The following is a 53,134-nucleotide window of genomic DNA, read 5'->3' on the forward strand; positions in this document are numbered from 1 at the left end:
CCGTCAGGAGGATAGCAGCGGCAACATTCATGAGAACGTCGTTTCCATCTGCGGCCATCACAACCTTTCCTTGATCATTGAGGCCTTGAAGAAGGCCAGCGAGGTTCTTTCATGACCCAGTGGAACCACGACATCAGCGCCGCGCCGCGGGGCGAAGAGAAGCTCACCACGATCACGGTAGACGGCAAGGATCGCACGAAGCGTGAATATCACGTCGCGCCGGTTTGGCTGGCTTGGGCGGATGGCAAGGTCACGCGCTCTTATTGGGTGCCTGAGACCAAAGCTGGTCCTGCGCGCTGGTCTGGCTTCACTGCCGCCCAAGTGCCGATCGCCTGGCAGCACTTCGTTGTGCCTGCGCATCCATTCGAGATGGAACGCTCCACGGAAGGCTCTCTTGAGACCGGAAGTGCGGAAGCGGAAAACGCCCGTAAGGCAATCCCAGAAACGGAAGACGGTAACGTGACCCATGCTGGCGCCGGTGAAAGCCCGGCAACTCATTTCATGCTTGATGATGTTGGCGGTGACGCATGACCTCCACCCGTATTGAAGCAAGCCGCCAAGCCAGACAGGCAGAGTTTCGCCCAGCCGTGAAGTGCTGCAATTGCCAGCGCCCGGTTTCGATTGCGGAGCTGGTTGAGCATTTCTGCGACCGATGCGGCAAAGACCCAGAAGTGAAGTTTCAGGAGGAGCGGGCATGATGACGAGGCGAATAACAGCCGGATTAGCGATAATCGGGTTCGTCAGTTCCGGGGTTCGGGTTATCCCGGGTCTACCAATCTTTGATGCCTCCATCATTTTCTTGGCCCTAATCCACGTCTTTGCATATTGCGCCGAAGGCCTTGTCACTGGGGAGTGGCCGAAATGATCGGCTGGCTCATCATCACATTCATTGGCGGTTCCTTGTTTGGAACGATGATCATGGCGCTTCTCAACGCCGCGAAGAGCGGTGATGCGAACTGACACAAGTTTGAGCGTCCCTGAAACAGCGCTCAAAGCGGGGTCTGCCGATCCTCCTCCCTCTGCGGACCCCGCAACACTTTAACGATCCTCTTTCCCCTCAGCCTGGCAACGACTGCCGCGAGAGGAACTGAGAACTCAACGAAGCCCTCCAATTCGGAGGATGAGGGATCACCGGACTGATTGGCGTCAGCGTCGATGTCTCCCTCGATTTTAGAACGGCTCATCTGTGGGCCTCCTGTGCATCTCACAAGCATAGGAAACCACAGAAGGAATCGGAAATGTCGGGAATTTCACCCGGAGATTCGGGAAAACTAAAACAGGGAAATTGCAAGCAAATGTCTGATGTAGCGACCGCAAATTTTCTGGTCGAGGAGATCGGCGGGAAACGCCGCGTCGGAGACATGATCCACGCGGCAGTCAAGGAACTCAACAAGAGGTTCCCGCACAAGACCGATCCGCAGAACAAATGGACAGAACGCCGCCTACGAGGGTGGTGGAACCGAGAGAGCAATGTCGTGAGGCACTTCCAGATGATGGAGCTTTACGACACTGCCGAGCAACTGAGGAAGGCGCGGCGAGACCATGCAGATTTCATGGAAAAAACCACCCGTATGCGTGCGGTGGCTCAGCTTACAGCAGCGCATGGCACTGGCGGTATGGCTCAGGACTAAAGGCGCTGATTGGGCGCTTTGGGTTTGCCCCGAACTGGAGGAAGTCGAATGAAGGCAGCGACATACAAGAAGGGCGTAAAGCCCAAGCGGGGCATGAGCCTTGCCCGTCGCGCCGCAAAGCGTGATGCCAGCGAACCGGAGATCGTTAGCACTCTTGAGCAGTGCGGATTCTCAGTGTTCCGGCTTAACGAGCCTTGCGACCTTCTAGTTGGCTTCCGTGGCAAGAACTATCTGGTTGAATGCAAGACCAATGGCACAGCCTACGGCAAAGCCCTCAACAGCAACCAGCAAGCGTTCAACGACTTTTGGCGCGGCGGAAAGATGATTCGCATCGGTAGCGCGACGGAGGCCATGGATTGGGCGATCTCGATAGCAAGCGGGGTGGCAGCATGAGATTGTTCGCTGACCTTTGGCCCTTTGGCGATCTACAGCCGCATAGCTTTGACTTCATTATGGCCGATCCGCCTTGGCAGTTCATCGTTCGCTCCGAAAAGGGAGAGAACAAGAGCGCGCAAAAGCACTATCGCACTATGCCTATTGACCAGATCAACGCGCTCCCTGTGCTGGACTTGGCGGCAGAGAACTGCACCCTGTGGCTATGGTGCACAGCGCCAATGCTTCCACAGCAAATCCAGACAGCCGCAGCCTGGGGCTTCACATATTGCACCGAGGGTGTCTGGGTGAAGATGACCACGCACGGCAAGGTCGCCTTCGGCACGGGCTACGGCCTTCGTGGCGCGCATGAGCCTTTCATCATTGCCAAGCGTGGCGAGCCGAAGCTTACGAGATCTACCCGTTCCGTCATCCACGGCAAGCTTCGTGGACACTCTCAGAAGCCAGAAGAGGCCTTTGCAGAAGCAGAGCGGCTGATGCCGCGCGCGCGCCGCCTTGAGCTTTTCAGCAGGACGGATCGCAAGGGCTGGACTTCATGGGGCGACGAGACAGGCAAACTCAATGAGGTGGCAGCATGACCGGACCAGAGAAAGACGCCCTTGAAGCCCTCCAGCCGTTCCTTGGCGACGAATTGGCAAAAGCCATTGTCGAGTTTCGCCGACACACGAAGAAAGCTCCGCTGACAGGCTATGCCGCCAAGCTGCTGGTGAAGGAATATCAGGCAACCGGCAATGCCGTGGCCGCTGCGGAGATGCAGATTTCAATGTCCTGGCAGGGCTTCAAGGCCAGCTGGTACTTCAACGAAATCGCCAAGACAGGCCAGCGCCAACAATCTCAATTGCCTCATCGCCGCACCGGCGACATGGCGGATTTCGCAAACGATTTGATGGAGGGGTTCTATGAACGCTCAAACGTACCGACCATCAACCATTGAGGCGCTGAAAGCCCTATGGGTGGCCTTGCCCGCAAAAGCATCAAACGATGGCGCTGACGGTGACCCTCGGGAACGCCAGAGAGCAATCCTTGATGCGTATTGTTTCGCCCTGTCCGAGTTCAGCAACGATGCGATATGGAACACGATCAACAACCTGCGTACCGGTAAGATCGAAGAGGCCAGCAAGCATTTCTGCCCCAAGGCACCGGAGTTGGCAGCTTATGTCCGTTCGGAGCAAGCGCGGCTCGATGCTCTCAACCGTCCGAAAGCCATCCCATACCAGCCGCCACCACGGGACTATCTAGTCCATGTGGTCAAGCAAAGACAGAAAACTGATGAACTGGCCAAGCAAGGGTTCCGCTGTATCGCGACGGGCGTCGATCACATCATGTCGATCAACATGTGGAAGAAGAAAGAGCGCTCTGTCGGGTCAATCTGGTTTGCGTCTCTGCTAGAAGTTTGGGAGCCGCCACATGTCTGAATGCCCATTCACACACAAGCAGATCGAAATCATCAGATGGCTTGCCGACGGTAAAGAGCAGGTCGAGATCGCCGCGATCATGGGCAGCGCCCGCAACACTATCACCAGGCATGTAAGCCGAGCGCATCAGGCAGTAGGAACCTTCAACATGCATGGCCTTGTCGCTATGGCGCTTCGGAAAGGTTGGATCGAATGATTTGTCCACTTTCTCCCCGCCAGCTGGAATGCGTCACGCTTCTTGCTGATGGCGAATCCACAAAACTCATTGCTCATAAGCTCGGCATATCCACTCACACTGTGAGTGCTTACCTCAAAATGAGCCGCGAAAAGGCAGGCGTTTCGAAGGAAACCGCCCTCGTCGCCAAGGCTCTGCGGGAGGGCTGGATCCAATGACCATGTTCACCGAACTTCAAGCGTCGGATCAAGGGAGGATGTTTTGATGCGATACGGGTCAGTTTGCAGCGGCATCGAGGCCGCAACAATGGCTTGGCATCCACTCGGTTGGACACCGGCATTCTTCAGCGAGATTGAGGCATTCCCATCTGCTGTCCTCGCTCATCACTATGGATCAAACATGCCGGGTGAACCGCTGGCAAAGAACGGGATACCGAACTATGGCGACTTCACGCAGATCGGCACAGAAGCAGGACCAATCGACCTTCTTGTGGGAGGAACCCCCTGCCAGTCTTTCTCGGTCGCAGGAAAGCGTCTCGGACTGGATGACCCGCGCGGTAACCTCGCCCTTGAGTATCTCAGCTTGGCTCGGCGCTTGCGCGCCCGTTGGATCGTCTGGGAAAACGTCCCCGGTGTCGTTTCATCTGTCACGGATGAAGAGGACGGTGAAAGCGGAGTTCAGCCAGGAATTGAAGGACGCGAAGCCGGAGACGAATGGATTGAAGAAAGCGATTTTGCGACCTTTCTCTCATTCGTTCGGGAATGCGGGTATGGGTTCGCCTACCGAGTTCTTGACGCTCAATATGTCCGAGTGGACGGATTTGAACGCGCTGTCCCTCAGCGACGACGGCGTGTGTTCCTTGTCGGATATCTTGGAGACTGGCGACGTGCCGCCGCAGTATTACTTGAGCCCCAAGGCATGCGCGGGGATTCTGCGCCGCGCCGGGAACCGGGGAAAAGAGTTGCCCCCACAATTGCAAGCCGCCCTACAGGCGGTGGCGGACTTGGCACCGACTTCGACCTTGACGCAGGATTGATTACATCAACTGGCGATGTAGCCCACTGCCTGAATGCAGGCGGCATGGGTCGGCAGGATTATGAGACTGAAACCATGGTTGCATTCCCGCTGACTGCAGGTATGGCCGCAAGCGCAGCGCGGATGCCTCATGAGCAAGGGGCATTACTGCCAATCGCTATACAAGCCGGTGCGCTGCGCGAGAACACGAATAGTGGTCCAGACGGTGTCGGAGTTCAGGAAGGCATTTCCTACACGCTTGAAGCTAGATCAGAGGTGCAAGCTGTTGCTTACGGCCTCGCCACCAGTGTCACGCCAAAGTTCGCCGTTGATATCAGCCCGACATTGACAATCCCAAGCCCGACAGGTGGTGGGCAGCCAGCAGCGGTTGCCTATGACATGCGAGGGCGTGATGGCGGCGCACAGTTCGAATGCCCTCACGAGACTGCAAACATCCGCGCTGCATCTGGTGGTTCCAGCAAGAGCTACGTGGCGCAGGAATGGGCCGTCCGTCGCCTGACCCCAACCGAATGCGAACGCCTTCAAGGCTTCCCCGACAATTTCACCAATGTCCCATGGGGCAAGAAAGACACGTCACCAGACGGGCCTCGATACAAGGCTCTCGGAAACAGTATGGCTGTCAACGCGATGAGGTGGATCGGCCGGCGCATCGAGATGGTGGAGAATATCACGAAAGGAGATGCGGCATGAACGAGAGCGCAGTCAAGGCCGTGCCTTCTGGCAATGAGTACGAGGCCCACTACCGCCCTGTCTGGGCAGCTTCATACCGAACGGTGAAGAACCGCGGCGCTATCGCCAAGTTCGCCACAGAGCTAGCCGCCGAGGTTGCTGCATGGCGGGTCCTCTATTCCGTCGAACAGAGAGTGATGCGGCGCGATGGTGCTTTGGTATTCGCGGCCAAGTCGCTGGCCGATTCCCATTTCAATCTCCCCCGTTCCGTAAAGGCCAAGGGGAGAGAGAAGCGCAATGAGGTAGAGAGACGGAGGATACCGGCATGAGCTACGCTGAATTAATCGAACAGCTTGAGTCCGCTAAAGAGCCAAGCCGGTGGATAGATGCAAGGATCGACGCGGCATTGCGTCTTGGCGCTATTAAGATGCAGGGCGACGGACAAGGCTATGATTGGGCATGGGACAATTTCCCAACATGGGCGGCTCATAAGAAGGCTCGCGGCATGTGTGGTGTCCAGCATGACAATGGCGACCTTGGTCTTGTCTGGGATAGCATGGAGTTGACGGCATCGGTTGATGCCTCTTTGCGCCTTTTGAAAGTCGCTCTTCCCGGCTGGTATGTTGAAAACCTTTGCCAGTGGGAAGCGACAGTCCTTCGCGAGCGGGGAGAGTGGATGTGCGACCTAGTTGCCCCACAGAAGCCCGGTGAGGGCCGCGTTCACTCGAAGTGCGCGCATGCTCCATCGCCAGCCATTGCCCTCTGCATAGCCATCCTCAAGGCAAAGCAATCCCAAGAGGTGGCAGCATGAGCGAATATGGGCATTTCCACGCGACAAGCGCAGGTGTCCACATTGATATGTGGGGAGCTGGTCCGCTTATGATCGAATATCTCGGAAAGACATTCCGCTTCGAGGACAGCGATCGCTTCGGGCCGGTTCGATTAAAGAAGGATGGCGATTCCGCCAATAACCCATTCTTCGCAGAAAAAAGCCCCTTTTGGTACGCGTGGGGCAAGTGGGTAGATCAAGGCAGGCGCGTCGATGAAGACGGCATGAGCTGCATTTGGTGCCATGACGAGGTGGCAGCATGAACCAGATCGCACACATCTCCTATGAAGACAGAGTCAAGGCCAAAGCCGCAGAAGTCCGTCGCCGCCTTATGGGAACGCCAAAGCGGGTGAACATCATCCGGGAGGTGCTGGCCCAGGTAGAGCAGAAGAAGCACACATCAATGGGCAAGACACTGGCTGCAGAAGCCGATGCCCATGTGAGATCGTACCGTCAGTGGATGGATTGCGCCTTCAAGCGCACCAACATGATGGAACATGCCCAGCAGCTTTGCGAGGAAGCCGGGACAACTCTTTCAGAGATCCGGTTGGTTCGGCACAGCAGGGCACTCGTTGCCGCTTTTGATAGCGTGGTCCTCAAGATGTACCTGATGTTTCCGCACAAGCCGCTGTCTGAAATAGCCCGGATATTGAACCGCGATCATTCTACGATCGTTCGCAGCGTGGAGCGCGAGTCTCGGCGGCTCGGCATCATCAAGCCCAACCTGCTCAACGACAAATTCCCAAAGCTCGAAGAGTATTTGAGAGACGGAAAAACCATCAAGGACATTGCTGAAATCTATGAGGTTTCCGATTCCACCATCAGCCGAAGGGTGAATGAATTAGGCCTCAAGGATTTGCTTCAATCAAAAACGAAGTTCTACTCTTTGGAGTTCATCGAGACGGTTCGAAAGCAATATGCCGCTGGAGACCGGATGAAGGACATCAGCGCTCGATACGGCATCAGCATCCGCTCAATCACCGGCTGGAAGAAAACGTTTGGCTGGCCGAACAGGAATGAGAGGCGGAAGGGATGACTTCACACCCTGACGCCGAGGCAATCTTTGATGAGTTCGGCATTCGCGTCGTGCCTGCGAATGTTGTCCCGGCTGTGGGTGAAACAAGAGCGGTGGCAACACTCCACAGGATCATCAAGCGGTATGGTGAAGATCATGCCCGGTTCGTCATCATGTCTCTGGCCGACTGCGCTAACAACCGGGCAAGCCTTGATGAAACCGGGATATGGGCGACCTCAGACATCATCCTGGCATTCCGCAAGAATTACCCCAACGTCATGGAGAATGATGTTTCTCGTTTCCTGACGTTCTTTGACGGGATTCCCGTTGGTAAGCTACAATACTGGTGCTTCGGTCTCGATGGCATAACAAACAAGCGTGCAGCCCTTGTCGGGCTTATATGGGAGAGAGCTTGCCGGGTATTTGGCGAGCCCCAAGGCGAACTCTTCGATGGAAGGATAAGGGCATGAGCGACATAACTGACGACATTAAAGACTTGGCAGAGGATTATGCCGCCTCTATCGACCCGGACCTTTTAGATAAGGAACTTGGCATGAGATTTCCCATCCCCAACCAGCTAACAAAAAAAATGATAGCAGCACATGCCAAGCTCACAGATGACAGCTTGCGTGAGGCTCTTGGCAAATGGGTTTCCGAAGTTGAGCCCGAGATAGTTTGCAACGCCAAAGGCGGTCTTCTCGGCATAGGTGCCCTTGGTCATCAAAACCCGATTGTGCCAATCAGGCCGGTAAATGTTTGTCTCACATACAACGGAGAGCGCATATGAACCACGACCAGATCATTGAGCTATTCGTTCGCGCCGCTCAGGTAGACCGAAAGCTACCCGATACGGCCAGGCCATCGCGGGATAAGGCCATCAACTACGGCTATATCCACGACACCGCCGACATCAACGGATGGTCTGCAGAGGACAAGCACGCAAACAACTGGGCATGGCTTGACCCGAAGAACCTTCGCAACAGCACCAACGACATGGGCATTTGGGAAGCCGCCTTGGACGTGATGAAGCTTGTCCCATGTGTCAAAAAGCGCCGCGCTCTTTGGGCTTGGTCTGTCTCGGAAGCTGGTGGACAGTTCTTCGCCAAGTGGTGCCGAGACGTGGAAGGGATCACAAGACAGCTGGGAGATTGGCGGAAAAATTCGGCAATTGAATGCATCGCTAGAGCATTTGACCGTAAGCCATTGCAGCATAACGAAAATGAGGCAGAACCCGACTTTACAAACACCCCCGAAACAGACGATAAAAGGTCCATAATCGGAGTGTGGCGCGCAAATGATGCCAAGCCGATTTGCGGATTTGACGAGGGCCTGCAAGACTTCAGTTGGGCAGCTACTCAGAATGAACGCCGCCGCCAGCGTGAAGCAAGAAAGCGCGAGGCTGCGTAAACAACACTCGGGAGCGCGTCTGCGTGCGAGGCTTCGGCCTCCCCGGTGACATTCCGCAGAGTAGCCAAGTGGTAAGGCCTCCGGCTCATAACCGGAATATCGCGGGTTCAATTCCCGCCTCTGCAACCAGTTCACCAGCCCCGCCCGTAACAAGGTGGGGCTTTCGTTTATGGAGACAAGCCATGATCACGGTCGATGAAGAGCGCATGGCAGAGTTCTTCTGCAAGTACCATATCCGCGGGTTGCCGAACGCTGCGGTGCTGCACCACTTCGGATCAGCCGACGCGCCAGACGCGCATCCTCATGACCATCCATGGGGGTTCCGATCGATCATCCTTCACGGCGGATATGTTGAACGGGTGTTTCAGCCGGACGGCTCAAGCGAACTCATCCACCGCAAGGTAGGTGACAGCTTCGACATCGCCGCATCGCACATCCACCGGATTGAAGAACTGCCGGAAGGCGAATGCTGGACACTCATCATGCCCGGTCCACATGAACAGACATCAGGCTTCTACGACTTCCGCCCAGACGGCGCTTACCAAAGACGGTGGAATGAGCAGGAGTGGAGACTATGCGAGGTAACTTGCTAGGTAGCCGAAATTTGCTTTGCACTTAGGACATACATACGGCATCCCAGAGGTCAGCGATTGGACTGTGAGAACGAATTTACCATCCTCTAAGCACACGGGGCAAAAGGCGTTGCCGATTGGTCTGCCATCATCTTGCTTTCGGTAGAAATATCCATCGCTTTCAACCGTGTCGTGCTTGCGGACAAGAGCCGATTTTAAGGTCTCGATTTCTTGGTCCTTTTGCTTCAACGTCTGGGCAACGTCAACTAGGCCAAGTTTTGCGTCTGAAAGTGCAACTGTTAGCTCTGCCACCTTCAATTTCATTTCGGCCTTATCAAATTGGGCGTCAATTTCTCTCAGCTCTTTGACCAGGCCGAGCGCCGATGTGACTGCGCTTATCGAACCAGCAATATCCATTTCTCATCCCCAAGGTTAACCCATGCCAGTCCTGAAGAATGCACGGCACGAGACATTCGCGCAAGGGTTGGCAAAGGGGCTGACTGCGGATGAAGCCTATCAGAAGGCAGGGTTCAAACCGAACCGAGGCAATGCGGCGACACTAAAGCAGAAACAAAGCATTTCAAAACGCGTCGAAGAGCTTTTGGAGTGGGAGCAAACAGTAGAGCGTAAGGCTACAGAGAAGGCCATCGACAAGCTTGCCATCACGAAAGAGCGGGTGCTCGCAGAGCTAGCCAAGATTGGCTTCGCAGACATTCGCAAGGCCATCAAATGGCAAGGCACACTGGTTACCGAGGAAGACAACCCGGACGGCGGCGATGTGCTGGTCATCAAGAGCGTGGTCACGAACAACGTCACGCTGATCTCCTCAGATGAAATAGACGATGACACTGCCGGGGCCATCGCTGAGATCAGCCAGAACAGCACGGGCGGCATCAAGATCAAGCTTCACGACAAGAAGGGCGCGCTGGTCGATATCGGCAAGCACCTGGGCATGTTCGTTGAAAAGCATGAACACTCAGGCCCAGACGGTGGGCCAATACAGACAGAGACGAGGACATGGCGAGAGGTTCTGCGGCAAGAGACGAAGGACTGATCGCCGCAGCCTCACTCACAAATCCGGCGCTCTTTGACTTCTGGGAGCAGGTATTCTTTGGAGAGAACGACATAGCCGTGTTGCATGGCGGTCGTTCCAGCTCGAAGACCAGAGATACAGCATGTCAACTGGTGCGGCTGGTTGAGCATGTGCGCGTCAAGATGCGTATCATGTGCATCCGCCGCTTCCAGAACCGCATTCAGGAATCGGTCTATACCGAGCTGAAATGGGCTATCAGCCATCTTGGCTTGCAGCACGCCTTCGATGTCCAGAAGACAACGATCATACACATCGCGTCCGGCGCCGAGTTCATATTCTACGGTATCGAGCGCAACCTTGATGAGATCAAGGGGACGGCGGATATCGACATCCTATGGGTGGAAGAGGCGGAAAAGCTTACCGCAGATCAGTGGGCGGTTATCGCGCCTACGATCCGCAAGGAAGACAGCCTTGCTATCCTGCTATTCAACCCGAAGATGGTCACTGACTACGTCTGGAAGAACTTCGTTGTCAGTACCCCGCCACACTGCGTGGTGCACAAGATCAATTACACCGAGAACCCGTTCCTCTCGGATAAGGCCAAACGCGACATCGCAGCAATGCAAGAGCGCGACCCTGAGCTATTCGAGCACATCTATGGCGGCATTCCTCTTGGGGATAGCGAGCTTTCCATCTTCAAGCGCCGTTGGCTGGATGCCTGCGTGGATGCTCACAAGGTTCTGAAGATAGAACTGACGGGTCGCAATATCATTGGCTTTGACCCTGCCGACGATGGCGAAGACAAGAGCGCGACCGTCGATAAGATCGAAGGCGTTTTCACAGACGCAGAGGACTGGTCATCAGGCAAAGATCAGCTTGTTCAGAACGCAAAGCGGGTTTGGGCTAGAGCGAAGAACGCAGATGCGACGGTGTCATACGATACCATCGGCGTTGGCGCGTTCGTCGGTGGCTACATTGATGAGCAGAATACAGAGAACAAAGCAGCCGTTGACCACTTTGCATTCCACGCTGGCGGCGCGGTTATGGACCCGGATGAGCCGAGCGACGTGCAGAACAGCAACAGCCCGCTCAACAAGCACGAATATCTGAACCTGAAGGCGCAGGCATGGGCCAACACGGCCCGCCGCGCCATGCTGACATTCAACGCTGTCACACGAGGGCAGGCGATACGCACAGAGGACGTTCTGTCGTTCTCATCGGCAATCGGCAAGGAAAAGCTGGACGCGCTGTTCACTGAACTGTGTGTGCCTTGGTGGGTGGAAACAGAAGGCAAGAAGCGCGTCGTTCCAAAGGTGAAGCTCAAGAAGGATCTGGGCGTCAAATCACATAACTTGGCTGACGCACTGATCGCGGCCGACAACGTGAATATCGCAAGCTCCGGCGTTGCCATGTTCCTCACGAAACGCCATCGATAAGAGGCCCCGATGAACAATGTTGTTGCGCTGGCAAACTATGCCACACGGCAGCTTAGCGCGATGTTCCCCGGTTGGGGCTTCGGTGGGTCTGCTAAGCATGACCATTACAAGGACTTCGGCTACCCAGACGTTCTGACGTTTGATCTGCTGCACAAGATGTATTGCCGCAACGGCATTGCAGCGGCTGCCGTGGACAAGACGGCGCTCAAGACATGGCAGGACATGCCATTCCTTCTGGAACAGGAGCGTGATGGCTCACAGAAGGGCAAGAGCAAGGAAACGAAGCTAGAGAGGGATATCCGCCTCAAGTTCGCGGCAATGCGCCTTTGGGCCAAGCTGGCCGAGGCAGACCGCAAATCGATGGTTGGTGGTTACTCCGGGGTCATCATCCGCCTGAAGGACAGCAAGCGGTTTGACGAGCCTGTGGACCGCGTGAACGGCGGGCTTGAAGGGCTGTTCCGCATAGACCCTGTCTGGTCTGGCCAGCTTACGGTGGCTGATTGGGATACGGACACTTCGTCGGAGACTTACGGCGAGCCCACGATGTACGAGTTCAATGAGGCTGCAGTACAGGACGACAACCCGAACAAGCGCAGCCTGCGAATCCATCCAGACCGCATCATCATCTGGTCTGACGACGGCACGGTGAATGGACGCTCTCTGCTTGAGCCTGGCTACAATGACCTGATCGACCTTGAAAAGATCAAGGGCGCGGGTGGCGAGGGCTTCTGGAAGAACGCCAAGAGCTCTCCAGTTCTGGAAATGCCTGCCGAGGTGAAGATTGCCGAGATGGCAAAGGCCATGGGCGTCACGGTGCAGGACGTGGCCGACAAGATGAACGAGCAGGTCGCTGATTTCCAGAAGGGCTTCGACCAGATGCTTATGCTGCAGGGCATGACTGCCAAGACGCTCGGTGTGACGCTGCCCAGCCCGGAACACTTCTTCGGCGCTGCGCTTCAGTCCTTTGCTGCTTCGGTCGGGATGCCCCTCAAGATACTTGTAGGCAACCAGAACGGCGAACGCGCATCGACTGAGGACTCCGACGAGTGGAACACCACCAATATGGCTCGCCGGGCGAACATCACCCATCCAAACATCATGGAGTTGGTCACGCGACTGGTGAAGTGGGGCATCCTGCCGAAGAAAGACTGGTTCGTTGATCAAGCGGACCTTACGGAAAGCTCCATGTCGGAAAAGATCGATCGCGCCAACAAGATGGCCGACACAAACCAGAAAATGGGCAATTCGACATACGTCTTCACGGACGAAGAGATCCGGGCTGCCGTCGGTTACGAGCCCTTGAGCGATGCCGACAAATACCGGGATGAGACCGACGAAGAGACGCAAGCGGCTCTCGGCGACCCGCCTCCTATCGAAGAGGAATAAGCAACAATGCCCCAAGTGCGTGTCAACGTCAGGTCACTGGCGAACGTTAAGGCTGTCCGCAAGGAAAAGCGTAATGGCCGCGATGTCGTGATCGTCCCATCGGCAACCCTGCCTGATGACGTGGTGATGAACGGCATTCTCTACCCAGCCGATGAGATCGAGAAGAGCTTTGCGGGCCTTGAGCGTTCTCCTGCGCCTCTGGGCCATCCCACTATCAACGGCAAATTTGTTTCTGCTCGTGATCCCGAAGGGCTCAATCTGGGCTGGATCGGGGCATGGAATGAAAACCTGCGACGAGAGAATGGCCGGGTTTTCCTCGACAAGGTTATCGATGTCGAGATGGCCAATCGTTCAGAGGGCGGTAAGCGCGTATTGAACGCGATCGAGAAGGGCAAGCCAGTACACACATCAACCGGCCTTTTTGCTCTCCTTGAGGCCGCAAACGGCGATGTACCTTACAAGAATATAGCCAGAGAAATCGAGTTCGACCATGACGCCATCCTCCTGGATGAGGACGGCGCGGCTACCCCTGAGCAGGGCGTAGGCATGATGGTCAATGCGAAAGGCGAGCGCGAAGAAATACAGGTCATCAACTCGTCTATCACTGACGACATTGACCGCGAAATCGACTGGGCGGGTTCCCGCCTTGTGGATGCTCTCAAACGCCGGGAATCGGTCGGCACATGGGAGAAGATGAAAGCCGCGATACTGGAAGCCATGGGCTTTTCCGAGCGGGAACCCACAACAAACACGAAGGACGAAGAGATGACTGTTGAAGAGCAGATCAAGGCTCTCGCCGCGAAGGTAGATACCCTCTCGGAGACTGCCGGAAAGCCCTCGGAGGCGGTAAATTCCGCCATTGCCGAGGCAGTAACCAATGCGGTGACAGCCGCCCTGAAGCCGGTTCTCGATCAGCATGAAGCGCTGGTTGCCAACCAGAAGGCCCAGGAAGAAGCTGAAACTGCCGAGCTGGTCGAAAAGGTGGTCAAAGCCAACCTGCTCGATGAAGCAACAGCCAAAGCTACTCCCCTCAACACACTGCGTGCGCTGGCGCCAAAAACCGAGATGGGCAAGGCTGCCCCGCTCAATTCCGCATTCAAGGCCAATGGCAATGACAAGCCAGCCTACAAGGCACCGGAGGGCGAATAATCATGGCGCGCTTTAACAAAATCTTTGCCGGCCCCTATACCGAGGCCACACCTCAGGTTCAGGAGCGCATTTGCGCAACTGCTGTGTTGCCCGGTACCGCACTGGTCGAATCCGGTTCTGCCTTCGCGCAGGCTGGTGCAGCTTCTAATGCCAAGATCCTCATCGCCCAGGATAACTACCTGGCGCTGAAGGATGTGGACACGGCATGGCCTGCCAACGATCGTGTCATCGGCATGGAGCCGCTTGATGAGCAGTTCTTTAACGTCCGTGTGCCGACAGGAACCAACGTGACGCGCGGTGCAGGGCTCACCACGAACGCGGCTGGAAAGTTCGTTCTCGCAACGACTGGCCAGCGCATCATCATGTTTGCTGAAGAAGCATACAACAACACCTCTGGTGCAGATCAGCTCGTCCGTGCTCGCAAGGCACAGGGCAATCTGGCATCGGCGTAAGGAGCTGACCAATGCGATATTTCTCCACTCAACTCCTCGCCAACTCTGCTGCCCATCGCGGCTGGTGGGCAGAGGTCAATGCTGACCGTGACTGGTTCCACAACTCTGAAAACGCCATGGCTGAATATACCGGTGCTGCGCTTGCAGCCTCCGGGGTTCGCGTTGGCAATGCCGCTGCTGTTCTTCCCCGCGATGCGTGGCTTGAACTCGACGGCATCACGCGCCGTGTGATGCGCGCTGATGAAGGTCAGGCATGGATGGCAGATCTCATGCCGCTGGCCAAGCCCGTGAATATCGGCAAGCTCGTGGTTCTCAACCGCGTGTCTGGCGATGCTGGTGTGGTTGTCCGCTCCATGTCCGGTCAGGTGCCGGTACCGCTGGATAAGGTCAATTACGACTACCGCGGCACGCCCGTTCCAATCTTCTCCACCGGCTATGGCCGTGAGTGGCGCGAATGGAACACGCTGCAGTCGGAAAACTTTGATGCGCTGTCGGACGATCAGGAAGCCCACACTGCGAAGATCCGCCGCGACATGGCGCTCTATGCACTGAACGGCGACTCATCCATCGTCTTCCAAGGCTATACCGCCTATGGCATCCGCACGTCGCCGTTCTCGAAGATTTTGAACATCGGTCCATCCGGTGCCAATATCAACCTGACGACGGCAACTGCTGACCAGATCGACGCATATTTCACCCAGACCATGGGTGCCATGCTCGACGCCAACCTCGTCACCGGTAAGGTCAACCTCTATGTGTCGCCCGATATCGGCCGCCGCCTGGATATGTCCTATTCCGGCTCTTCCGGCTTCAAGGGCGGCACTCTGCTGCAGTACCTGCTGACGAACCGTCGTATCAACAAGATCGAAGTCAGCTTCGAACTGTCCGGCAACGAGTTCTTCGGCTTCGTCCCGAGTGCTGAATACATCCGCCCTCTGGTCGGCATGGCTGTCAACACGACTGCCAAGACCCGCCAGAACCCCACGGATAACTATCAGTTCCTCATCATGGGAGCGATGGGCATCGAAATCCGAGCGGACATCAACGGCAAGGCTGGCGTGTTCTACTCCACCAACACCTGATGACTGGCCTCGCTTTCGAGCGGGGCTTTTCCACTTCAACAGGAGAGCAATTCTATGCGCATTCGTATCAAGGCGCCTTACACGGGCGCCACGTCGTCGGGCATCTACGGAGCCGACGCGAAGGAAATCGAGATCGGCACTGAACTGACGGTCAAGGAAGAACCAATCGGCTGGGTCGGTCGCTATGACGTGATTGATAGCTCCGATACCGGCGACAAGGCCAAGGACAAGGGCGGTGCCAAGACGGCAATCGTCAACCCCTCCGAAGCTAAGGCTCCTTTTCAGGCCAAGGACAAGGGCGGCGGCTGGTGGGCGATCTATGACGCCGACGGCAAGGAAGTGAAATCGCTCCGCAAGGATGACGCTGAAATCTTCAACGCACTGTCGGATGAAGACAAGGCAGCGCACGTCGCCACGCTGAAGACGGAGTAACGAGACATGGCAGGCTATGGCACAGACGATGGGTTCACGGCTTGGCTGTCCGATAACGGGTATGTCTTGCCGGTCACAGCGCCAGCGCCTGCCGTTCTTCGCAACCGTGGGAGCCAATACATCGATGGGGTGTACGGCTCTCGCTTTCTCGGCAGTGTGGTTGATCCATCGCAGGAACGGCAATGGCCGCGTGAAGGGGCTATCGTGAATGGCAAGCTGCTGCCGTCCGATGTGGTCCCAGCCGCCGTGATAAACGCTTCATATCAAGCCGCGTGGCAGGAAGCATCCAAGCCCGGGAGTCTGATCGTGGTAGGCTCATCTTCCAGCGCAGTGAAGCGCGTCAAGGTCGGGCAGATCGAAAAGGAATACCAGACCGCTAAAGATGATGGCTCCGCGGGCTGGATGACACCGCTCATTTCCATTGTTGACGGGATGCTTGCGCCGTTCCTTAAGGATGATGACCTGCAGTATATCGGCATCTGGTCCGTGGGGTGCTAATTCATGGCGACATTCGACTATACCGAGATGCAGGCTGTTGTCGAGGAGCTGATCGCAGAGTTCGGCCAGCAGGGCACCATCCGCCGCTCTGTTCAATCCGGCCCGTCATACGATCCGGTCATCACTGATGTGGATTACCCATGCCAACTGGTGGTTCTCGACTACGAGGACGGCAAGGTTGACGGCACGCTGATCCGCAAGACCGACAAGATGATCTACATCTCAACGGCTGGCCTCGCGATCACGCTGGCAGAGAGCGACAAGGTGATTGCCGATGGCAAGGAATACGCCGTCGAGAAGCTGAAGCCGCTGTCGCCTGCCGGGCTGGTTGTGTTCTACGAAATCCAGGGCAGACGATGAACGACAACGTGCCGCCATCAATCGCAGCCCGCATTCTCGTGCGCGGCGTGATTATTGGCTTCCTCATTGCGTGTGCCGCAAGGCTTGGCTGGGCTGCTGGTGCCTGGATAATCGGGTGACAGATGGCACGTAAACCAACAGCCAAGCAGCAAATCCGCAAGCTGCTGGATGATCTGGAGCCCACGGTTCAGAAGGCGTTCTTCGACAGCATCGACAACCTGAGATCCAATATCGAACTGAACCGGATTGTCGAGCAACTGGAGCGGCAAGACCTTGATGGCGCGCTACGGCTGCTAAACATCGACGCCAGCGCTTACAGACCACTACAGAAGGCCACAGAAGACGTTTTCGAGAGCGGCGGTACGCAGGCATCAAAGAAGGTGCCAAAGCCTTCAGATATGGCAACAGCAACGTTTCGCTTCGATGTCAGGCATCCAACCGCTGAACAGGACTTGCGGCAGTATAGCTCGACACTGGTCACCAGGATCAGTGAAGACCAGCGCCAGGCTGTCCGTGATGCATTGGCAGACGGCATCGCACAGGGCAGGGCACCGCGCCGCACTGCTCTGGATATCGTCGGCAGGCTTGATCGCATCACAGGACGCCGCGAGGGCGGTATCCTTGGCCTTTCGAACCCGCAGGCCAAGTATGTCGAGAACATGCGCCAGCGGCTGCTGTCGGGCGATAAGGAAGAACTGAAGAAGGTTTTGACCATGGAGCGCCGTGACAAGCGCTTTGACCGGTCGATCCTAGAAGCCATCAAGACCGGCAAGAAGCTGGATCAGGCCACTGTTGACCGGATGACGGGCCGATACGCTGACCGGTTGCTTCTACTGCGCGGTGAGACAATCGCCCGTACCGAGACCATGACCGCCTTCAACAAGGGCCAGATGTCCTCCATGGGGCAGGCCATTGCAGAGGGCCGACTATCTGCCGCTGTCGTGATGAAGGTCTGGCACGCCTTCCTTGATGAGCGGACACGGTTCACGCACCGACTGCTCAACAAGACGCGAGTGGCGTTCAACGACAAGTTCCAGACGGCGCGGGGTAGGTTCATGGCACACCCCGGAGACCCGGAAGGCGGCGTCGAGGAATGCGCTTGCTGCCGGTGCTGGATGGAGTTCGTCATCGACTTCTTGGCGGATCTAGACTGATGGCGCGCGGACCAAGCGTAACGACAAGAGCGGGAAGGGCTTCCTTCGGGAAAGCTCGATTCTCAAGCCAGATTGATGCGTGGGTGAACCAGACAGAGAAGCGGATAAACGCCGTCTTTCGTCTCTCCACGCAAAAGGTAATAAGCTACATGCAGGAGAACGTTCCGGTTCGGGATGGCTTCTTGCGTGCCTCTCTCGTGGTGCTGGTCAACCAAGACCCGCCAAAGGCTGATAAGACCGACGAGGATGGTTTAGGCCCATACACAGACGCCTACATGAAGATGGCGCTGGCTGGCGCTGTTGCCGGTGATCGAATCGTCTCGGCGTACACCATGGTTTATGCCCGCAGGCTGGAATACGGCTTCACTGGCACGGATTCGCTGGGCCGGTCATACAATCAGCCACCAAGAGGCTGGACACGCGCTGCGGCGGCTCGTTGGAACGAGGCAGTTCAGGAGGCGACGAAGGAAGCTATAGCCCGTTCGGGTCGATGATCGCGCCGTTGTTGCGGTCGCCTCGCTCGGAGGCGATCAGCAGGCATCCTTGCAGATTTACCAGCGTCGTCATGGCTGCCGCCATTGTGGCAGTGCCAAGCGGTGTAAGACAGGTGTCATGACCCAGCGCCTTGATCGCATCATGCAGGCGGTCGTGAACATCGTTATCGCTGAGAGGCTTTTTCGCAGACATAGAGGTTGAATACATGGCGACGGGACCGGACGCAATAATCCTTGCTGCGCTGCTCGCGCATCTTGAACAACTGACATTTACGCCCGCACTCCAGATCGCGATGCCTGGCATCGACTTCCCAACTAGCGGACAGCCCAAGCCAGATAATTATCTCGCTGCGTTCTTCATGCCGAATGAAACGACCAACAGCGAGCTTGGGGCAGGGCAGGAGCAGCGCCGAGGCATGTTGCAGGTGTCGGTGTTCTGGAAGAAAGGCGTTGGGCACATCAAGCCGATGGAAGTCGCAGACAAGATCATCGCCCACTTCGCCAAGGGCACGAAACTCCACAGTGGCGGCTTGAAGATCATCATTGATCGCAAGCCTTACGCTGCCTCACCACTTCAAGAAACCGACCGTGTGCAGGTGCCTGTCACGGTTCGATACCACGCCTTTGCATAGGAAAGGATATCCCCATGGCAGGCATTAAGACCACACTGGCGGGCACCGTTGTGTCCATCAGCACCGCACCCGTTTCACCTGTTCTCAACCAAGCTGCATTTGCCGCTTTGAGCTATACGCCCATCGGCTCGGTTGGCAATCTGGGCGACTATGGCTCGGCACCTAACATGGTGACCTACAACACCCTGGACACCGAAGTCGCTTCCAAGGCGAAGGGTGTGGAAGACGCTGGCGATATGTCGATTGAGGTGGCCCGAATCTTTGATGACCCCGGCCAGATCGCTATGCGCGCGGCTGCCGGCACCAAGTTCAACTATGCGATCAAGATCGAATACGAGGACGCACCCAACGAAGATTACAGCAACACCATCATGTACGCGGTAGGCCCTGTCGCTGGCCCGCAGCTTCTTGGCGGTGGCACTGACGACTTTATCCGCGAAAGCTACACCGTCGCCTTCACGGATCAGCGTCCGCTCTTCATCGCCCCTGTCGAAACTCCATAAGGTGAACAATGGACATCCTTGCACTGACACCATCCACGATCACCGTTGATCTGAAGCATCCAGGCACTGGCGAGCTGCTCGGCGTCTCTGTCGAATTGCAGAGCATCGAAAGCGACGAGGTGAAGGCAGTTGAGCGCTCCTTGAAAAACAAGGCGCTGTCCTCGGGCCGCAACCGCGTGACGGCCGAAAAGATCGATGATAACACGATTGCCATTCTTTCGGCCACCATCGTCAACTGGACGTTTACCGGTGAAGCGAACCTTGCAGGCGACAAGAAACCTGCCTGCAACTCTGCCAACAAGCGGAAGCTGCTGTCCAATCCCGTAATCGCCAAGCAGATCGATCTTGCTCTTGGAGATGAGGCGGCTTTTTTCGCCAGCTAGGCGACGAGCTAGTCGCCGCAGTCGCCCAGATCGCAAAATGGGAAACCCCCGGATACGAGCTGGAGGAAATGCCCTCCGGTCCCGGCAAAGGGAAGGGCAAAAAGAAGTCGAAGATCATCCTATCGCGGCGGGAGTTCAACGAACGCTTTGGCCGGGAGGATGAAAACCCAGATCAGCCGGAGATATCTGACGAAGGTCAGCACCTCTGGGCTTGGTTCTGGCATCTTCACGCCAGACGATTGCAGGGCATGAACGGCCCACAGCCGATCACCTACGCGGATATCGAGGTATGGTCACGGATGACCGGCGATATGGTTCTCCGCGAGGAGGTGACCATCCTAATCCGAATGGATGACGGGTATCGGATTGCGTTGGCAGAAGAGATGGAAGTCCACCGGAAGGCGAGGGAAACCGGATAGTTTTCGGTTAGCTTATTTTCTTGCCTCGGCGTCGAGCTGCTGATCGTATGTGATGTAACCGTTGTCCCGGCACCAATCACGAAGCCTTTTCGCTTGTCCCAACTGCCATCCGTGAAAATCGCTGATCGAAGCCGCGCACCGCTCTCGCTTCACAACTTCAGTATCGGCCGTCTGAGGGATATCAGGCGCCGTTCTGACCTGTGAACCGGCAGATGTTGCAGCCAGTAAAATTGCTGCGGTAGCAAATAAGACTTTTCTCATTTCGTGATCCTCACTCCGATTTGGAGCGGGAACATAATCTGCATCACTGCGGAAGGCAAAGCTATGGACATCGCACAGCTCGGGATTGAAGTTCAGTCAGGGGGCGTAAAAAGCGCGACGAACGATCTCAAGCAGTTCACAAACGCCTCACGCGTTGCCGAGCGGGCGGCATCTGGATTGTCTGATGCGTCGGGAAAGTTTTCCACTTCTGAGATCGCGGCAATGTCTGCCGCTATGGGGGGCGTAGAGAAAACATCAAATGCTGCGGCTAAGGCAATGGCTGCAGCTGCACTGGCCGCTCAGCGCGCCGGTTCAGTTGGAGCCAATGGTGTCAAGTCTCTAGGCCAAGCGTCAGGCGCCGCACGTCAGCAGGTTCAAAACCTTTCCTACCAGATGCAGGACATCGTTACGATGATGGCCATGGGCCAGTCGCCGTTTATGTTGCTTGCCCAGCAGTTGCCGCAGGTCACCCAGAATGGAGGCCAGTTGAACGGCGTGCTGTCTGCCATGAAGCAAACCATCGCTGGACTGATAAGCCCTCTTGGCTTGGCAACCACGGCGTTTGTCTTCCTCGGAAGTGCAGCCATCTCTTACTTCACCGAATGGATGAGCAAAGGATCGTCGGCCAACGAACTGTTGAAAGAGCAAGCGCAGCTTATCCAGACCGTTGCGGACAGGTGGGGAGATGCAATCCCAGCGCTGAGGGAGTACGCAGACCAACTCACACGCGCCCGAGAAGCTGCCGAGTTGCGCGAGGGGTTGAGCCTGCTCAACGACAACACGCTCGAATCTGTGCGTGGTCGGCTCTCGGACGTGACTCTGGGGTTTGCTGATCTCGTGTCAAATCTCTCTGCTGCGGGCGAAGAGGCTACTGTTATTCGCGAGCTTCAGGAGGCCTTTGCAAGGTTCGCTGAGAGCGCGGCTGATGGATCGCTTCAGGTTTCAGAAGTGGAAAGGGTGCAGAATGCTCTATCGGCGGCAGTCAATAGCACTGGCATACCGGCTATTGATAGCTTCCGCGCGTTCTTCGACACCTTGAGTTCGTCAGCTTTAAATGCCGCTGAAAGCGTTGGAGCTGCGACCCAAGCCGCCAACATTGCGCAGTCCCGTATCAACGACCCTCGGACTTGGAGAGGCGTTGGTTTGGAAAGTAATGTTGACGGGCGGATCCAAGGAGAGATGTTCCCGTTACCGGAGGACGGCCCAACACCCGGTAGCCGCCCACTGATCGAACTGGAAGGCATGCCAAAGGTTCGAGGCAGCGGTGGCACCAAGCAGAAGGCCTACGAATCTGCAACAGCTTCCATCAACGAGCAGACACGCGCTCTCCAAGCCCAGACAGCAGCCCAGCAGTCTCTCAACCCTGCCATGAATGACTACGGCTATGCCGTGGCCAAGGCCAAGGTTGAAACGGATCTGCTGCTGGCCGCTGAGAAGGATAAGAAGTCGATCACGCCGGAACTAACGGCCCAGATCGGCGCGCAGGCTGAGAAGTATGCACAAGCGGCTGTCGAGCAGAACAAGCTCACTGAAGCGACGAAGCGCGCCAACGAGACGATGAGCTTCATCAAGAACACGACAGCAGGCTTTATCAACGACCTCCGCGACGGTCTGAAGAATGGTGAAGGCTTTTGGGCTTCTTTCGGCAATGCGGCTTTGTCGGTGCTTGATCGCATCACTGACCGCTTGTTGAACCAAGTTCTTGATGCAGTCTTTCAGGTTTCCAACGCCGGTTCTTCGTCTGGCGGGGGTGGGTTCCTATCCAGTCTGTTTGGTGGGCTTTTCGGCGGCGGTAAGGGTGCGTTCCCATCCGCCCCTGGAGGGTCGATGTATGCGACTGGAACCGCTTCTGCTCGTGCAGGTATGGCGATGGTCGGAGAGAGAGGCCCTGAAATTGTTCGCTTCGGGGGGGGAGAGCAAGTCGTGCCTAACCATCGGCTTGGCACAGCCTTCTCCCGAGGTGGCTCGGCCAACAACAACACAACGAATGACAATCGGAAATACACCATCGATGCTCGTGGCTCAGGCCCGGGAGTCGAAGACCAGATCGTCGCCGCGATCAAGGCCTACGATAAGCAGGCTCAAAAGGCGGCGGTACAGCGCACAGCTGCATCAATGAAGCAGGTGGCAACGAGGGGAATGTACAAGTGAGCATTTCCTTCCTGCCGTCATCTATCAAGATACAAATAGGCCGGCCGCAATTGCAGGAACCGGCGTCGGTGTCGAGGTGGGGCAATCGTGCCATCTCGATTTTTGAGACCGATGATAAATATTGGACGGTCAATGTCGAAACCCAACCGCTTCATGATGAAGAGCTGGCCGATGTAGAGGCTTGGCTTGCCGATGCCAGAGGAGGGCAGGAGACGATCCTGTTCGTTCCTCGGGGCAAGCAAGCCTATCCACGCGCCTACTGGTCGGATCGCAGTAATCCTGTTCTAGACGATACCGGCTCTTTGACTTCCGTCACCAATGGAAGGCAGCTTGCGATTGGTAGCGTGACAAACGGCTTGGTCATCTCACGGGGTGATTTTGTTTCCCTCGCCACAGGAGACTACCGCAGCTTTCACCGCGTGAAGACCGGCGCAACTGCCGCATCAACGTCCCTGACGCTCTCTGTGGAGCCTCCTGTGCCTTCCTACATCACTAATGGCGCTGTGGTCAGGTTTAAGAATACTGAGATGAACACACGCATCGTTCCTGGCTCCAAGGAAGTAGGCGACGGCGATATGCCGACCGCCAAGTTCCAGCTTATCGAGGTGCCGCGCTAATGGCTTTCCCAACGCGACTGCAGCAGCTGCTTAACGAAGGCCGGGTGAAGATCGGGTCTGGCGTCAAGTTTGAGTTTGGTACCGGAACCTATGGTTTCTTTTCGGGCAAGGGCACGCTCGTTTACAACGGCCTGACCTACAAGGGTAATTCGATCATTGAGATTGATGAGCCAGCCTTTGCCCTCGGAACCACGGCAAATCCATTAACGATGCGGCTGCCGGCGCGATGCGACTTCGGCCTCACTCCAGACAAGCTGCTTCTGATCGAAGAGGAAGAATACAAGGGCCGTCCGGTCACCCTGTACGACTTCTATTTCGATCCCGACAACAACGCCTTCCTGCACGCGGAGGCGACCTTCTACGGCTACATCGACACCATCGATCACCGCGAAGAGAACGGCGATGCATGGCTCGAAGCCAACATCGAAACCGAAGCGATCGACAATTTCCGCGAAGGCTACCGATATGCCAGCCACGAAGACCAGCAACTGGTCTCGGCAGGCGACATGTTCTTCGAACACGCTGCGAGGCTGAAAAATGAGTTCTTCAATTTCGAGTTTAGTCAGAAGTGATGGCTGGGATCGAGCGCTGGAAGACGTTGCCTCGGCGCAGGTTTCTGTCCTGCCGGAGTGGGGAACGTCCGACTGCATGATGTCGGCCTGCGAAGCGATCAAAGCCGTGGTCGGCGTAGATCCGCTCGAAGAATTTCGCGGCCGATACAAGACAGAGGCGGGCGCTGCCAAGAAGATGCGCGGCCTCGGCTGCAATCACGTCAAGGACCTGTTCGAAGTGCATATCAGGCTTGAGCCGGTCAATCGCTTCTCTGCGCGCCGTGGCGATGTCGGTGTGACCGTAATCAATGGCGAGTTCGTTGCCGGTTTCGTTTGCAGCCTCGGTTTTGCGATCAAGCAGCCGCAGGGCACGATCTTTTTTCCGGTCTCCGAGATCGCGCAAGCTTACAAGGTAGGCGCATAGCACCATGCCATTTTTAGCACCTATCGCAGCCGCGATCTCTGCCGGGATCGCGAGCGTTACCGCGTGGCTATCGAGCACGTCCATATTGGCGGGCTTGGCAAAGACCGCCTTTGCCATTGCCGCCTCCTACGCCGTCAATGCGCTGTTCAAGCCAAAGACGCCGAGCACGTCTGCGCAGGTCGAAACAGAGTTTGGCGCAAACATTCCGCGTACCGTCGTTCTCGGCACATGCGGCATGGCCGGTCATCACGTGTACCGCAACAACTTCGGCGCAGGTGGGCGCAAATTTACGGACGTGTATGTCCTGTCGAGCTTCTGCATCACTGCCGTTCCTCGCGTCAAGTACAACGGCAAATGGCGCGTGTTGGCGAACCCCGATGCCCGCGGCTGGTACGATGTGCCCAATGAGGGCACAAGCGGCGATAGCCATGATACTGTCAGGGTGAAATTCTATTATGGATCGCTTGATCAGCAAGCCGACATTGATCTGGTAGAAACGTCACGGCCTGCTGGACGCTGGACAGCCGCGCATCGCGGCGCAGGCGTCGCATACGCTATCGTTTACTCGCAGCTGAACAAGACAGGGCAGGGGATGACATCGCCTGCACAACTCCTGTTCGAGGTTAAGGGAGCACCGCTCTACGACTGGCGCAAGGACAGCACCGTAGGCGGATCCGGTTCGCATCGGTGGAATGACCAGTCTACCTGGGAATACAGCGATAATCCGTTTGTCCACGCGTACAATCTGGAGCGCGGTTTCTTCAACGGCAGCCAGTTGATGGTCGGCAAGGGCGTTCGCGCGTCTCGCCTGCCGTTGTCAGAGTGGACGCAGGCGGCAAACATCGCTGATGAGATTGTGGACGGTTACTATCGCTACCGGTCGCATATGATCGCCAAAGACGGTCCTGGCGCGAACCACGACTCCAATCTTCAGCCTTTGCTGGAAGCTGCGTGTGCTTCATGGGTAGAGCGTGTGGACGGGGAGTTTCCGATCGCCGGCGCACCGCAGGCTATCGTTGCCACGATCACCGATGACGATATCAAAGTCGGAGCTCCGAAACGTTTCACAGCCAAGCGCAAGCGCACCGAGCTCATCAACACGGTTGCGGCATCCTATGTCTCGCCAGATGACTTCTACGAGACCAAGGACGCGGCGACACGTATCGACCAGTCTGCCCTTGCCGAAGATCGCGAGACGCTTGCCAGTGCCATTCCTTACGGGGCTGTGACGAACGTCAAGCAGGTTGACCGCCTGGCCGACATCGCCATCAGAGGCGCTCGCTTCCAGGCCTCGGCAGAGATCACCATCCATCCTCGCTTTCTGGATGTGGTGAAGGAAGGCCGGTGGATCACCTGGGCAAGCGCCAAGCACGGGACGCGGACATATCAGGTTCTGACGCGCACGCTCGGCCCGCACAACAGCGACGGCGTCAGAGATATCACGGTCGCCCTGCAGGAGATCAGCAACGGCGTCTTCGACCCAACCGCATATGTCACCAATCCACCGGTGATTATCGTTGTGCCGCCGCCTGAGTATCTGGCTGAGGTGCAGAACTTCACGGCGACGCCCAACGTCGTTGAGGCGGAAGGCGGCGGGCTGCTTCCAGGCGTTCGTCTTTCTTGGGATGCGATTGAGGATATCAGCGTCGCTGGCGTCTTGATCGAATACTGGCCTCTTGCCAATCCCACGCAGGTCTTCACCAAAACGGTATCGTCCGATGTGACAGTCGTGCAGATCGTTGAAGGGCTGACGTCTGAAACGGACTGGCGGGTTCGCACGACCTTGATCGTGGATAATGGCCGTTCTGTTGCCCCGTCAGGCGTGACAAGCTTCCGCACTCTGGCTGCTGGTGGCGATTTCATTGCAGATCTGGAGCATCTTGGGAAAGATGTGAAGGACGTCTTCAAGACTATCACCCAGGCCCGTAACGAGTTCATGCAGCGTCTTGAACAAGTCGGGCAGGCGGTCACTCTTGAAGGCGCTGTCTCCCAATTTGACCGCGAACAGATGCGTGTCGATATGGGTGAAGCTTTCGCTGCGATCGAGACGACAAAAACCGTTGTAGCGAGCGCGACAGAGGCACTTGCTCAGCAGGTGACGACTGTATCGGCAGGCGTGGCCGACAACACTGCCAAGATAGCGCTTGAGGAATTGGCAAGGGTGAATAGCGATGGCGCTCTCGCATCACAGATCAGCGGTGTGTCGGCCACGTTCAATGGGATGTTCGCTGATGGTCTGGTGATGTTCCAGGCTGTGGCAGCGCCTGCCGGTGTCTCGGTTCGGTTTTCGATCATGCTGCGTGCGAACTTAGCGCAGTCGTTCATCGAAAGCGGAATGTACATCCAGATCAGGACCGTGAGTGGCGTCCTGAAATCCGAGGTTGGCTTTCTCGCGGACAAGTTTGTCGTGGTGGACGGTGCAAACACATACGCTGTTCTTGCCATCGAAAACGGGCAGGTCAAAATCATCAACGCAAAGATATCTCAAGCTCAAATAGACAATCTTGTGGTGGGAACGAGCAATATCGAGCCGGGGGCGATAAACTTCATAGCCAGCAGTTCGACTGTTAACGCAAGTCGTTACGTCGATCTCATAGTGAATCATGGAATTCCTGCGGCTGAACAATCCACATATGTTGCAAGAATCGAGATGCGGTGCGGTCTTTTCAACTCAGGCGGTCAAACGCAATCCGTTATGTATATCGACGACATCTCAACAGGTTCCGCTGTCCGCCTGGTTTCGCATGTCGCGTTTAGCAACGGTATCGCTAATGTGGGTGCGCCTCAATTCACATGGGTTATGCTGAATATTCCTCGGGACAGAACCACAACGACTATTCGGGTTCAGTTTCCCGAAGCTGCAACACTCGTGACACCGCAAGCAGCAATGACTATCTTTAAGCAGGCACAGTAAAGGCGATCCCGAACATGACCACACCCTATGTAACCGGCACGGTATCCGTGACGGCTGGCAGCGCTGTTGTGACCGGAGACGGGACAGGCTGGGACACGTCTGGCCTTATCGCTGGTGTTCTAGGCGTTGATGGCTTGTCTGTGCCCGTGCTTTCCATAGACAGCGACACATCACTGACGTTGGCAAAGCCTTGGCCGGGTCCGACTGGCAGCGGCAAGGGCTACTGGATTACCTATGACACGGATGCCGGCCAACAGACTATTGGCCTCACACAGTTGGTGGCTGAATACGTCGCGCGCCTTGCCAAGCCTTTCTTTGCAGCCTTCTCCGGGCTGACGCCAGCTGCTGACAAACTGCCATTCTTCCTTTCTGATAATACAGGGGCGCTCGCGGACTTCCCGCAACAGGCTCGCTCTCTGCTGGCGCTGGAGGGCGCGGCAAATAAACTGCCATACCAGAGTGGGGCAAGCACTTACGCCACGACCGATTTGACGCCCAAAGCAAGAGAGCTTTTGGCTCTTCCCGACTCTGCTTCTATTCGTAGCGCCCTCGGTATCGTGGACAATACAAACTTGGCCAACCCCATATTCAATGGCCAGTTTCAAACGTGTCAGCGTGGTCTTAGCCAAACCTCAAGCGGCTATGGTTCCGACGACTGCTGGCTGAATGAACACAATGGCTCTTCGAAGACGCACACGATCGTTGCGTCAAACGACCCCACCATTCCAGGCAATCCATCGCGCGTCTCGGTCACGACATGGACGTCAGTGGTGGGCGCGGTAAATTACGTTCGGAAAGCTTATCGCATTCAGAATGTAAGGCGCTTTGCCGGGAAAAGGATGTCTTTGATGTTTCTGGCCAAGGCTGATGCCTCCAGAAACATTGCGGTCGAGATTGTCCAGAACTTTGGAACAGGCGGCTCTCCGAGCTCCACACAGACTGGTGCCGATCACGGACAGCGCACTCTGGTTCCTCTGACGACACTCATGACATCCAAGAAAACTGTCGTGTTCGATATCCCTTCCATAGGAGGAAAAATCATCGGCACGAATGAGGACAGCTACACCGAAATCGTTTTCTGGTTTGATGCCGGGACCAACTTCAATAGCCGGACCAACAATCTTGGCCAGTCTTCTGGCTCAGTCACGCTGGCCAACGTGCATTTCCAAAAGGGAGACGAATGGGCCAGCCTGCCGGATAGCTATCAGGTGATGGAGCAATCGCAGGTCGATATGTTGTGCAAGGCAAGATTCATGCGCCTGCAGAACCTGTTTTTCATTGGCACTCGCCCCGTATCGGGCCAACCGATTTATGGATCGTGGGTTCTGCCCGTGACAATGATCAAAACTCCGGCGACAAACGCCACGAAATTGGGAGGCGCTAATTCCGGAGCAATCTCCATTCAAGGAGTGGGTCCGAATGTTTTTTGGGCATCAACGACCGTTACCGACGGGTCCTTGCAGAGCGGGTTTGCGTCAATGAATTTTGATATCGACCTTTCGGCGGACTTGTGACGATGGCAGCTTGGGTAGAAACCCTCGCGTTTACAAATGCGAACGCTACGAGTTCTACGATTTCTCCGACGCAAACAAACATCTACACACCACCAGGTGCGGGGCAGTGGGCGTTTTCACATGGACCTGATATCGCTTATTTCGCAGGGAAGTATTTTGTTGCTTTCACAAACGGGCGAGTTGGCGAAGGTGAGCGGGGATGCCGCGTCACAGTTCGCCAAAGCAGTGATTTTTCCGCATGGTCTGACGCGTTATTGCTCAGCCCTGGCATGGGACAATTTAACGAGGCCCTGTTCACCTCAGGCGGGTTTCTTCAGCAAGGCGGCAAGCTGCATCTATTTTACTCGTTCTACGAATATGACCCCCGCCTCATCCCATCAGGCGCGGAAAGACCGCCTACTGACGTAGGCCATCTGTACATGAAGACATTCGTGGTCTCTACCGCAGACGGTTTGACCTGGGCTTCTCCAAAAGAGGTAGGCCCTAACATTCAGATGAACCGGCCACCGACTCCGACGCAAAGCGGACGCCTGATTATGGCGGGGGAGGCACGTTTCGATTGGACGGATGACCCGGCAGGCGCAAGTGGCTGGACGCCGTCGGGAATTTGCGTCGGCTTAGATATCGACAGTGCGGCCACCCTTGATCTGGCTCGGGATTTAAAGAACTGGCAGATCCGTATCCTGTGTGAAGGGTCGTTCTTTCAACGATCTGCAAACGACTTGGTTATGTTTTTGCGTTCCGCTGAGGATTATCTTTGGGTCGCTAGGAGCAATGATAATGGTGTGACGTGGAGCGAGCCCGGCCGGACAAATTTTGCGCATGCCGGTGCTAAATTCCACGCCGGCAAACTCTCCAATGGGCGTTACTTCATCCTAGGTAACCCAGCGCCAAACAGGGAGGTTCTGGCGGTCTGGACATCAGCTGACGGAATGAATTTTGACAAGCGCTATACACTAGGAAGTGCACCGTATGTCGTCCAATATCCAGGCTTTGCGAAAAATGGCTCTTACGGCTATCCAAGTATGATGGAGCGGAATGGAGAACTCTTCGTCGTTTGCTCTCGCGGCAAGGAGGCAATCAGTGGCTATCGGCTTACTAGTTCCCTTTGATTTATCGGGGAAATAGGGCCGGCATCCAATTTAGGACTTTCTCTGCCAATCTGCTTTGCAAGTCTATGAGACGGTTGCTCTATCACGTGGAAAACGACCCATGCGAGAGCGACTGAGCAAGCCGCTCCTAAACTTGCAGAGAGGTACATTCCGAATCCAAATTGTGAGAGTAGCCACATCACTCCCCAAGCAAAAGGAACGTGCACGAGATATAGGGAGTAGCTTATGCGCGCAAAGAAATTTAGCGGCGTTGGGACAGTCACTACCTTCCTTACACCCCAAACGAAAAAGAATATCAGAAGTGCTGCGAGGAAAGATCGCAAATTGTACTGGCCGCCTGGCATCGGGTTCTTCGGCTCAAAGACCGCAATCGTGACCATGCAGACAAGAAATGTGGCCAGAACCCACATGATTGACTTCCGCCATCCCACTTGTGTTGCCCTATAGATGCTGGCGCCCACAAGCAGATATGACGACATGGTTAGCAGCATAGCTGTGTGTCGGGGGAACCACTCGTAAGTCGCAGGAGAAAGCATAGCGGCGTAAAGAAAGATGGCGCTTCCGCCAAAGCATACGAGCGTCATGGCGAATAATGACTTTAGGCTGAGCTTACCTTTTATTCTAACCGCCGCGGCCATCAGAAGATAGAAGGCCATTTCGACTTCGAGGCTCCAAAGTACAGGTATCGGTGAGTGAAACTGAGGGAAATATTTATGAAGCAAGAGGGAGGACATCACCAAGTCATCAAGGCCGTAGGGCGATGAAGTGGCGGTGAAGTAGCATAGCATCAGGGTTAGCGCAGCTATCAGAAAAGTGACTGCAGCACAGGTAGGGATGAGCCTAAAAAATCTCTTGATAAGGAAAAGACCAGGTCTTCCCCCATCTAAGGATCGAAGAATTATGAACCCACTCACCAAGAAGAAGATCAAGACCCCGGTGTGACCTGTTCCCACGCCAAGGTTCAGGACAAAAAACAGGTTTACATGGTCGTGAACGTTTAACGATGGTGAGCCTTCCCCGAACATCAAGCCTTCAAGCTGCGGGATCCTGAGCTTTACGTTCACACTGTCATTGATGCCGACGACAAAGACGTGAGCCCAAACGACCACCAGAATCGCTATCCCTCGCAGGTCATCGAGAAACAGTATGCGGTGATTATCGTTCATGAGTGCCGCCCCAGCGCTTTTATTACATTAGCTGCATACAACTGAGGTGGGATTATTGCAACTCGGCGTTCCCCACCCGCGCTCTCAACTCACCTTAATGGCGTTCTTTTCAGGGCGCCTTTTTTCGTGCCCGAAACTCCGTAGACCACCATGCGAACGTGCGCGTAAGCGGCGCTTGGTTGAGCTTGCCGTGGTCTGAACAAACAGAAAGGCTCTCGACATGGCAATAGATGACAAGAACGATGGCGGCTCGTTCATCAACGAGGCTGGCACTCGCGAGAGTGTGAAGGTCGTAAAAACCATTGCGATCAATCCGACAACAGGCGCTAGCCAGACGGGTCTTCCGCCCGGTCGCGCTGCGGCTGCCTCGTCGGTACCGGTGGCAACAAGCACCGAAGACTTCGCGCGCCTCGGTGCTATCGCATACGGCGGTTCAACGCCGAGTGTGGTTTCAGTCGCTTCCGCTACGGGAGCCACGACGCTGAAGGCCGCAAACGCAAACCGCGTCGGACTCATCATCGCAAACGACAGCACTGCGATCCTCTACGTCCTATTTGGTACGGGCACGCCTTCCGCCACGAATTACAGCTTCATGATCCCGGCAAAGGGGACGACACCAATCGATCGGCCTATCACCGGTTACACCGGTCTTGTGCAAGGCGCATGGGCCTCGGCCAACGGCTTCGCCATGGTGACGGAGATTACCTGATGCCATTTTTCAGCTTCCTCAACCAGCCGGTTCAGCCTACTCGGTTCATTCCCGGCAGCTTCACGTTGGCAACGCTGCCAGCAGCCACGGACAACACGCAGATGTATGCCTGGGCAACGGATCTGCACGATGGAAACCCCGACTATGTGATCAGCAATGGCTTGTCGTGGAAGCCCGTCCGGCCGCTGTCCGCAAACGTGGTGGCTAATGGGAACCAGAACATGACGTTCACTTGTATGCAGAACTCTCCGACCCAGATCATACGGGGCACTTTATCGGCAATCCGAACGCTCAGCTTCGTTGATACCTATGCCTACAGCGGTGCGCGCCTCCGTATCAAGCGTGAGGCGACCGGGCTTTTAACCCTCAACATCCTGGCAGCTGTCACCACGTCATTGAGTGCAAGCTCATGGGCTGACTTTGAATTTGTTCCGGGTCAGGGCTGGGTGCAGACCGCAAGCGGAGGTCTTCTGTAATGGCCGGAGAACTCACATCGCTCTCCCTGTCTCAGGGGCTCGGGATCGTCGGTCAGGCTCCACCGGCCCCCGTGATGGCCGTGAGGTTGGCGCACCGCATATATGGCCCAGGCTATAACGGCGGCGCTGCCCCATCAGCCAACGACGGGACAGAAAAGACCTTCACAACACCTAGCTATGCCAACGAGAGCGGCGCGCCAATCACGGTTTGCAGCGTAGCTTTTCAAGGATGGGTTCTGCGCACCACCGGCACTGCTGATACATCCGCACCTTATGCGGTGGCTGGGAATATCGAATATCCAGTTGGGACCGTCGTTGGCTCCTACACCGCTACGGTAAGCCCAGGCCAAGCCACGGCTTCTGCGGAGGTCACACTCAGCACACCAATCCCTGCCGGGGCATCATTCCGCGTTACAGGGGCAGCAACACCGGCCAATGGCGCGACCTACGTCACGCAGTCGCTGGGCTTCGCTGGCTTGCGCACGCACGCCGTTGCGTCAACGCTCCGCAAGATCGCGCTTGCTTGGTTCGGGGATAGCATTTCGACCAACAATAATGGCGCAGCCTACAATGCTGCGCTCGGTCGCTGCCCTGTTTATCTCGCTTCGATATCCGGAACGACTGCGTCCACCTATGCCGCCAACAGTGGCCTGAATTTCCAGAAGCAAATCGCTCTTTGCCAGCTTCTCGGGATCACTGACATCGCGACCAATTACGGCACCAACGACTTTGGAGCGGGAGCTACTTTCGCAGAATTGCAAGGGTACGTGACGACATTCCGCGATATGACGCGGGCTATCGGTTGCAAGTATAACCACGCGACTATGACACCCCGAACCGTGCAGAAAGCAGCGGTGTCGATCTCCAATCTTGTTTCCTCGGGGTTCTTCGCCACGGCAACCGTGCCTGATGCTACCCTGTTTGATGTAGGGCAGCCTATTGTCGTGGCAGGCGCAACGCAGACGGAATACAACGGCTCGGGATTAATCGTTACGGCGGTCAATACGGGCGCCAACACGATCACCTATTTGTTCCCTGGTTCGGCCACCACGCCTGCGACCGGGACTATCACAGCCCGTTCATGGAAGGCGACTTCATCCGCCAAATGGATGGACCCTGCGAGCAGCAAGTATGCGGCAGGTGCTGGATCCGACCGAGGCTTGTTTAACGCGTGGGTTAGGTCTGGCGCCCTCGATGGATTTATCGATTGGGGCGATGCGCTTGAACCAACCCGTGACAGTGGCCGCTTTGCGGTTGCCGGTGAGAAATCAGCATTGCCGGTCATCCAATTGGTGACGGTCTCAAGCGTGATCAGTTCGTCACGGTTCAATTCCAACTATACCGGCGGCAGCAGTACAGTCGCGAACGGCTTCGTGCAGCCGCTTTCCGGCGCGAACCAAGGCGTTCAGAGGAACGGGAACGGCAACACAAACGGTGACATCACGGTGTCCTCAGCCTTCCCAAACACTCAGGTCGTGGGCGATCAATATTACGTGGTGCCGGGGGTTTCCTACATCTCGGATGACAATTTGCACCCGCGTGTTTCATCAGGCGGCAAGGGCGGGCAAGTCTTGCTCGATAACGAGACGGCTGCCTGGATTGATATGAAGAACGCAGCCTAACCACCCACTCACAATCTCAGGAGAACACCATGGCGACTGTACGCGACGTACAGCGGCGCTTGATTGCGCTTGGGTATGATGTAGGGCCAGCGGGTGCCGATGGCATTCCCGGCCGCAACACGACGAGGGCGGTGGCACGCTTTCAGGACGATAAGAATATCCAGGTCCTGTACCGCGGCACTATCGGGCCGAAGACGATCGCAGCGCTGGGTCTGAACGACAATGAGCCCATCAGCCCGCCTTGGGTAACGGAAGCACGTCGTTTTCTAGGGCTGCATGAAAAGAAGAATGCGACGGTTCTGGACAAGGCGCTTCGCCTCGATGCTTCCGAGACGGCTTGGTGCGGGGCTTTTGTCGGAATGGTGGTGGCCACCGCTCTGCCGAAAGAACCACTGCCGGCCAACCCGCTCGGCTCCCGCAACTGGCTGAAGTTCGGCAAGGCTCTCAGCGGCCCGCAGATCGGCGCCGTGGCTGTATTCTGGCGCGGGGCAAAGAACGGATGGCAGGGCCACGTCGGAATTGTCGTTGGCCACGACAAGACGCATCTTCACATCCTCGGTGGCAACCAGTCGGATTCGGTCAGCGTTGCCCGGATCGCAAAGAACCGCCTGCTCGGCTATCGCTGGCCGGTCACATATCCAGACGCGCCTCATACCGATCTGCCGATGACGACGATCACGGCCAGCATCACAACGAACGAAGCTTAAAGCTCTCCACATCGAAGGAAACCATCATGCGTTCACTGATCATCGTATCAGCGGCGGCCGTCGGCCTGTCCGCGTGCCAGTCTACCGGATCAATCGATACCGGTATCCGTCAGAGCCTTCCGCAGGTCTGCTCTGCTGGCGAAACAGCCTATGCTGTGCTTCTGCCATTCATCGCAGCCGACCGGCTCAAGCCAAAGACCGCTGCAGCCGCCGAGGCTGCCCACCAGAGCCTGCAGACGCTTTGCGCGAACAAGGAGACGGCAACACTCGCTTCAACGCTGGTGGCCGCGTCCAGCGCCTACCTAACGATCACCATCGCAATGCGTGAAGCGAAGAAAACGGAGAACTGACATGACCACCAATAAGGAAATCATCAAGTCGGCCATTGCCGAGGGCGTCATAACCGGCGTCAACAGCCCGTCCACGCGCGCCACGGCCTCCGACGCCCGAACGATCATCGACGCGGTTGAGCGCTCCACAGCGCCCGTTGTGGCCCACATCACAAACAATGAGCCGTGGTATCAGTCGCGTGTCACGCTTGGCGCGATCCTGGCGGCTGCTGCCGGGGTTCTCGGCGTCTTTGGTTACGCCTTCCCAGAAGATGTGCAGGGCAAGGTCGTGGATTTGATCGTGGCTCTGGCGCCTGTCATCGGTGGCGCTCTGGCTCTCTATGGCCGTTGGGCCGCAAAGAAGCCCTTGGGCGAATAAGGGGCCAGGATGGATCAGGGTTATCAGGGGCCGGGCATGTGGGTGCGTATACAGCACCGATTTGGTCCGAGAATGATGGAGTGGTTCATGGCCGGGCATCTCATGCTGTTCGGCTATGTGCTGCTTCTTCCGTCGCAGACATTCAACCAACCGGCCTTCATGGGCTTTAACGAGATAGTGCCGTCCGAAGACTTCCTCGGATGGATCATGTTCATCGTCGGTTGTCTCCGAATCATCGGGCTCGTCGTCAACGGCGCTCGAAAGAACGTCACACCACAGATACGGCAATTCTCGGCAGCAGCCGGGTGCATGATCTGGTCAGGCATAGCATACGCTTTTGCATCTTCCGGGGTCATCAGTACGTGGATCGCCATCTATCCACTCTTCGCATTTGGAGAGTTGATCAATATCCACCGCGCGGCGCATGACCAAGGGGAAGCACGCAATGGAAAAACTGGCTGAACTTCCTCCGCTGGCCATCGTCGTATTCGGCGCTACGCTGGCGGTCATATTCGCTGTTCGATATTTCGGCATAGCCGCAGGCGTCAGCGCCACCCCCGAGAAAAGCCAAACGTCGGCACAGGTTGCCGCTGTCATTGTAGACCCGACTGCGCTCAACAACGCCACCAAGGCGCTTGAGGCCCATACGGAAGCAGTGGGCGATCTGACCGAGACTATGAAGGAATCGGGCCAGTCAATTTCGCGTATGGCGATCGAGATGGACAGGATCAGGGAAGAGCTTCGTATTCAGCGTGAGGTGGCTAGGAGGCCCTGACAGGCGTCTTGTGCGGGTAATGCTCCCAGCACCACCACTGAACCGTTTCAGCCTTGCTGCGGGTAAAGCCGAAGCCGCCCCACTTCTTGCATTCCGGTACACAGCAATAGTGATTCTCGTGAATGCCATCGCCGGTCTTGCTCGTCTGGTCGTTCATATTGATTCCTCAGTTGGCGGCAACTTCGCTGCCTCCCGCCGCCTATCATAATGCTCCTCGACCAGCCTAACGGCTTCCGCTCGACTTGGAGCATACCCGCCGTGAGGCAGCACCGTCACTCTTACCTTCCGAGAGTGACCGCCGTTCCAAAGCCAAGTGCCCTTCATAGGCCCAGCCTCTTGGTACGATATCCGGCCCGTATTCTCCCCGTCGATCACGCAGACGTAATCTTCCAGCAGCTTGCCATCCAGTCCGGTCTCTCCGGGCCAGGTTCGCTTCCATGCGTATCTGCGTTGGTATTCGGTCATGATGATTCGGCCTCCTGTGGAGAACCCTTCAGGAACGCCTACTGTAAACCGGCTGATTTCCTGTAAACTGCTTGAGGGTGGGGGAGGCCTCAAGGCTTTGATTTCGTGGTCGGAGCGGCGGGATTCGAACCCACGACCCCTTGACCCCCAGTCAAGTGCGCTACCGGGCTGCGCTACGCTCCGACACAGGACAGGCGTTTATATAGATGGTCGTTCTTGCGCAAGCGGAAAATCGCAGTCGCCTGAAAAACAGCTGAAGAATCCTCTGTGCGGATGATCGGTTGCTGGTCTCGCAGAAGGTAAAACTGATCACGCAAAATGCAGTGTGGATAATTTTTACTCAAAACGGCTGCCACGATCTTGCCGTAATTCAATTTCCGTGGTTCTCTGTTAATGCCCTGACTGGAAGGGGTAAACGGTTGAGACCCGCCATATGCTGGGTGGGACAGCGGCGGGTCTCCCATTTCATCTCTCAGATTAAAATGATTACGGCCAGGTGAAGTAGTAGAATTTGCTGCCCACTGCGCCGAAATAAGCCTGCTCGCCTGAGATCAGGTCGACGTAGTTGCCGTCCTCGTCTTTCGAATAAGCGTTATCGGCCTCGCGCTTGACTCGCGACTTGAGAAACTGGCTCCAACCAACCGCGCTTATCTGTTCGCTGGTGACATCTGTGTCGCGGTCGCCTGCTTTCACAACGACGCCTTCAACGGGATCGAACACCTTGAGTGTGCTGGATGCGAAGGCCTGCAGCATGGCGCAGCCGCGGCTGAAATTCATCCGGTCGCACGAAAGATCCGCAAGCCACAATTTCAGTTCCCTCATAAAGCTGGCAGATGTGACCTTTGGCGATAGATCGAGGGTCTCTGCCTGTTCGCTCAGGGATATGCGGCCTGCTTTGCTCACTGTCTCGACCTCGGGGGTAGGGATACAGCGAGCCAATAAGGATGGGTCGATCGTTGAGTGCTGGGGGAGCGATGCGCTGACCGCTTCCTGTTTGCTGATGGCCTTAAGCGCCAGCTCCGTGGAGAAGAGCTGTACGTGTGAACCGAGCCCAGAAACCATGTTTGACTAAATCCTGTCTGCGGCCTGTCGCACGTCATCTGCGCCAAGCCATCACTTCATGCGAAGCGATCATTTTCTGATCTCTTCTCATGAAAAGACCGGTTTTGCCCGTCACGAAACTGGCACAAACCGGTCTAGATTTCTCAACCTGCGCGAAGCTGGATTCTATCAATTCTCCTGGACGGAAACGCCGTTTGGACCGATATTCATTTCGATGCCCTTGGGCTTGCTTTCCTCATGCCAGACATAGGCGCCAAGGCCGATGACTGCGACGACCAGCGCGCCGATAACGAGATAAAGATTATTTGTCCGTGTCATATGGATTCCCCTGCGGTCATAAATGCGCAGCTAAACGGATGAAATCAAAAGAGGTTCCAGTCGCCTAGTAAGCATTTTCCGATTTCAGCAATCGGATCGGCGTGAGAATCAGTATCTTGAGGTCCAGCAGCAGCGACCAATTCTCTATGTAGTAGAGATCATGCGCCGTTCGGTTCTTGATCTTGTCATCATGGTCGATTTCGCCGCGCCAGCCGTTGATCTGGGCCCAGCCTGTCACGCCGGGCTTGACCTTATGACGTGCAAAATAGTGCTCGACGACCTCGGTATATTTCAGATCGCCCGTCTGCGCGTGGATCGCGTGAGGGCGCGGTCCAACGAGCGAGAGATCGCCCGCAAGAACATTGAAAAGCTGGGGCAGTTCATCGATCGAGGATTTGCGAAGAAAGCGGCCTACGGGCGTGACGCGCGGATCGTTCTTCGTCACCGCCATCTTGGCCGTCGGGTCGCTCATTTCCACATACATGGAACGGAACTTCCAGATATTGATCGTTTCGTTGTTGAAGCCGTGGCGCTTCTGCTTGAACAGAACGGGACCCTTGGAGGTCGATTTTACAGCGACCGCTGCTGCCAGCATGATGGGCCATAGCAGCGCAATGCAGATGATGCTGAACACGATATCGAAAGTGCGCTTGGCCACGAAGTCCCAGTCGCGGATGGGTTTATCCATGACATCGAGCATGGGTACGCTGCCGATATGGGAATAGGAGCGGGGCCTGAAGCGCAGCTTGTTGGCGTGGGCGGCGATGCGAATGTCGACCGGCAAGACCCACAATTGGCGAATCAACTCCAGTATGCGTGCCTCCGCACTCATGGGGATGGAGATGATCAGCATGTCGAGCTTCGTCAGCCGTGCAAATTCCACGAGTTCGGCGAATGTGCCGAGTTTGGGATAACCGGCAACAACATCCGGCGAGCGCGCGCTTTTGCGGTCGTCAAAAATTCCGCAGATGCGGATATCGTTGTCGTGATGCTCAAGGGAACGGATCAGTTCTTTGGCGGACTGGCCTCCGCCGACGATGACGGCGCGCCGCTCCATCACGCCGTTTCGGCCCCAATGTCTTATCATGAGGCCGACGATGATTCTTTCGATGAAAAGGAAGACCGCGCTTGCGCCATACCAGATACCAAAGGTCTTCCAGGACAAAATGCCAACGGGCAGGAGGGTGGTCAGCAGGCAGGTAAGCGCGAAGGATGCCAGCAATGCTCCCTGCACACGTGCCATCGTCTGCAGTGCGCGACGAAGGTTCGGTAGCTGATACGCATCCGTTAGCTGCAGCATCGTTGCGCAGATGACCGCATTGCAGATGCACATTCCGATCAGCGCCAGCTTCGACGTGATCGCGTCTGGGACTTCAATCGTGTTGACGACGATGCCCATGACGGCCAACACGGCGAACTCAAGAAGGCGCAGTTGGCCGATGACGATGTTGGGTGAATGGCTTGTTGCGCGGAGCTGATTGGCGATCTGGCGAGCGAGTGGATTGAGCGTCACTGGTTGCGGCGTCTGATCTTCGCGTTCAGAAGTTGAGCGAGAGAGTTTCTTGCGCAAGCTGTTCAGATCTATCGGATCACTGCCCCCTCCAGCCTTACTCATCTATGACTTTCCGCGTAATCAATTTCGGCGCGATGATGGATACGTGTGTCGGGTTTGACATCAACTGTTCCATAGCCGCACACTATAGCAGCAAATGGTGAATGAACATTACCAATGACGCAAGTTCACGCGCTTCTCTCTGTGGGACTGAGGCACGAACAGGGGGCGGGATACGCAATACCTTTTTTCCCGCAACGGTGAGCCGAACGACACTGGGTGGCAGTGCCGGTTCGGCCGCAAACTTTGAGACCCGATTCTATTCGGAGGGCGTGGCGGTGAAGCGCCTTGAAACTGTTCAGAAGAACCGCTCCCGCACATAGATCGTATCGCCCGCAATAACGGGCGCTGAGATGATGACCCTGCCCGTGAGGACATTCGCGTTGATCTTGCGCGTAATATCGATGTCGCGCTGGTTGGCGCGGGCCGTGAACCCGCCGGCGACAGCGATGGCATTCTGTGCCGTCATGCCGGGAACGTAGGAATATTGCCCTGGACGACCGACTTCGCCCATGACGAAAACCGGCCGGTAGCGATCAATCTCAATCGTGACATCCGGGTTCTTGAGGAAACCCTGACGTAGCTTCTGCGCAATAGCCGATTCGAGCTGGGAGACGGTCTTGGCTCTGGCCGGAACCTGCCCGACGAGCGGGAATGCGACATAGCCTGCCTGATCGATCGTGTAGGTATTTGTCAGCGCCGCCTGATCGAAGACGGTAACGCGCAAGCGATCACCGCTATCAAGTCGATAGGGTTGAAGGGCTGCCTCGTTGAAGGCGCGTGGTGCGGGCTTGTACGCCGAGCAGCCGCAGAGCGTCGCCGTAAGGGCGACGAGAAATGCGGACATCAGGCGTGGGGCAGCGAAGGTCATCCGCAATCATGCTCCAAAATCATTCATGAGCCAGTTATCGGCCTGTATGGTTAATGGCCAGTAAAGATCGCAGGTTTCCGTTCCGCCCGAATGTCTTTTTCGCATTCCCCCATCAGCAGCTTAACGCTTGCGTTACCGCCAGCCCGTATGGTCCCGGGCAAGCAGACCAGCTGCCTACAGAAAAGCAGAGAAAACGCCGTGCAGAGAGATGCATCCCATACTGACGACTTGAGTGAAACGCCACAGGAGCGTTTCGTTCTTCCCGTGCATGGGGTGGCGGACTTCCTCTCTATGCGAGGCGCAAAGTCGACCGTTCTCGTCTTGTCGCCAACTGGTGACGACGGGTCCACGGCTAGCGTCATGCTCGCGCGGTCCATGGCGGAGCTCGGGCGCAGCGTGGTGCTGGTGGATATGACGGTATCGGGATGCCCGACACGGCTGATGGCGGCAGAGCCCGACCTGCCAGGAATGGCCGACCTTTTGTTCGGCGAAACGGCGTTCGGCGAAACCATCCATCACGATCGCCTGTCGAACGCCCATATCGTGCCGCAGGGTCTCTCCACGGTGCTGCCTTCCGGCAAGATAACCGAGCGGCTGATGATGATTGTCGGTGCTCTCTCTGATACCTATGACACGGTGCTGCTGGAATTCGGGTCTGCCGATATTTCGGGCGTTCTCCGCCTTATGAAATATGTGGACGCCGAAATTGTTCTGTCCCTGCCTGTCGCCGACGACGAGCGGACTGACGAGGCGCTTCTGGAACTCGCCACCCTCGGCTACAACGACATCATGACCATGAGCGAACAGTCGTCTCGCGAGCGTTCTGCCGCTTGACGCTCACTTGCTGCGCTTGGGGCCAGCCATCCACTTTATGATGAGCATGGCTGGTAAAATCCAGAGCAAGCCTGAAAAAACGAAATATGCCAGATGCACCCACCAGGGCTGCGTCGCCAGCGTGGCCGACGCGAATGTGGTGGCGATCAGCGCGTAGAGCACCACCAGGCCGATGATGACAATGGTGCCGATGAATGATTTCAGGCGCGTGGGCATACCGTTTCCCGTCTTCTTGATCCGGGTGTCAGTATACAGGCGCGACCCAATGCCGCAAATCTTTATGGCAGGTGGAGGTGGGCCCGGGGCTTGTTTTGCACGATGCGTTGTTGCAAACCAACGCAAAGACTTGTGGAGTGTCAAGAATGCAGGCGAACACGGCGGCGAATGTCGAAACCTCTGTGAAGCAGCGTCGTGAAACGCAGGAGAAGAATCGCCGCCTTCTGCGCGCGTGGCTGCGGGTCGTGCTCTTTACGCTGTTCTGTCTCGTGCTTGTGGGCGGCGCCACGCGGCTGACCGAATCCGGCCTTTCGATTACCGAATGGAAGCCCATCCATGGTGCAATTCCGCCGCTCTCCGTTGCCGAGTGGCAGGAAGAATTCGATCTTTACAAGCGCATTCCGCAATATCAGGAAATCAACAAGGGCATGTCCCTTGATGAGTTCAAGACGATATTCTGGTGGGAATGGGCGCATCGGTTTCTGGCGCGCGCCATCGGCCTGATCTTCGCCCTTCCTCTGGCCTATTTCTGGCTGACGGGCCGGGTTGAGAAGCGCCTGAAACCTGCGTTTATCGGTTTGCTGGCACTTGGCGGGTTTCAGGGCTTTGTAGGCTGGTGGATGGTGTCGTCCGGGCTGGTCAATCGCACGGATGTCTCTCAGTATCGTCTTGCCACTCACCTGACGATCGCCTGTCTGATCTTTGCCGGTTGCATGTGGATACTGCGCGGGCTTTCCATGCATTCGGCGCAGGCGGCCAACGTCCAGAAGGGCAGGGGCTTTGCCGCGCTCCTGGCTTGCCTCTGTCTTTTCCAGATCTATCTCGGTGCTCTGGTGGCGGGGCTGAATGCCGGGCTTTCCTACAATACCTGGCCGCTGATGGATGGCTCGCTCATACCTGGTGATCTTTTTCTTCAGCAGCCATGGTGGATCAATCTGTTTGAAAATCCCAAGACCGTGCAATTCGTGCATCGGTTGGGTGCCTATGTGCTTCTGGCCGTCAGCTTGTGGAACATGATCAGCCTGGCGCGGGCTGTGCCTGGAACGCCACACGCGCGCCGCTCCGTCCTGCTTTTTCTGCTCATCTGTCTTCAGGCTGCACTCGGCATCACCACTCTGCTCATGCATGTGGATATTCATGTCGCGCTTGCACATCAGGGCATGGCCCTTCTCGTCCTCGCCTTTTCCATCGCTCATTGGCGCGGCTTCCTCGGCGAATACCCTTTCTCGGAAGCTGCTGCAGAGCGGCGGTGAGGTCCAGTGCTATCAGTCATTGAAACGGACATGAAAAAGGCGACGGAAATAACCGTCGCCTTTTTTGTAATGGATATGCGGATGTTTCAGGTCATGCCGAAAGCATGAGTTCCATGTTCTGGACCGCCGCGCCGGAGGCACCCTTGCCGAGATTATCGAGAACGGCAACGAGATTGACATGCTCGCCATTGCCGAACACGTAAAGCTTCATCGTGTCCTGGTTGGCCAGTTCCTCTGCATCGATGCGCGAAAGAGACTGGCTTTCAGCAAGCGGGACAACATTGACGATATTCTGCCCGGCATAATGCTCGACAAGCGCGGCGTGGATGGTCTCGACTGTTGCGCCGTCCTTGAGATTTTCAATGAAGAGCGGCACCTGAACGATCATGCCTTGCGGGAAGCGCCCGACGGAAGGTGAAAAAAGTGGTGAGCGATCAAGCTGGCCGTGGATCTTCATTTCCGGAACGTGCTTGTGCTTCAAGGTCAGGCCATAGAGAAAATTGTTGGCGCTGATCGCGTCTTCGCGGCTTGGGTCTTCCATCTGCGCAATCATTTGCTTGCCGCCGCCGGTATAGCCGGAAACCGCATTCACGCTTACGGGGTAGCCATCCGGCAGAATGCCGGACACGCGCAAGGGGCGGATGAGGCCGATGGCACCGGTGGGATAGCATCCGGGATTGGCGACGAAACGGGCGGAACGCACTTTCTCTGCCTGTGCCTTGTCCATTTCGGCAAAGCCATAGGCCCAGTCCTGGTGCGTCCGATAGGCCGTGGACGTATCGATGATGCGGACCTTGTTGTTGCCCTCCACCATGGACACGGCCTCGCGCGATGCGTCGTCCGGCAGGCACAGAATGGAGATGTCCGCACCGTTCAACATATCTTCCCGCATGGCGGTATTGCGCCGCTCTGCCTCGGGGATGGACAGCAGCTCGATATCGCGGCGGTCGGCAAGGCGTGTGCGAATTTGCAAGCCAGTGGTGCCGTGTTCGCCATCGATGAAGATTTTTGCTGTCATGTCCTTGTCCTGATTTTAAAGAGATTGGGGAAACGTCGGTGTCGGATCAACAGGCCGCCTGCTGCGCGTCAGCCGCCTTGGCAAGCCGCTCTGCCCGCAGGCCAAGCATATACATCGCAACCGTCGCTCCGGCAATGGCGGTAATATCCGCGTGGTCGTAAGCGGGGGCCACCTCAACCACATCAGCGCCTCTCAGATCGAGACGTTGCAGACCGCGCAGAATGGAAAGCACCTTTGCGCTGGTCGGACCGCCCGCAACGGGCGTGCCGGTGCCGGGCGCGAAAGCGGGGTCGAGGCAATCGATATCGAATGTGAGGTAGGCCGGACGTCCGCCGGTGCGCCTGATGATCAGCGCAGAAATATCGGCTGCCCGCATGTCTTCCAACTCATAGCCATGAAGAATCTGGATTCCGCAATCGTCTGGCGCATGTGTCCGGATGCCGATCTGAATGGATCGATCGGGATCGATAAGCCCCTCCCGGACAGCGCGCGCCACGAATGAGCCGTGGTCGATCCGTCTGCCGTCATCGAACCATGTGTCCTGATGTGCATCGAACTGGACGAGTGCAAGAGGACCGTGTTTGGCAGCGTGCGCCTTGAGCAGAGGCCACGTGATGAAATGATCCCCGCCAAGGGTCAGCAGGAAATCTGCCGCTGAGAGGATGGCGCTTGCCTCTTTCTCGATCGTTTCAGGCGTCTGCCAATGGTTGCCATAATCCAGAAGGCAATCGCCACAGTCGATGGTCGGCATGTCGGCGAAGAGATCCCGATTGAAGGGATATTGCGGATCATTGTCGAAAATGGCCGAAGCGCGCCGTATGGCCTGAGGACCGAACCGGGCACCGGGCCTGTTGGAGGTGGCCGCATCGAAAGGGATGCCCCAGACCACGGTCGAAGCGCCGCTCAGCTCCTTGGTCAAGCGCCGCCGCATGAAGGAGAGTGCGCCGGCATAGGTCGGGTCGCTGGCGGCAGAGGTGAGGGAAGCGCCGGTAAAAGCGTGGTCTATGGATGTTGACGGCATGAAATCCTCCCCGGTTGCGACAACGCGCACACGACCTGCATACCCCAAATAATGCCTGATTTGAATGATCAACGCCGTGGACAAGCTAACCTGCCGCGCTTTACGGGCAAACAGGCTTGCGATAAACCGTTACCATTGGTTGTGCTTTTGGTTTTTTATTATGAATTATCGGCCTGAAATTGACGGATTGCGTGCCGTCGCTGTCCTTGCTGTCATCCTCTCCCATGCAAATTTTACCGCATTCGGCGGAGGATTTATCGGGGTCGATGTCTTCTTCGTCCTCAGTGGATATCTCATCACCAGCATCATTCTGGAGGAGTATTCTCGCGGCGATTTTTCTCTTGCGCGATTTTATCAGCGGCGGGCCAAGCGCATTCTGCCCGCCCTGTTTTTCGTTCTGGCCTGTTCGGCGGCTGTGGCCTGGTTCTGGCTTTTGCCGGGCGCATATGAAGACTTTTCAAAAAGCCTGATGCTGACGGCGCTTTCCGTTTCGAATTTCTACTTTCTGAAAAAGACCGATTATTTTGCTGCCGACGCGGCAGAGGTGCCGCTTCTTCACACATGGAGCCTTGGTGTCGAAGAGCAGTTTTACCTTCTGTTTCCGCTGCTCTTTCTGTTCAGGCTGCGGATACGCACGATCTTCGCCGTTGTTGCGGCTCTGGCCGTCGCCAGCCTGATTGCCAGTGAAATAGGCGCTTGGCGGTTTCCCTCCGCCAATTACTATCTTTTGCCGACAAGGGCCTGGGAGATATTGGCGGGCTCTCTCTGTGCCTTCTATCTGCAGGGCACGGCACGGCCGGAGAATGGTTATCTTGCGGCCCTGGGGCTCGTCTGCATAGCCTGCGCGATATTTCTCTTCGAACCCTCCACGCGCGTTCCTTCTCTTACTGCGCTTCTGCCCGTTGGTGGGACGATGCTGCTCATCCTTTGTTCTCATGATAAGGACGTGGCAGGACGGCTTCTCTCCCAGTCACCTTTGGTCTGGATCGGCCGCATCAGCTTCAGCGCCTATCTCTGGCATCAACCGGTTTTTGCTTTCTCGAGAATCAGAAGCCTGGAGCCACCAACGCCTGTGATGATGCTCGGCCTGATCGCTCTAGTGCTTGTTCTTGCCGCGCTAAGCTGGCGCTTTGTCGAGCAGCCTTTCCGGCGCGCGCAACCTGGCGGGCGAAAGATATTTACGACGGTTGCGGCGGGCCTCGTCGCATTTGTCGGTTTCGGTGTCTGGGGTGCGCAGGATGGTTTGCCGTTCAGAGTGGACCCAAAGGTGGACAGTTTCATGGATGCCGCGACGTGGAGCGGCAAATGCCTGTTCCAGATTCGTGATGGATTACCCTCGCTTCCCGATAAAAAATGCTCTTTCAACACGGAGAGTGCGCAAAAGACCTATGCAGTCTGGGGCGACTCTATTTCTGCTGCCATTTCACCGGCACTGGTTGATAAATTGCGGGAGCGGAACGTTGCATTGGTTCAGCTGACCCACGGCCATTGCGCCCCCATTGTCGATGTCTGGAATGCCCAGAACGATCAAGCGGTCAATTGCAGCGAGTTTAACCGGCGCGCCATGGACTACCTGTTGGCAAGCAAGGTCGATGTTGTCGTCATGGCGGCCTCTTGGGTCAATTTTTTCGGATCCGGTTATATGTCCGTGGATGGAAAGCCAATGCGGGAACCGGAGCTGACCGTTCCGGTGCTGGCCGATAATCTGAGGGAAACCATGGAAAAGCTTGAACAGGCTGGCAAGCGTGTCGTGCTTGTCTATCCCACGCCACGCTTCAAGAAATCCGTTGCGGAAGTCATGGCGGCAAACATCATCAAGGGCGATGACACGCCGGATTTCGCTTATCCCGTCTCACGCTTCAAGGCAGAGACAGCACGCGCATACGCGGTTCTCGATACAGCTGCCGATACCAAGATCGAAAAGGTTCTGCCGGAATCACTGTTTTGCGAAGCAGGCGGTGCCGCGTCCTGCTACTTCGGGCGCGATGGCGTGGCTTTCATCGCAGACAGGAGCCACTACACGCGCAAAGGCGCCGAACTCGTGGTGGATCGCATTCTGGATGAAATCGAGGACGATCGCCCCGCAGAGGGCAGCGCTTCGCTCAGCCCTTGAGACATTTGCCTCATTCCATCTTCGGCCCGTAACGGCCTGGCACAAACAAAAAGGCGGAGCCGAAGCCCCGCCTTTTCGAACATCGTATCGATGAAGCGATTAACGCTTGGAGAACTGGAAGGAACGGCGAGCCTTGGCCTTACCGTACTTCTTACGTTCAACAACACGGCTGTCGCGAGTCAGGAAGCCGCCCTTCTTCAACACGCCACGAAGGCCTGGTTCGAAGTAGGTGAGGGCCTTGGAAAGACCGTGACGAACGGCACCAGCCTGACCGGAGAGGCCACCGCCAGCAACAGTCGCGATGATGTCGAACTGACCAGCGCGAGCAGCTGCAACGAGCGGCTGCTGCAGGATCATCTGAAGAACCGGACGTGCGAAATACGCAGAGAAGTCACGGCCATTGATGATGATCTTGCCAGAACCAGCCTTGACCCATACGCGGGCGACGGCGTTCTTGCGCTTGCCGGTCGCGTAGGAACGGCCGAGAGTGTCAACCTTGCGGACGTGTACGGGAGCCGAAGCTTCCGATGCCGGGGCGAGGTCTTTCAGAGAGGAAAGATCGGCCATTATCAGGCGCTCCTTGTGTTCTTGCTGTTCAGCTGTGCCACTTCGAGAACGACTGGCTGCTGTGCTTCATGCGGATGGTTGGAACCGGCGTAAACGCGGAGGTTCTTCATCTGGCGACGGCCAAGAGGACCACGCGGAATCATACGCTCGATAGCCTTCTCGAGAACGCGCTCCGGGAAGCGGCCTTCGATGATCTGGCGAACTGTACGTTCCTTGATGCCACCTGGGTAACCGGTGTGCCAGTAGTACTTCTTGTCGGAGTACTTCTTACCGGTGAAAACGCACTTTTCAGCGTTGATGATGATGACGTTGTCGCCGTCGTCAACGTGAGGTGTGTAGGTTGCCTTGTGCTTGCCGCGCAGGCGGGTTGCAACGATGGTGGCGAGACGACCAACAACGAGGCCTTCGGCGTCGATGATGACCCACTTCTTCTCCACCTCAGCAGGCTTCTGAACGAAAGTAGACATTCTTTTCACTTTCTTTTGGACCCGTCACACTCAAACGAAGTATGCGGGCGTTTCTTGTTGCTTGAGGCTTGGCGCATGCGCGAAAGCCGGAATGACCGTATTTCCGGGGAAATTCTGTCTGGCGTGCTTATATTCCGGGAGTGAAATGCCGTCAACGGCCTGAAAAGTTGAGGCTGCAAAAATAATCGTTTAAAAACATATGCTTATCTGTGTGGTTTCATAATACCACACGAAATTGCGTGAAATTCAGCCAAGCCGCATCACAAGAACACCCAGCGCGATGACGGCTGCCGCGACATATCGCCAATTGCTCGCGCTTTCCTTGAGGATGAAAACCGAGATGGCTACGGCAAAAAGAATGGATGTTTCCCTCAGTGCCGCGACGACGGCGACCGGGGCTTTCGTCATTGCCCAAAGCGCAAAACCATAGGACAGGATCGAGCCGCATCCTCCCGCAAGTCCGCGCAACCAGTTTCGCCTGACATGGTTTGCGACCGGGGCCCAGCCGCGCTGATAAAAGGCCCAAGAGAAAAGAAGCGCTGGCGGCAGCAGCGACATCCATAATGTATAGGACACGGGATTTGACGACAGGCGAGCGCCGACGCCGTCTACGAATGTGTAGCCTGCAATCACCACGGCGTTCGCCAGTGACAGGATGATGGCACGCCGACCACCGCGCCTCGCTTCAAAGGCAAGAGTGAGAATGCCCGCTGAAATGATGATGATGCCGGCCAGCGCTGCCGGGCTAACGGCTTCACCCAGAAGGAGATTGCTGGCTGCGGCGACGATCAAGGGCGCGACCCCGCGCATGATCGGGTAGACGAGGCTGATATCCCCTGCCGTATAGGCGGCTGCGACGAGGCGGAAGTATAGAAATTGCAGCACGGCCGACGCAAACAGGAAGGGGACGGCCGCGGCACCCGGAAGCGGCAGAAACGGCAGGAAGGGGATGGAGCAGGCGGCGGCTCCCGCTGCGATCAATGTCGCGTCGAGCGCCTTGTCGCTGCCCGCTTTTACTAGGGCGTTCCAGCTGGCGTGCAGCAGCGCACCCAGCAATACCAGAAACAATACATCAATCGGCATGGCAACCTGAGTCTCTAATGACATCCCGTTCTTACGGCTTTCCTGCAGCCAAGTCGCGGGAAATACAGGCAGGGAACGGCAAAAATTCTCCGAAGCAACCAGGTGAAGCGCCCCGTTCTTGATGTGTATGCAACTTTTGATTTAGCCGGACGTTTCAGCCTGGATGTTCGGCGATCTGACCGTTTTCAGGCGTTGGGAAATTTTCAATCGATTCGTGCCGATTGATATGAAGAAAAATTGAGTTTTTCGAGATAGTTTTAAGGTCGAAAGGCGGTGTTTCCGTCGGCTCGACCTGCGCTAGATCGCGCCATTACGGTCCCCGCATGTTTTCTAATGTAACTATAAGTAGTTGCTAAATTGCACATGAACAAATATGGTACATATGTGGTACAAGTAATGACTAGCCCAGCAATTTGCGCAGGCTTCGTGATCGGCTCGGCTTTTGTGAAGCAACGTCCTTTTGATAAAAAGCTTTCGTTAACGGACGTGAGCGCGGATAATGACTGCATCGGAATGAGGAGCACCGGAATGAATCATGATGCCTACGAAGACGACCATATCGCAAGGATCCTGTCGGAAACGAAAACCATCGCGTTGGTGGGGGCGTCGCCAAATCCTGCTCGGCCGAGCTACCGGGTCATGGAATTCCTTCTCTCCGCAGGATACCGCGTCTTCCCCATCAATCCGGGGCATGAGGGCAGGGAGATACTCGGCCAGCATGTCTTTGCCAAACTTGCCGATATTCCCGTTCCAATCGACATGGTCGATGTCTTCCGTGCTGCGGAAAATCTGCCTTCCCTTGTCGACGAGGTTATTCTGCTGACGCCGCGGCCGAAAGTTGTCTGGGGACAATTGGGTGTGAGGCACGACGATGCGGCGGCAAAAGCCGAGGCTTATGGCATAGACGTCATCATGGACCGCTGCCCGGCAATTGAGCATCCGCGTCTCAAAATTAGCTGATAGTTAGCACAAGTCGCACTTATCATTTCGCGGTGAGGCTCTATGCTTTCCCGTAGCCGCGAGAGGCGAAGAAAAGATATTGGAGGGACACATGTCAGAGAACAATCCGGGGTTTTCCACGCTGGCCATTCACGCCGGTGCAGAACCTGATCCGACGACCGGCGCGCGCGCCACGCCGATCTACCAGACCACGGCCTATGCGTTTCGTGATTCCGACCATGCCGCCGCTCTCTTTGGTCTCAAGGAGTTCGGCAACATCTATACGCGCATCATGAACCCGACCCAGGCCGTGCTCGAAGAACGTGTCGCGGCACTGGAAGGCGGCACGGCTGCCTTGGCTGTGGCGTCCGGTCACGCGGCGCAGATGCTGGTATTTCACACGCTCCTGACCTCTGGCGATAACTTCGTAGCCGCAAAACAGCTCTATGGCGGATCGATCAATCAGTTCGGCCATTCCTTCCAGAATTTCGGCTGGCAGGTGCGCTGGGCTGATGCTGCCGATCCGCAAAGTTTCGAAAGCCATATCGATGAGCGGACCAAGGCTATCTTCATCGAAAGCCTTGCCAATCCGGGCGGCACCTTTGTCGATATCGCCGCCATTGCCGAGGTTGCCCACAAGCACGGGCTCCCGCTCATTGTCGATAACACCATGGCCAGCCCCTATCTCCTGCGGCCAATCGAACATGGCGCTGATATCGTTGTCCATTCGCTCACGAAATTCCTGGGCGGTCACGGCAACTCCATGGGCGGCATCATTGTCGATGGCGGCACGTTCGATTGGTCTGCGAGTGACAGATACCCGGCGCTTTCGCAGCCCCGCCCGGAATATTCAGGCGTTGTCCTGCACCAGACCTTCGGCAATTTCGCATTTGCAATTGCTGCGCGTGTCCTCGGTCTGCGTGACCTTGGACCTTCGATTGCGCCATTCAACGCATTCCTCATCCTCACAGGTATCGAAACACTGCCGCTTCGCGTCCAGCGCCACTCGGACAATGCTTTGGCTGTGGCAAAGTGGCTTAAGGCACATCCAAAGGTGGGCTGGGTCAACTATGCCGGTCTGGAAGACAGCCCGAACCATGCCCTGCAACAGCGTTATTCTCCAAAGGGAGCGGGCTCGGTCTTCACCTTTGGCGTCAAGGGCGGGTATGCGGCTGGCAAGACATTGGTGGAAGGTCTGCAGCTGTTCTCGCATCTTGCCAATATCGGCGATACGCGCTCTCTCGTCATTCACCCGGCCTCGACAACCCATGCCCAGTTGACGCCGGAACAGCAGACTGCGGCCGGTGCCGGCCCCGATGTCGTGCGCCTGTCCATCGGCATCGAAGACGTGAAAGACATCATTGCAGATCTCGAGCAGTCGCTCGCCAAGGTCTGATAAAGCAGAAAGGTCGCCCATGACGCATATTCTTAACTTCAAGTCAGAGGGCGACCTCGCCGCCGTCCAGCCGGAAGAAGGCGCACCCGCACCCGGAAGGTTGATCTCCGGCGACCCGAAATTCACCACATGGAACCTGGAAGAAGCGTCCGGCGGAATCTATGCCGGTATCTGGCAATCGACGCCCGGCAAGTGGCGCGTCGAATATGACGAGTGGGAGTATTTCCACATTCTCGAAGGCCACTCCATCTTAACGGAGGAGGGCGGTCAGCCCGTTCATCTCCGGCCCGGAGACCGCCACATCATCCGTCCGGGCTTCAAGGGTACATGGGAGGTCGTTGAGACGACCCGCAAGGACTATGTGATCAGGCTGTAGTTCTCAGCGCAGCCTGTTACCAGGCCAGATCCAGCCGCTCCAGCCCGTGAAAATGATAGACATCCTTGACCATTGGCTTCTTGTCGATGCGAAGTCCGGGCAATCGCTTGAAGAGCAGCGGCAAGACAATGTTGAGTTCCAGCCGCGCAAGCGGCGCGCCGATGCAGAAATGAATGCCCGCACCGAAGGAAAGATTTGGCGCTTCGGCACGCTCGGGCTTGAAGACCAACGGCTCGGTAAATTTCGCGGGATCGAGATTGGCGGCGGCCAGAATGAGGCTGACCTTATCGCCTCGCTTGAACGGGATGCCGTCTATCTCCGTGGACTCCAATGCCCACCGTTGGAAAATGTGGACCGGCGCACAAATCCGCAGCGTCTCTTCAACAGTCCTCTCAGTCGACTTCTCATCCTGAAACAGTGGCGCCGGGTCTTTTCCGCTTTCCAGAATGACACGCACGGAATTGCCGATCTGGTGAACGGTGGCCTCGTGGCCCGCATTCAGCAGAACGATTGTCGTGGATATCAGCTCGTCATCGGTCAGATACTGGCCCTTGTGCTCAGTGTGGATCATATGGCTGAGCAGGTCGTCTTTCGGCTCCCTGCGACGTTCGTCGATGATGCTGCGGACATAATCGGCAAATTCCCTTGCGGCCTGATCGGCGGCAAGCTCGTCCTCACGCGTTCGCTTGAACATGTACATGCCAACATAGGCATGGGACCATTTCAGCAGCTGCGGGCCCATCTCTTCGGGAATGCCGATCATCCGCGCAATCATCGTTACGGGGATGATGTCGGCGAAAGACGATAGCAATTCCGTCCTGCCGTCCTGTTCGAAGCGGTCGATCAGCCCATGCGCCAGCGCTTCGATTTCCGGCTTCATCTTTTCGACATGGCGCGACACGAAAGCCCGGTTTACCAGCGTGCGAAGTCTCGTATGTTCGGGCGGTTCGATTTCCAGCAGCGAATGACGCTCGGCAGCATCGAAATGGCGGGTATGTTCGCAGGGCGGTGCCAGGCACAGTTCTTCACGGCTCGCGATGTGGAGTATCTGCCGACCAAAGCGGCGGTCCCGCAGAAGTGCGTTGACGTGGTCATAGCCTGTGAAGAACCATTGCTTCTGTTCTTCCCAGTAAAAGGTCGGGCATTGCGCGTGCAGCGCTGCATAGACTGCGTTGGGGTCGCCGTAAAAGCCGGGGTGACGGGCGTCGAGCGAAACCGAACGTCTGGATGTATCGATGCGGAGGAAATCGGGCATGTCTGTC

71 protein-coding genes and 2 tRNA genes (2 of these 73 running past the window's edge) are annotated in these 53,134 nt (G+C 56.5%); 56 read left to right on the top strand and 17 right to left on the bottom strand.

What is annotated here, in order from left to right; translation table 11 throughout:
- From ASF69_RS16960 to ASF69_RS17060, 19 genes are all read left to right on the top strand, one after another.
- On the top strand, window positions 1-115 hold the 3' portion of the coding sequence (locus tag ASF69_RS16960; RefSeq protein ID WP_062589393.1) for a hypothetical protein. The gene continues 77 nt to the left of window position 1, outside the view; only the last 115 of its 192 coding nucleotides appear in the window; its start codon lies off the left edge, out of view; the stop codon is at window positions 113-115.
- Window positions 112-531: a hypothetical protein gene (locus ASF69_RS23270; RefSeq protein ID WP_062589394.1), complete on the top strand. Its 420-nt coding sequence runs from the start codon at window positions 112-114 to the stop codon at window positions 529-531. The genes ASF69_RS16960 and ASF69_RS23270 overlap by 4 nt, the downstream gene beginning before the upstream one ends.
- Before the next feature lie 764 nt (window positions 532-1,295).
- Window positions 1,296-1,631, top strand: a complete 336-nt coding sequence (locus ASF69_RS16975; protein ID WP_244475507.1) for a hypothetical protein — start codon at window positions 1,296-1,298, stop codon at window positions 1,629-1,631.
- Between the two features lie 48 nt (window positions 1,632-1,679).
- The gene (locus tag ASF69_RS16980) at window positions 1,680-2,024 is read left to right on the top strand and encodes a hypothetical protein (RefSeq protein ID WP_244475508.1); all 345 of its coding nucleotides are present in this window, start codon (window positions 1,680-1,682) and stop codon (window positions 2,022-2,024) included.
- The gene (locus tag ASF69_RS16985) at window positions 2,021-2,602 is read left to right on the top strand and encodes an MT-A70 family methyltransferase (protein ID WP_062589397.1); all 582 of its coding nucleotides are present in this window, start codon (window positions 2,021-2,023) and stop codon (window positions 2,600-2,602) included. Before ASF69_RS16980 ends, ASF69_RS16985 begins: the two co-directional genes overlap by 4 nt.
- The gene (locus tag ASF69_RS16990) at window positions 2,599-2,958 is read left to right on the top strand and encodes a hypothetical protein (RefSeq protein WP_062589398.1); all 360 of its coding nucleotides are present in this window, start codon (window positions 2,599-2,601) and stop codon (window positions 2,956-2,958) included. Before ASF69_RS16985 ends, ASF69_RS16990 begins: the two co-directional genes overlap by 4 nt.
- Window positions 2,924-3,439, top strand: coding sequence for a hypothetical protein (locus tag ASF69_RS16995; protein ID WP_156462098.1), 516 nt, complete (start codon window positions 2,924-2,926; stop codon window positions 3,437-3,439). Before ASF69_RS16990 ends, ASF69_RS16995 begins: the two co-directional genes overlap by 35 nt.
- Window positions 3,432-3,635, top strand: coding sequence for a LuxR C-terminal-related transcriptional regulator (locus ASF69_RS17000; RefSeq protein WP_062589400.1), 204 nt, complete (start codon window positions 3,432-3,434; stop codon window positions 3,633-3,635). Before ASF69_RS16995 ends, ASF69_RS17000 begins: the two co-directional genes overlap by 8 nt.
- Complete coding sequence (locus ASF69_RS17005) at window positions 3,632-3,832, top strand: LuxR C-terminal-related transcriptional regulator (RefSeq protein ID WP_062589401.1); 201 nt, start codon at window positions 3,632-3,634, stop codon at window positions 3,830-3,832. The genes ASF69_RS17000 and ASF69_RS17005 overlap by 4 nt, the downstream gene beginning before the upstream one ends.
- A 46-nt stretch (window positions 3,833-3,878) precedes the next feature.
- Window positions 3,879-5,339: a DNA cytosine methyltransferase gene (locus ASF69_RS22845; RefSeq protein ID WP_082469764.1), complete on the top strand. Its 1,461-nt coding sequence runs from the start codon at window positions 3,879-3,881 to the stop codon at window positions 5,337-5,339.
- Entirely contained in the window at window positions 5,336-5,647 is a 312-nt protein-coding gene (locus ASF69_RS17020) for a hypothetical protein (RefSeq protein ID WP_062589403.1), read from the top strand. Before ASF69_RS22845 ends, ASF69_RS17020 begins: the two co-directional genes overlap by 4 nt.
- Complete coding sequence (locus ASF69_RS17025; protein ID WP_062589404.1) at window positions 5,644-6,129, top strand: hypothetical protein; 486 nt, start codon at window positions 5,644-5,646, stop codon at window positions 6,127-6,129. The genes ASF69_RS17020 and ASF69_RS17025 overlap by 4 nt, the downstream gene beginning before the upstream one ends.
- Window positions 6,126-6,410, top strand: coding sequence for a hypothetical protein (locus tag ASF69_RS17030; protein WP_062589405.1), 285 nt, complete (start codon window positions 6,126-6,128; stop codon window positions 6,408-6,410). The genes ASF69_RS17025 and ASF69_RS17030 overlap by 4 nt, the downstream gene beginning before the upstream one ends.
- Complete coding sequence (locus tag ASF69_RS17035; RefSeq protein ID WP_062589406.1) at window positions 6,407-7,183, top strand: hypothetical protein; 777 nt, start codon at window positions 6,407-6,409, stop codon at window positions 7,181-7,183. The genes ASF69_RS17030 and ASF69_RS17035 overlap by 4 nt, the downstream gene beginning before the upstream one ends.
- Complete coding sequence (locus tag ASF69_RS17040) at window positions 7,180-7,632, top strand: hypothetical protein (protein ID WP_062589407.1); 453 nt, start codon at window positions 7,180-7,182, stop codon at window positions 7,630-7,632. The genes ASF69_RS17035 and ASF69_RS17040 overlap by 4 nt, the downstream gene beginning before the upstream one ends.
- Window positions 7,629-7,949: a hypothetical protein gene (locus ASF69_RS17045; protein WP_062589408.1), complete on the top strand. Its 321-nt coding sequence runs from the start codon at window positions 7,629-7,631 to the stop codon at window positions 7,947-7,949. The genes ASF69_RS17040 and ASF69_RS17045 overlap by 4 nt, the downstream gene beginning before the upstream one ends.
- Entirely contained in the window at window positions 7,946-8,569 is a 624-nt protein-coding gene (locus ASF69_RS17050; protein ID WP_062589409.1) for a hypothetical protein, read from the top strand. Before ASF69_RS17045 ends, ASF69_RS17050 begins: the two co-directional genes overlap by 4 nt.
- A 54-nt stretch (window positions 8,570-8,623) precedes the next feature.
- Window positions 8,624-8,698, top strand: a tRNA-Ile gene (locus ASF69_RS17055).
- Between the two features lie 53 nt (window positions 8,699-8,751).
- Window positions 8,752-9,162, top strand: coding sequence for a hypothetical protein (locus ASF69_RS17060; RefSeq protein ID WP_062589410.1), 411 nt, complete (start codon window positions 8,752-8,754; stop codon window positions 9,160-9,162).
- On the opposite strand, the gene ASF69_RS17065 is transcribed toward ASF69_RS17060, so the two are convergent.
- Window positions 9,142-9,558 (bottom strand): hypothetical protein, encoded by a 417-nt coding sequence (locus ASF69_RS17065; RefSeq protein WP_062589411.1) that lies wholly within the window; start codon window positions 9,556-9,558, stop codon window positions 9,142-9,144. The two genes, ASF69_RS17060 and ASF69_RS17065, sit on opposite strands and share 21 nt — an antisense overlap.
- A 22-nt stretch (window positions 9,559-9,580) precedes the next feature.
- On the opposite strand from ASF69_RS17065, the gene ASF69_RS17070 reads away from it, so the two are divergent.
- The 12 genes from ASF69_RS17070 to ASF69_RS17120 all read left to right on the top strand — a co-directional run bounded on the left by ASF69_RS17070 (window position 9,581) and on the right by ASF69_RS17120 (window position 18,617).
- Window positions 9,581-10,195, top strand: coding sequence for a terminase small subunit (locus tag ASF69_RS17070; RefSeq protein WP_062589412.1), 615 nt, complete (start codon window positions 9,581-9,583; stop codon window positions 10,193-10,195).
- A complete protein-coding gene (locus tag ASF69_RS17075) occupies window positions 10,159-11,610 on the top strand; it encodes a PBSX family phage terminase large subunit (RefSeq protein WP_082469765.1) in 1,452 nt (483 codons plus the stop codon). Before ASF69_RS17070 ends, ASF69_RS17075 begins: the two co-directional genes overlap by 37 nt.
- Window positions 11,611-11,619: 9 nt before the next feature.
- Window positions 11,620-12,996 carry a phage portal protein gene (locus tag ASF69_RS17080; RefSeq protein WP_062589413.1) on the top strand — a complete coding sequence of 459 codons (1,377 nt, stop codon included), beginning with the start codon at window positions 11,620-11,622 and terminating at the stop codon, window positions 12,994-12,996.
- 6 nt (window positions 12,997-13,002) lie between these two features.
- A complete protein-coding gene (locus tag ASF69_RS17085) occupies window positions 13,003-14,145 on the top strand; it encodes a hypothetical protein (protein WP_062589414.1) in 1,143 nt (380 codons plus the stop codon).
- A 2-nt stretch (window positions 14,146-14,147) separates the two neighbouring features.
- Complete coding sequence (locus ASF69_RS17090; protein ID WP_062589415.1) at window positions 14,148-14,597, top strand: hypothetical protein; 450 nt, start codon at window positions 14,148-14,150, stop codon at window positions 14,595-14,597.
- 11 nt (window positions 14,598-14,608) lie between these two features.
- The gene (locus ASF69_RS17095) at window positions 14,609-15,679 is read left to right on the top strand and encodes a major capsid protein (protein ID WP_062589416.1); all 1,071 of its coding nucleotides are present in this window, start codon (window positions 14,609-14,611) and stop codon (window positions 15,677-15,679) included.
- 54 nt (window positions 15,680-15,733) lie between these two features.
- A complete protein-coding gene (locus ASF69_RS17100) occupies window positions 15,734-16,111 on the top strand; it encodes a hypothetical protein (protein WP_062589417.1) in 378 nt (125 codons plus the stop codon).
- 6 nt (window positions 16,112-16,117) lie between these two features.
- Window positions 16,118-16,609, top strand: coding sequence for a DnaT-like ssDNA-binding protein (locus ASF69_RS17105; protein WP_062589418.1), 492 nt, complete (start codon window positions 16,118-16,120; stop codon window positions 16,607-16,609).
- Between the two features lie 3 nt (window positions 16,610-16,612).
- Window positions 16,613-16,969, top strand: a complete 357-nt coding sequence (locus tag ASF69_RS17110) for a hypothetical protein (protein ID WP_062589419.1) — start codon at window positions 16,613-16,615, stop codon at window positions 16,967-16,969.
- Window positions 16,966-17,088, top strand: a complete 123-nt coding sequence (locus ASF69_RS23765; protein WP_280136391.1) for a hypothetical protein — start codon at window positions 16,966-16,968, stop codon at window positions 17,086-17,088. The genes ASF69_RS17110 and ASF69_RS23765 overlap by 4 nt, the downstream gene beginning before the upstream one ends.
- A gap of 3 nt (window positions 17,089-17,091) precedes the next feature.
- Complete coding sequence (locus ASF69_RS17115; protein ID WP_062589420.1) at window positions 17,092-18,123, top strand: hypothetical protein; 1,032 nt, start codon at window positions 17,092-17,094, stop codon at window positions 18,121-18,123.
- 149 nt (window positions 18,124-18,272) lie between these two features.
- On the top strand, window positions 18,273-18,617 hold the full coding sequence (locus tag ASF69_RS17120) for an HK97 gp10 family phage protein (RefSeq protein ID WP_244475509.1): 345 nt from the start codon (window positions 18,273-18,275) through the stop codon (window positions 18,615-18,617).
- Here ASF69_RS17120 and ASF69_RS17125 read toward each other — a convergent pair.
- Complete coding sequence (locus ASF69_RS17125; RefSeq protein ID WP_062589422.1) at window positions 18,595-18,825, bottom strand: hypothetical protein; 231 nt, start codon at window positions 18,823-18,825, stop codon at window positions 18,595-18,597. The genes ASF69_RS17120 and ASF69_RS17125 overlap by 23 nt on opposite strands.
- On the opposite strand from ASF69_RS17125, the gene ASF69_RS17130 reads away from it, so the two are divergent.
- From ASF69_RS17130 to ASF69_RS17145, 4 genes are all read left to right on the top strand, one after another.
- Window positions 18,824-19,249 (top strand): DUF4128 domain-containing protein, encoded by a 426-nt coding sequence (locus ASF69_RS17130; RefSeq protein ID WP_062589423.1) that lies wholly within the window; start codon window positions 18,824-18,826, stop codon window positions 19,247-19,249. The two genes, ASF69_RS17125 and ASF69_RS17130, sit on opposite strands and share 2 nt — an antisense overlap.
- A 14-nt stretch (window positions 19,250-19,263) precedes the next feature.
- Complete coding sequence (locus ASF69_RS17135; protein WP_062589424.1) at window positions 19,264-19,752, top strand: hypothetical protein; 489 nt, start codon at window positions 19,264-19,266, stop codon at window positions 19,750-19,752.
- An 8-nt stretch (window positions 19,753-19,760) separates the two neighbouring features.
- Window positions 19,761-20,135, top strand: a complete 375-nt coding sequence (locus ASF69_RS17140; protein ID WP_062589425.1) for a hypothetical protein — start codon at window positions 19,761-19,763, stop codon at window positions 20,133-20,135.
- A gap of 68 nt (window positions 20,136-20,203) precedes the next feature.
- Window positions 20,204-20,554 (top strand): hypothetical protein, encoded by a 351-nt coding sequence (locus ASF69_RS17145; protein WP_062589426.1) that lies wholly within the window; start codon window positions 20,204-20,206, stop codon window positions 20,552-20,554.
- Window positions 20,555-20,566: 12 nt separating this feature from the next.
- Here the strand turns inward: ASF69_RS17145 and ASF69_RS17150 are convergent, their stop codons facing one another.
- Window positions 20,567-20,815 (bottom strand): hypothetical protein, encoded by a 249-nt coding sequence (locus ASF69_RS17150; protein WP_062589427.1) that lies wholly within the window; start codon window positions 20,813-20,815, stop codon window positions 20,567-20,569.
- 63 nt (window positions 20,816-20,878) lie between these two features.
- Here ASF69_RS17150 and ASF69_RS17155 point away from each other — a divergent pair, with 63 nt between their 5' ends.
- From ASF69_RS17155 to ASF69_RS17185, 7 genes are all read left to right on the top strand, one after another.
- A complete protein-coding gene (locus tag ASF69_RS17155; protein ID WP_062589428.1) occupies window positions 20,879-22,966 on the top strand; it encodes a phage tail length tape measure family protein in 2,088 nt (695 codons plus the stop codon).
- A complete protein-coding gene (locus tag ASF69_RS17160; RefSeq protein WP_156462099.1) occupies window positions 22,963-23,583 on the top strand; it encodes a hypothetical protein in 621 nt (206 codons plus the stop codon). Before ASF69_RS17155 ends, ASF69_RS17160 begins: the two co-directional genes overlap by 4 nt.
- A complete protein-coding gene (locus tag ASF69_RS17165; protein ID WP_062589430.1) occupies window positions 23,583-24,155 on the top strand; it encodes a hypothetical protein in 573 nt (190 codons plus the stop codon). The genes ASF69_RS17160 and ASF69_RS17165 overlap by 1 nt, the downstream gene beginning before the upstream one ends.
- On the top strand, window positions 24,121-24,558 hold the full coding sequence (locus ASF69_RS17170) for a hypothetical protein (RefSeq protein ID WP_062589431.1): 438 nt from the start codon (window positions 24,121-24,123) through the stop codon (window positions 24,556-24,558). Before ASF69_RS17165 ends, ASF69_RS17170 begins: the two co-directional genes overlap by 35 nt.
- A 4-nt stretch (window positions 24,559-24,562) precedes the next feature.
- Window positions 24,563-27,472: a DUF1983 domain-containing protein gene (locus tag ASF69_RS17175; protein ID WP_082469766.1), complete on the top strand. Its 2,910-nt coding sequence runs from the start codon at window positions 24,563-24,565 to the stop codon at window positions 27,470-27,472.
- Window positions 27,473-27,750: 278 nt separating this feature from the next.
- Window positions 27,751-28,986 (top strand): hypothetical protein, encoded by a 1,236-nt coding sequence (locus tag ASF69_RS17180; RefSeq protein ID WP_156462100.1) that lies wholly within the window; start codon window positions 27,751-27,753, stop codon window positions 28,984-28,986.
- A 2-nt stretch (window positions 28,987-28,988) separates the two neighbouring features.
- On the top strand, window positions 28,989-30,098 hold the full coding sequence (locus tag ASF69_RS17185; protein ID WP_082469767.1) for an exo-alpha-sialidase: 1,110 nt from the start codon (window positions 28,989-28,991) through the stop codon (window positions 30,096-30,098).
- Here the strand turns inward: ASF69_RS17185 and ASF69_RS17190 are convergent.
- On the bottom strand, window positions 30,074-31,264 hold the full coding sequence (locus ASF69_RS17190; RefSeq protein ID WP_062589435.1) for an acyltransferase: 1,191 nt from the start codon (window positions 31,262-31,264) through the stop codon (window positions 30,074-30,076). The two genes, ASF69_RS17185 and ASF69_RS17190, sit on opposite strands and share 25 nt — an antisense overlap.
- A 220-nt stretch (window positions 31,265-31,484) precedes the next feature.
- Between ASF69_RS17190 and ASF69_RS17195 the strand changes: the two genes are divergently transcribed.
- The 8 genes from ASF69_RS17195 (at window position 31,485) to ASF69_RS17230 (ending at window position 36,261) form a co-directional block, all read left to right on the top strand.
- Window positions 31,485-31,973: a hypothetical protein gene (locus tag ASF69_RS17195; protein WP_062589436.1), complete on the top strand. Its 489-nt coding sequence runs from the start codon at window positions 31,485-31,487 to the stop codon at window positions 31,971-31,973.
- Window positions 31,973-32,449, top strand: a complete 477-nt coding sequence (locus ASF69_RS17200) for a hypothetical protein (RefSeq protein ID WP_062589437.1) — start codon at window positions 31,973-31,975, stop codon at window positions 32,447-32,449. Before ASF69_RS17195 ends, ASF69_RS17200 begins: the two co-directional genes overlap by 1 nt.
- The gene (locus tag ASF69_RS17205) at window positions 32,449-34,071 is read left to right on the top strand and encodes a hypothetical protein (RefSeq protein ID WP_062589438.1); all 1,623 of its coding nucleotides are present in this window, start codon (window positions 32,449-32,451) and stop codon (window positions 34,069-34,071) included. Before ASF69_RS17200 ends, ASF69_RS17205 begins: the two co-directional genes overlap by 1 nt.
- Before the next feature lie 29 nt (window positions 34,072-34,100).
- Window positions 34,101-34,778: a TIGR02594 family protein gene (locus ASF69_RS17210; RefSeq protein WP_062589439.1), complete on the top strand. Its 678-nt coding sequence runs from the start codon at window positions 34,101-34,103 to the stop codon at window positions 34,776-34,778.
- A gap of 26 nt (window positions 34,779-34,804) precedes the next feature.
- Window positions 34,805-35,128 (top strand): hypothetical protein, encoded by a 324-nt coding sequence (locus ASF69_RS17215; RefSeq protein ID WP_082469768.1) that lies wholly within the window; start codon window positions 34,805-34,807, stop codon window positions 35,126-35,128.
- Window position 35,129: 1 nt separating this feature from the next.
- Window positions 35,130-35,486 (top strand): hypothetical protein, encoded by a 357-nt coding sequence (locus tag ASF69_RS17220; protein ID WP_062589440.1) that lies wholly within the window; start codon window positions 35,130-35,132, stop codon window positions 35,484-35,486.
- Window positions 35,487-35,573: 87 nt separating this feature from the next.
- Window positions 35,574-35,948 carry a hypothetical protein gene (locus ASF69_RS17225; RefSeq protein ID WP_156462101.1) on the top strand — a complete coding sequence of 125 codons (375 nt, stop codon included), beginning with the start codon at window positions 35,574-35,576 and terminating at the stop codon, window positions 35,946-35,948.
- Window positions 35,932-36,261: a hypothetical protein gene (locus ASF69_RS17230; protein WP_062589442.1), complete on the top strand. Its 330-nt coding sequence runs from the start codon at window positions 35,932-35,934 to the stop codon at window positions 36,259-36,261. Before ASF69_RS17225 ends, ASF69_RS17230 begins: the two co-directional genes overlap by 17 nt.
- On the opposite strand, the gene ASF69_RS23400 is transcribed toward ASF69_RS17230, so the two are convergent.
- The 6 genes from ASF69_RS23400 to ASF69_RS17255 all read right to left on the bottom strand — a co-directional run bounded on the left by ASF69_RS23400 (window position 36,248) and on the right by ASF69_RS17255 (window position 40,589).
- Window positions 36,248-36,418 carry a hypothetical protein gene (locus tag ASF69_RS23400; protein WP_200939102.1) on the bottom strand — a complete coding sequence of 57 codons (171 nt, stop codon included), beginning with the start codon at window positions 36,416-36,418 and terminating at the stop codon, window positions 36,248-36,250. The two genes, ASF69_RS17230 and ASF69_RS23400, sit on opposite strands and share 14 nt — an antisense overlap.
- 414 nt (window positions 36,419-36,832) lie before the next feature.
- Window positions 36,833-36,909, bottom strand: a tRNA-Pro gene (locus ASF69_RS17240).
- A 303-nt stretch (window positions 36,910-37,212) separates the two neighbouring features.
- The gene (locus ASF69_RS17245; RefSeq protein ID WP_062589444.1) at window positions 37,213-37,788 is read right to left on the bottom strand and encodes a hypothetical protein; all 576 of its coding nucleotides are present in this window, start codon (window positions 37,786-37,788) and stop codon (window positions 37,213-37,215) included.
- 168 nt (window positions 37,789-37,956) lie between these two features.
- Entirely contained in the window at window positions 37,957-38,106 is a 150-nt protein-coding gene (locus tag ASF69_RS23405; RefSeq protein ID WP_112963693.1) for a hypothetical protein, read from the bottom strand.
- A 64-nt stretch (window positions 38,107-38,170) separates the two neighbouring features.
- Complete coding sequence (locus tag ASF69_RS17250) at window positions 38,171-39,721, bottom strand: undecaprenyl-phosphate glucose phosphotransferase (RefSeq protein WP_062589445.1); 1,551 nt, start codon at window positions 39,719-39,721, stop codon at window positions 38,171-38,173.
- Between the two features lie 295 nt (window positions 39,722-40,016).
- A complete protein-coding gene (locus ASF69_RS17255; protein ID WP_062589446.1) occupies window positions 40,017-40,589 on the bottom strand; it encodes a polysaccharide biosynthesis/export family protein in 573 nt (190 codons plus the stop codon).
- Window positions 40,590-40,787: 198 nt separating this feature from the next.
- On the opposite strand from ASF69_RS17255, the gene ASF69_RS17260 reads away from it, so the two are divergent.
- Window positions 40,788-41,423, top strand: coding sequence for a tyrosine-protein kinase family protein (locus ASF69_RS17260; protein ID WP_156462102.1), 636 nt, complete (start codon window positions 40,788-40,790; stop codon window positions 41,421-41,423).
- Between the two features lie 3 nt (window positions 41,424-41,426).
- On the opposite strand, the gene ASF69_RS17265 is transcribed toward ASF69_RS17260, so the two are convergent.
- Window positions 41,427-41,639 (bottom strand): DUF2842 domain-containing protein, encoded by a 213-nt coding sequence (locus ASF69_RS17265; RefSeq protein ID WP_062589448.1) that lies wholly within the window; start codon window positions 41,637-41,639, stop codon window positions 41,427-41,429.
- Window positions 41,640-41,785: 146 nt separating this feature from the next.
- Here ASF69_RS17265 and ASF69_RS17270 point away from each other — a divergent pair, with 146 nt between their 5' ends.
- A complete protein-coding gene (locus ASF69_RS17270; protein WP_062589449.1) occupies window positions 41,786-42,892 on the top strand; it encodes a COX15/CtaA family protein in 1,107 nt (368 codons plus the stop codon).
- 91 nt (window positions 42,893-42,983) lie between these two features.
- Here ASF69_RS17270 and argC read toward each other — a convergent pair whose 3' ends face one another.
- Window positions 42,984-43,910 carry an N-acetyl-gamma-glutamyl-phosphate reductase gene (gene argC, locus ASF69_RS17275; RefSeq protein ID WP_062589450.1) on the bottom strand — a complete coding sequence of 309 codons (927 nt, stop codon included), beginning with the start codon at window positions 43,908-43,910 and terminating at the stop codon, window positions 42,984-42,986.
- 46 nt (window positions 43,911-43,956) lie between these two features.
- On the bottom strand, window positions 43,957-44,931 hold the full coding sequence (gene speB, locus ASF69_RS17280) for an agmatinase (protein ID WP_062589452.1): 975 nt from the start codon (window positions 44,929-44,931) through the stop codon (window positions 43,957-43,959).
- 160 nt (window positions 44,932-45,091) lie between these two features.
- Here speB and ASF69_RS17285 point away from each other — a divergent pair, with 160 nt between their 5' ends.
- Complete coding sequence (locus ASF69_RS17285; protein ID WP_162238093.1) at window positions 45,092-47,044, top strand: acyltransferase family protein; 1,953 nt, start codon at window positions 45,092-45,094, stop codon at window positions 47,042-47,044.
- Between the two features lie 99 nt (window positions 47,045-47,143).
- Here the strand turns inward: ASF69_RS17285 and rpsI are convergent, their stop codons facing one another.
- The 3 genes from rpsI to ASF69_RS17300 all read right to left on the bottom strand — a co-directional run bounded on the left by rpsI (window position 47,144) and on the right by ASF69_RS17300 (window position 49,161).
- Window positions 47,144-47,611: a 30S ribosomal protein S9 gene (rpsI, locus tag ASF69_RS17290; RefSeq protein ID WP_062589454.1), complete on the bottom strand. Its 468-nt coding sequence runs from the start codon at window positions 47,609-47,611 to the stop codon at window positions 47,144-47,146.
- Between the two features lie 2 nt (window positions 47,612-47,613).
- The gene (gene rplM / locus ASF69_RS17295) at window positions 47,614-48,078 is read right to left on the bottom strand and encodes a 50S ribosomal protein L13 (protein WP_062589455.1); all 465 of its coding nucleotides are present in this window, start codon (window positions 48,076-48,078) and stop codon (window positions 47,614-47,616) included.
- Window positions 48,079-48,324: 246 nt separating this feature from the next.
- Window positions 48,325-49,161, bottom strand: coding sequence for a DMT family transporter (locus tag ASF69_RS17300; RefSeq protein WP_062589872.1), 837 nt, complete (start codon window positions 49,159-49,161; stop codon window positions 48,325-48,327).
- 528 nt (window positions 49,162-49,689) lie between these two features.
- Between ASF69_RS17300 and ASF69_RS17305 the strand changes: the two genes are divergently transcribed.
- The 3 genes from ASF69_RS17305 (at window position 49,690) to ASF69_RS17315 (ending at window position 51,872) form a co-directional block, all read left to right on the top strand.
- Window positions 49,690-50,121: a CoA-binding protein gene (locus ASF69_RS17305; RefSeq protein WP_062589456.1), complete on the top strand. Its 432-nt coding sequence runs from the start codon at window positions 49,690-49,692 to the stop codon at window positions 50,119-50,121.
- A gap of 91 nt (window positions 50,122-50,212) precedes the next feature.
- A complete protein-coding gene (locus ASF69_RS17310; RefSeq protein ID WP_062589457.1) occupies window positions 50,213-51,496 on the top strand; it encodes an O-acetylhomoserine aminocarboxypropyltransferase in 1,284 nt (427 codons plus the stop codon).
- A 19-nt stretch (window positions 51,497-51,515) separates the two neighbouring features.
- Window positions 51,516-51,872 carry a cupin domain-containing protein gene (locus ASF69_RS17315; protein WP_062589458.1) on the top strand — a complete coding sequence of 119 codons (357 nt, stop codon included), beginning with the start codon at window positions 51,516-51,518 and terminating at the stop codon, window positions 51,870-51,872.
- 16 nt (window positions 51,873-51,888) lie between these two features.
- Here ASF69_RS17315 and ASF69_RS17320 read toward each other — a convergent pair whose 3' ends face one another.
- On the bottom strand, window positions 51,889-53,134 hold the 3' portion of the coding sequence (locus tag ASF69_RS17320; RefSeq protein WP_062589459.1) for a cytochrome P450. Its footprint extends 2 nt past the window's final position; 1,246 of the gene's 1,248 nt are visible here — the last part of the coding sequence; its start codon straddles the right edge of the window (only 1 of its three bases is visible, at window position 53,134); the stop codon is at window positions 51,889-51,891.

The sequence above is a fragment of the Rhizobium sp. Leaf311 genome, assembly GCF_001423445.1.
Taxonomy (GTDB): Bacteria; Pseudomonadota; Alphaproteobacteria; order Rhizobiales; family Rhizobiaceae; genus Agrobacterium.

Coding starts and splice junctions, on each gene's coding strand:
- ASF69_RS23270 (WP_062589394.1), top strand. CDS start 112: ATGACCCAGTGGAACCACGACATCAGCGCCGCGCCGCGGGGCGAAGAG.
- ASF69_RS16975 (WP_244475507.1), top strand. CDS start 1,296: ATGTCTGATGTAGCGACCGCAAATTTTCTGGTCGAGGAGATCGGCGGG.
- ASF69_RS16980 (WP_244475508.1), top strand. CDS start 1,680: ATGAAGGCAGCGACATACAAGAAGGGCGTAAAGCCCAAGCGGGGCATG.
- ASF69_RS16985 (WP_062589397.1), top strand. CDS start 2,021: ATGAGATTGTTCGCTGACCTTTGGCCCTTTGGCGATCTACAGCCGCAT.
- ASF69_RS16990 (WP_062589398.1), top strand. CDS start 2,599: ATGACCGGACCAGAGAAAGACGCCCTTGAAGCCCTCCAGCCGTTCCTT.
- ASF69_RS16995 (WP_156462098.1), top strand. CDS start 2,924: ATGAACGCTCAAACGTACCGACCATCAACCATTGAGGCGCTGAAAGCC.
- ASF69_RS17000 (WP_062589400.1), top strand. CDS start 3,432: ATGTCTGAATGCCCATTCACACACAAGCAGATCGAAATCATCAGATGG.
- ASF69_RS17005 (WP_062589401.1), top strand. CDS start 3,632: ATGATTTGTCCACTTTCTCCCCGCCAGCTGGAATGCGTCACGCTTCTT.
- ASF69_RS22845 (WP_082469764.1), top strand. CDS start 3,879: ATGCGATACGGGTCAGTTTGCAGCGGCATCGAGGCCGCAACAATGGCT.
- ASF69_RS17020 (WP_062589403.1), top strand. CDS start 5,336: ATGAACGAGAGCGCAGTCAAGGCCGTGCCTTCTGGCAATGAGTACGAG.
- ASF69_RS17025 (WP_062589404.1), top strand. CDS start 5,644: ATGAGCTACGCTGAATTAATCGAACAGCTTGAGTCCGCTAAAGAGCCA.
- ASF69_RS17030 (WP_062589405.1), top strand. CDS start 6,126: ATGAGCGAATATGGGCATTTCCACGCGACAAGCGCAGGTGTCCACATT.
- ASF69_RS17035 (WP_062589406.1), top strand. CDS start 6,407: ATGAACCAGATCGCACACATCTCCTATGAAGACAGAGTCAAGGCCAAA.
- ASF69_RS17040 (WP_062589407.1), top strand. CDS start 7,180: ATGACTTCACACCCTGACGCCGAGGCAATCTTTGATGAGTTCGGCATT.
- ASF69_RS17045 (WP_062589408.1), top strand. CDS start 7,629: ATGAGCGACATAACTGACGACATTAAAGACTTGGCAGAGGATTATGCC.
- ASF69_RS17050 (WP_062589409.1), top strand. CDS start 7,946: ATGAACCACGACCAGATCATTGAGCTATTCGTTCGCGCCGCTCAGGTA.
- ASF69_RS17060 (WP_062589410.1), top strand. CDS start 8,752: ATGATCACGGTCGATGAAGAGCGCATGGCAGAGTTCTTCTGCAAGTAC.
- ASF69_RS17065 (WP_062589411.1), bottom strand. CDS start 9,558: ATGGATATTGCTGGTTCGATAAGCGCAGTCACATCGGCGCTCGGCCTG.
- ASF69_RS17070 (WP_062589412.1), top strand. CDS start 9,581: ATGCCAGTCCTGAAGAATGCACGGCACGAGACATTCGCGCAAGGGTTG.
- ASF69_RS17075 (WP_082469765.1), top strand. CDS start 10,159: ATGGCGAGAGGTTCTGCGGCAAGAGACGAAGGACTGATCGCCGCAGCC.
- ASF69_RS17080 (WP_062589413.1), top strand. CDS start 11,620: ATGAACAATGTTGTTGCGCTGGCAAACTATGCCACACGGCAGCTTAGC.
- ASF69_RS17085 (WP_062589414.1), top strand. CDS start 13,003: ATGCCCCAAGTGCGTGTCAACGTCAGGTCACTGGCGAACGTTAAGGCT.
- ASF69_RS17090 (WP_062589415.1), top strand. CDS start 14,148: ATGGCGCGCTTTAACAAAATCTTTGCCGGCCCCTATACCGAGGCCACA.
- ASF69_RS17095 (WP_062589416.1), top strand. CDS start 14,609: ATGCGATATTTCTCCACTCAACTCCTCGCCAACTCTGCTGCCCATCGC.
- ASF69_RS17100 (WP_062589417.1), top strand. CDS start 15,734: ATGCGCATTCGTATCAAGGCGCCTTACACGGGCGCCACGTCGTCGGGC.
- ASF69_RS17105 (WP_062589418.1), top strand. CDS start 16,118: ATGGCAGGCTATGGCACAGACGATGGGTTCACGGCTTGGCTGTCCGAT.
- ASF69_RS17110 (WP_062589419.1), top strand. CDS start 16,613: ATGGCGACATTCGACTATACCGAGATGCAGGCTGTTGTCGAGGAGCTG.
- ASF69_RS23765 (WP_280136391.1), top strand. CDS start 16,966: ATGAACGACAACGTGCCGCCATCAATCGCAGCCCGCATTCTCGTGCGC.
- ASF69_RS17115 (WP_062589420.1), top strand. CDS start 17,092: ATGGCACGTAAACCAACAGCCAAGCAGCAAATCCGCAAGCTGCTGGAT.
- ASF69_RS17120 (WP_244475509.1), top strand. CDS start 18,273: ATGCAGGAGAACGTTCCGGTTCGGGATGGCTTCTTGCGTGCCTCTCTC.
- ASF69_RS17130 (WP_062589423.1), top strand. CDS start 18,824: ATGGCGACGGGACCGGACGCAATAATCCTTGCTGCGCTGCTCGCGCAT.
- ASF69_RS17125 (WP_062589422.1), bottom strand. CDS start 18,825: ATGTATTCAACCTCTATGTCTGCGAAAAAGCCTCTCAGCGATAACGAT.
- ASF69_RS17135 (WP_062589424.1), top strand. CDS start 19,264: ATGGCAGGCATTAAGACCACACTGGCGGGCACCGTTGTGTCCATCAGC.
- ASF69_RS17140 (WP_062589425.1), top strand. CDS start 19,761: ATGGACATCCTTGCACTGACACCATCCACGATCACCGTTGATCTGAAG.
- ASF69_RS17145 (WP_062589426.1), top strand. CDS start 20,204: ATGCCCTCCGGTCCCGGCAAAGGGAAGGGCAAAAAGAAGTCGAAGATC.
- ASF69_RS17150 (WP_062589427.1), bottom strand. CDS start 20,815: ATGAGAAAAGTCTTATTTGCTACCGCAGCAATTTTACTGGCTGCAACA.
- ASF69_RS17155 (WP_062589428.1), top strand. CDS start 20,879: ATGGACATCGCACAGCTCGGGATTGAAGTTCAGTCAGGGGGCGTAAAA.
- ASF69_RS17165 (WP_062589430.1), top strand. CDS start 23,583: ATGGCTTTCCCAACGCGACTGCAGCAGCTGCTTAACGAAGGCCGGGTG.
- ASF69_RS17170 (WP_062589431.1), top strand. CDS start 24,121: ATGAGTTCTTCAATTTCGAGTTTAGTCAGAAGTGATGGCTGGGATCGA.
- ASF69_RS17175 (WP_082469766.1), top strand. CDS start 24,563: ATGCCATTTTTAGCACCTATCGCAGCCGCGATCTCTGCCGGGATCGCG.
- ASF69_RS17185 (WP_082469767.1), top strand. CDS start 28,989: ATGGCAGCTTGGGTAGAAACCCTCGCGTTTACAAATGCGAACGCTACG.
- ASF69_RS17190 (WP_062589435.1), bottom strand. CDS start 31,264: ATGAACGATAATCACCGCATACTGTTTCTCGATGACCTGCGAGGGATA.
- ASF69_RS17195 (WP_062589436.1), top strand. CDS start 31,485: ATGGCAATAGATGACAAGAACGATGGCGGCTCGTTCATCAACGAGGCT.
- ASF69_RS17200 (WP_062589437.1), top strand. CDS start 31,973: ATGCCATTTTTCAGCTTCCTCAACCAGCCGGTTCAGCCTACTCGGTTC.
- ASF69_RS17205 (WP_062589438.1), top strand. CDS start 32,449: ATGGCCGGAGAACTCACATCGCTCTCCCTGTCTCAGGGGCTCGGGATC.
- ASF69_RS17210 (WP_062589439.1), top strand. CDS start 34,101: ATGGCGACTGTACGCGACGTACAGCGGCGCTTGATTGCGCTTGGGTAT.
- ASF69_RS17215 (WP_082469768.1), top strand. CDS start 34,805: ATGCGTTCACTGATCATCGTATCAGCGGCGGCCGTCGGCCTGTCCGCG.
- ASF69_RS17220 (WP_062589440.1), top strand. CDS start 35,130: ATGACCACCAATAAGGAAATCATCAAGTCGGCCATTGCCGAGGGCGTC.
- ASF69_RS17225 (WP_156462101.1), top strand. CDS start 35,574: ATGGCCGGGCATCTCATGCTGTTCGGCTATGTGCTGCTTCTTCCGTCG.
- ASF69_RS17230 (WP_062589442.1), top strand. CDS start 35,932: ATGGAAAAACTGGCTGAACTTCCTCCGCTGGCCATCGTCGTATTCGGC.
- ASF69_RS23400 (WP_200939102.1), bottom strand. CDS start 36,418: ATGAACGACCAGACGAGCAAGACCGGCGATGGCATTCACGAGAATCAC.
- ASF69_RS17245 (WP_062589444.1), bottom strand. CDS start 37,788: ATGGTTTCTGGGCTCGGTTCACACGTACAGCTCTTCTCCACGGAGCTG.
- ASF69_RS23405 (WP_112963693.1), bottom strand. CDS start 38,106: ATGACACGGACAAATAATCTTTATCTCGTTATCGGCGCGCTGGTCGTC.
- ASF69_RS17250 (WP_062589445.1), bottom strand. CDS start 39,721: ATGAGTAAGGCTGGAGGGGGCAGTGATCCGATAGATCTGAACAGCTTG.
- ASF69_RS17255 (WP_062589446.1), bottom strand. CDS start 40,589: ATGACCTTCGCTGCCCCACGCCTGATGTCCGCATTTCTCGTCGCCCTT.
- ASF69_RS17265 (WP_062589448.1), bottom strand. CDS start 41,639: ATGCCCACGCGCCTGAAATCATTCATCGGCACCATTGTCATCATCGGC.
- ASF69_RS17270 (WP_062589449.1), top strand. CDS start 41,786: ATGCAGGCGAACACGGCGGCGAATGTCGAAACCTCTGTGAAGCAGCGT.
- argC (WP_062589450.1), bottom strand. CDS start 43,910: ATGACAGCAAAAATCTTCATCGATGGCGAACACGGCACCACTGGCTTG.
- speB (WP_062589452.1), bottom strand. CDS start 44,931: ATGCCGTCAACATCCATAGACCACGCTTTTACCGGCGCTTCCCTCACC.
- ASF69_RS17285 (WP_162238093.1), top strand. CDS start 45,092: ATGAATTATCGGCCTGAAATTGACGGATTGCGTGCCGTCGCTGTCCTT.
- rpsI (WP_062589454.1), bottom strand. CDS start 47,611: ATGGCCGATCTTTCCTCTCTGAAAGACCTCGCCCCGGCATCGGAAGCT.
- rplM (WP_062589455.1), bottom strand. CDS start 48,078: ATGTCTACTTTCGTTCAGAAGCCTGCTGAGGTGGAGAAGAAGTGGGTC.
- ASF69_RS17300 (WP_062589872.1), bottom strand. CDS start 49,161: ATGCCGATTGATGTATTGTTTCTGGTATTGCTGGGTGCGCTGCTGCAC.
- ASF69_RS17305 (WP_062589456.1), top strand. CDS start 49,690: ATGAATCATGATGCCTACGAAGACGACCATATCGCAAGGATCCTGTCG.
- ASF69_RS17310 (WP_062589457.1), top strand. CDS start 50,213: ATGTCAGAGAACAATCCGGGGTTTTCCACGCTGGCCATTCACGCCGGT.
- ASF69_RS17315 (WP_062589458.1), top strand. CDS start 51,516: ATGACGCATATTCTTAACTTCAAGTCAGAGGGCGACCTCGCCGCCGTC.